Consider the following 56,857-nt stretch of genomic DNA (forward strand, 5'->3'; position numbering starts at 1 on the left):
TGGTGAAATCTGCGATTTGGCAAATCGGATTGGTTTCGGCTTCATGGCTTACTTCAGGTCCTCCAAGAACAACCAGGGTCTCCGGGCTGATTCTTTTTAGCAGGGACACCAGTTCCAAGGACTCCTGGGCATTCCAGATGTACACCCCCAAACCAATAATTCTTGGTTTCTGGCGCAGAAGAATTTCAGCAATATCGCGGGGATCCCTGGCGATCGTGAACTCCATGATTTGAGCGCGATTTTGCAGCTCTTCAAGATTGGCGTACAGATAACGCAGTCCGAATGAACTGTGTTGATAGGTGGAGTTCAGGGTCACAAGCAAAATGTCTGTCGTCATAGGGGGCTATCCTAATGCATGTTGAAAAAATAAGCGAATTGTCTTTGCCAACATGAGGACAATTTAGCTACCATTACTTTGCGGTAATGCTTTTTTCAAAGGATTGAAAATGATGAAAACTGCCACGATGGCTTTTGTGACGTTGGTTGCTATGACGGCAACAGCGCATGTGCCTACGCTAGAAAATTTTGAAACCAAACCTATTCTGGCGGATCTTAAGGACTTGCGCGCCCTGAACATCCCGGTATTGGCAAAAGATGAACGCATCGAAGTCGGTTACGCAATCGTGACCCCGTTGATGCAACAAAGAATTCAAGAACGCTCCCACCAAGTGGGTAAATGCGGCGGCTTTGAAGATCTGAGTTTGGATATGCATATCCAGGGCACAGGCTTTAACAGCATTTTGGATAGTCTTGCGGCTATTCAGGAAAAGAACGCCCTTTATGAGCGCGCTCCATTTGCAGCTTTGGCTCTGGAGAAAAACGGCCTCATCGAATCTGCGATGACCGAAGTCAGTGAAGAAAACCTGCGCAGCTATGTGACCTGGCTTTCCTCCTTCCCAAGCCGCAGCAACCGTGATGCGGATCCAAACCGTCACGTGGTGGAAATGAAAACCCGTCTGGAAGCCATGCTGGCGGAAGCGACAATCCCTTACGAGATTTCTGAAATCAGCCACACCTCCACCAAACAAAGAACTTTGAAAGTTCGTCTGGTCGGCAGCGAGCGTCCCAGCGAGATCGTCGTGCTGGGTGGTCACCTTGATTCCATCAATCAAAGCTGGGGCGGAGGCAAGACGGCGCCGGGTGCTGATGACAACGCTTCCGGTTCTGCGAATCTGATTGAAGCTTTGCGCATCATGATGACCAAGGCTCAGCCAAAGCGCACGGTGGAGTTCTTCTGGTACGCGGGTGAAGAATCCGGCCTGTTGGGTTCAGCTGAAATTGCCAAACAATACAAAGCTGAGAAAAAAGACGTGGTCGCGGTTCTGCAACTGGATATGACGTTGTTCGCGGGTTCCGGGGAACTGGTTATCGGCAGCATGACGGATTTCACCAGCGCTTGGCTGCGCGATTACCTGAAGGCGGCGAATGAGACTTACATCCATGCACGCATCGTTGATGACAAGTGCGGATATGGTTGCAGTGACCATGCTTCATGGAATCGTCAGGGTTATCCCGCAGTGATGCCGTTTGAAGCGACCTTCAGCAAAAGCAACAAGAACATTCACACCACGCGAGATGTGATTTCTCCAGAATCCAACTTCAAACACTCGGCTGCGTACACGAAAATCGCCCTGGTGATTGGAATGGATCTGGCTAATTCAACAGCAAGACAGCCTTACTAGCTGGTAGCTGAAAATTGAAATTGAAAGGGAGCCTGCTGGCTCCCTTTTTTTATCTAAATCTTCTCCAGACGTTTGATGGTCTTTTTCAGATCCTGAATTGTTTCATCTTCTTTTTCATCTTTTCTGCCCAGTAAGTACAAGGTGTGTTTCCAGTAGCCGGCTTTGGGACCCAGCAGGGTCAGGATACCGGATTGGACTTCGTCCATCACATAAGGCACCGGCAGGAATCCCACGCCGGCGCCGTCAACGATGGCTCGGCCCACGACGGACATGATGTCACTTTCAAAGACGACTTTTTTGCGGGCGCGGATTTCTTGAAAGAACAGATCCGTTTCATGGCGCAGTTTCATTTTGTACGATGGAATGATCAGTCCCCACGGAACCGCATTCAGAAACTCCACGGCCGATGTGTTTCTGGAGGTGCGGATTTTTCTTTCTTTCAGGTTCTTCGTGGACACCATCAGGTTTACCGGCATTTCGGCGGTGGCAAGTTCGGTGACATCGTCGGCATAGATGGGTTTGTTCGTCAGCAGCAGGTCGATTTCCCGGCTGCGCAGTTGTGTGACCAGGGCATCAGAAGGGGCCGAGCTGACGAAAAATATTTTCTCCACACCGCGCTTTTGTTCGCGAATCAAAGGTGCCAGCAAGTCGGCGATGAAAGGACGTTCCACCTGATCGCTGACGCCGATACGGATGCGCTGACTTTGTTTTTCTGTCGGACTTTTCAGGGACTCGGCAAAGTCGGCGGCGACATCGAACATTTTTTTACAGTAAGCAAACGTGCGTTCACCCTCTGGAGTTAAGTGAAGATTTCTTCCGCGTTTTTCGAAAAGCTTCTGATCGATGGAAGATTCAAGCACTTTGATCTGTGAACTGAGCGAGGGCTGACTGATATGCAGGTATTTGGCAGCATTGCTGACTCCACCCAGCCGGGCGGTTACATAAAAGTAGTACAGGTGATTGTAGTTAAACATGATACTAGACCTCCTAATAACATGGCTTTTTTGGAGCCCTTTTGGAACTGGTCTTTCGCTGCGAAACTGTAAGTGATGATCTCTACAGCGAATTTCTAAACAGGACCCCTTTAATATATAACTTTAACCACCTAATTATGTCTTCTAAATTATATATTTAACGAAATTGTCGATATGAACGATAATAGTCTCAAGAAGGAGGTAGATATGCAAACAGACATCTACTACAGAGACATCACTAAAACTGAAAATCTCGAATCTTACTTGTTGGAAACAGTCGAAGGGGCTGTGGGAGATTTCTTCAAGTATGACAGTGGTGCTCACCTCACAGTGCGGGTGGAAACCGATCGACATCGATCGCAGACTCGCAAACCCAGTTACGTGTGTGAGGTCATCTTGAAACCATCTCGCTCGAAAACAGTGATCAAAGTGGTCAAACGAGACGAGAATTTCAAGCGATGTGTAGCTAAGACCGTATCTGCTTTAAAAGGCGTTCTTAGCAAACGTTCCTCCCGTAAATCCCAGCATCGTCGTAATGATCCGATGTTGGAATTCCAACCTATGCCACTCGAAGGGGTGGCATAACCCAAAAGAATTAAGACCCGTCAGAGGCAAGGAGCAGCTTTATGAAAACTCATCTTCTGAAAAACCAAAGTGACGGCGAACTGGGTCGCAAGATCCGGGACCGCATCAAATGGGACAAAAGAGTGAGCTTGGCTGATCTGGATATCGTCATTCGTGACGGCGTGATTGTGGTCAGTGGATTTGTCGACACATCTTACAAGAAAAATGCCGCTTTGGAGGTCATCTCTGAGACGGAAGGAGTGTGGACGATCGAAGACCGTATCGTCGTTCCCGCGGATTACTACCGCTCAGACGAGGAAATCCAGAGTATCCTGGAGGCTCAGATCGATGACATGATCAAGATCGGCGGAGAGCACATCGAGGTGGTCGTCAAAGATGCCGTGGTCAGACTGGAAGGGGAGGTTTTCCGTCCACGTCTGAAAGCAATGGCCGTTGGCGCTGCCTGGGAGCTTTCCGGTGTTCATGACGTTGTTAACGCCATTGAAATCAAAGAGCCGCCAAGACGGGTTCCCATGACTGTAGGTTTTGAATTTGAAGTGCTGTTCCCTTTAAACAAGGGGACAGAGATCCTCGAGGACAAACTAAAGGAGGTCTCTTGATGAAAGTAGACACAACATAATGTGCGGTCCTTTTCCCATCCCTCCATGTGCAGGCGTCTGATTCAGACGCCTGTCATTTTTTTATGCCGAATCGGTTTTAGAACAGATAGCGCAGTTGAGCCGCTGCCGTGAACATATTGTACTTTTCCAGATTGCGGTCGCTTTGGTTCATGACGGTCGCGAGTCCTGCTGTGGGAATAAATTCCAGTCTTTCAGCCACGGGCATGCGGGCGCTGAAGTTTGCATAGAACATTTCAAGATCATCATCGATAGTTCCGGTAACTGAATCAGAGCTGAAGCTGCGGCTGTAAGTGCGCGCATAAGTCAGGCTGAAGTTCGGGTGACTTTCGCCTTCGATTTCGCCGAAGAACGAGAATCGAACCTGACTGCCCCCTTTGACTTTGCCCGAGTCAGAGAAAACGCCGACGTCAACATCCGCGTCTCCCTCCATGGCGATGTCATAGGCTGCGATGGCGCCCAGGGTGAAGTCCACAAGCTTTTGCACATAGCCCGCGGCCAACGTAACCGTGGTTTGCCCGGTGCTGGCGCTGAATTTGGCGTCATTGGTGTTGAATTCGTACTTTTCGCTGGGGAACGAGACTCCGGCTTCCAGATAGACTGTTCCGCTTTCAGTATCCAGATTTCCTTTATAGCTGATGTCGATGTTACCGAAGTCTTGAGTTTCTCCGCTGCCAGAAAGACCGGCTTTGGAAAAGTTGGAATCATTTTTCAGATAGTAAGTTTCAACACCCACAGCATGATGGGTGGTGATGCCGTAAAAATAAGAAACAGGAATCACAAACTGATTGGAAGTCGCTGATCCGCCCAGATCGGCTTCGGCCGAGACGTGAGAGTATGAAATGCCGCCTTTCAGCTCGTTTTGTCCGGCTTTAGGGGTCAGGGTTTGCAGCGTTTGGGTCAAAGCAAATGCAGAGGCAGGCAACAGCGAAAGCAGCAGAATCAGGGATTTCATGAACATCCTTTCATTTGCTTTCATTGTGGCCTTGGGCAGACCTCAGTGTACAGACAAATGTTTATGGGCGTTCGCATCTTTGGTTTCGGGCGGCGCCATTTGACAAAGCTTGATTCGGCCGCTGGCTTTTGCTGACGCATCAGAAAATCGACGGATGTCCTTGGCCTGGGCGGTGGAAAAAGACAATAATGCTGAAAGAGTGTGAACTGGCGGGAAGTAAAAGCATGAAAAAAGTTTTGATCTTAAATGGCAGTCCGACGGGGGACAAAGGCAACTGTGCTCAGTGGATCAAGGGGCTGGTGAAGATCTTTGGGAAGCAAGCCGAAGTGGAAGTTGTGCATCTGGCGAAAACCTCTTATGGGCCGACCTTGAAAAAGAAGCTAGAATCGGCTTCGGGTCTGTTTTTTGTGACGGGGACCTACTGGGATTCCTGGGGAAGTCCGCTGCAAAAGCTGCTGGAGGATATGACTGAACTGGAAGGTTCTGCCGCCTTCATGGGAAAGCCCGCGGCTGTCTTTGTGCTGATGCACTCAGTGGGTGGAAAAGGTGTGTTGTCCCGTCTGCAGGGGGCTTTGTCGACGATGGGCTTTTTGATCCCCCCGATGAGCGGCATGGTCTATTCCCTGGTTTCAGACATTGCCCTGAAAAGTCCGAGCTCTCACGCCAAGGACTTCTGGCAAAAAGAGGACGCCGAACTGATTGTGGAAAATTTCCTGAAAGCCTGCGATCTGCAGGTGACTTGGACCACCTGGCCCGTCGACAAAAAAGACCCTCGTCGCAAGTGGCTTAAGTAATCTGATCAGCTTTTGGTCGCTGTGAACTATTTACCCGGTCCGCGGGGGATAGCGGCGCTCAGAGGGAACTGAGGGGGCTTTCGGGCCCCTTTGTATTGGCACTTATCTTGTATTGCGTGCGGGTATGCGCGCGTTGATTTCATTCATCATTTTGGCTTTCAGTTTTCAATCCCTTGCGGGGTTTGACGACGTCATTCCTGAAAAACGAGTGGTGTTCAATCCGGTTGTCAGCACCTCCGCCCGCACCTTGCCGCAGTGGCAGTTCGGTTATCAGCGGGCCGGTGGCGCCAACGTCAATTCCCACATGTTGACGAATGCTTTGAGCATGGGTGTATTGCCTCGTCTGGAAATCGGTACGGTTCCCATGTTCTATGCCACGGCATCCGGCAGCCGCAATTACACCGTTAAAGGTAACTTCTATCGTGGTGAGAACTTTGACTGGGCGGCTTCATTCACCGAAACACGTTTCCGGTCTGAAGTGAAGAAGGAAGGCAAAGTTGTCGAAAGACCGGATCTGGTTTTGCGTTCGACCCAACTGGGATTCAACTATCGTCCCGACTGGAATGAAAACGTGACGATGTCGCCGTTTATCACTCAGGTGTGCGGGCACATCGATTCCACCAACGGTTTGATTTTCGTTTATTCGCTGAAGTGCGAGGCAGAGTACGGTCTGGATATTCAGTATCAGATCAAAGATCGTGAATGGATCACGTTGGCTTACGGTCATTTGCGTGAAGCAGGCCTTTCGCCTTACGAGCAGATGAATACTGGGGTGGGTCTGGCCTGGTCGCAACTTCGCCCGAAAGAAATGTTCTCGCGCCCGTCGGTCGGCGTCTACTACACTCCCGACACCCAAGACACCCTCTTCCTTCTTTCCACCACCTTCTTCGAACTCTAAAAGGTACCTGCTTACTTTTTCCGAAGCGTCGCTTCATTTTGGCCATAAAAAAAGGAACTGCTGATGAAGGCAGTTCCTTTTCTTGTTTTTGTGGTGCTCTGCTTATGCAAAACTGCGGTGGGCCCCCCTGTGGAGGGTGCCGCAGAGGTACCTTTTGGTTATGTCATGGACTTGGTCAGGTCACGAACTTTTTTGGAAGCGAAGTTTTCGGAAACGAAGTTCCAGTTTACTTGCGCCCAGAAAGTCTCAAGATATTTTGCACGAAGATTTCTGTAATCAACGTAGTAAGCGTGCTCCCAAACGTCAGCAACCAACAATGGAGTTGGACCGTTGTTAGTGAACGGAACCGCTGCGTTGGAAGTGGAAACCAAAGACAATTTACCAGCAGCATCCATGCACAACCAGATCCAGCCGGAACCGAATGTTTTAACGCCGCCATCTACGAACTTTGCTTTCAATTCATCCATGGAACCGAAATCACGAGTGATCGCAGCAGAAAGTTCTGCAGACGGTTGGCCGCCCTGACCCGCCGGGCTCATGCCGAACCAGAAGAAGGTGTGGTTCCATGCCTGAGCGGCGTTGTTGAAGATGCCACCAGAGGAAGTCAAAGTGATCTCTTCCAGGGATTTACCTTTCAGGGATGCATCTGTTTCCATGAATTTGTTCAGATTGTCGATGTAAGCTTTGTGGTGCTTGTCGTAGTGGTAAGTCATTTGTTCTTCGTTGAACAATGGAGCAATACCGGTTTTCGCGTAGGGAAGATTTGGAAGTTTGAACATTACGCCTCCTGTTTTGTTTAGTTTTCTAAATGAAACTATAATGAAAACAGGAGGCGGTCTATCAATTAAGCGTTATCGCCAAGCATTGTTTTGACGAAAGTAGGAAGGCTGAAGGCCGCAGTGTGCAGGTCTTCATTGTAGTACTTAAGACCTTTGTCCTGAGCGAACTTGGCCGCGTGGTCTTTGTTGAAGTCTTTCGCCGGATTTTTGGATCCTTTCACAGCAACCTGCAAGCTCCACATGCCCGACGGATAAGTCGTCGCATGGAACAGCATGGTGTGAACGCTTTGTTTGCCGAAGATGCCCTTCAGGCAATGATTCAATTCAACGAAAGTGCCTTCATGGAACATCGGGGATTCACCTTGAGTGATCACCAAGCCGCCGTCTTTCAATGCGTTTTTACAGTTGTTGTAGAATTCCGCAGTGAAAAGGCCTTTCGCCGGACCCACCGGGTCAGAACCATCCACGATGATCACATCGTAAGAATTCGGAGCCGCGTCTTTCACAAACTGGATGCCGTCACCGATAATAAGATTCAATTTCGGGTTGTTGAATTCGCAAGCGATGTTTGGCAAGTGCTCTTTGGAAGCACGAACCACCGCTTCGTCGATTTCAACCATGGTCACATTGTCCACGTTATATTTGAACAATTCACGGATGGTACCGCCGTCGCCGCCACCGATAACCAATACGTTTTTCGCATTGCCGTGAGTCTGCATCACAGGGTGAGTGATCATTTCGTGATAGTGGTATTCATCACGCTCAGTGCACATCACCATGTTGTTGATCGCCAGGAATTTCCCGTGAGAATAGGAATCCAAAACGCGCACGCGCTGGAACGGATTTGTTTCATCAAACAAAACATCGCCCGTGTAACGCAAAGAAAGCGCCTGGTTTTCGTCTTTGTCGGTGAACCAGACATTGCGATCGATCTGATGACCTTTGGAAAGATCGAAAGACGGTTTTTCGCGCATGATCTTAGGCTGGAAGTCGGACTTCTGGATGACGTGCAAAGAGCCGCGATTCATCTCCAAAGCCGAATAGTTCGCCTGGAAAGCTTTTTTCAGGTGTTCAAAAGAAACCCAAGGATCCACTGAATCACCGCAGGTGAACAGATCCACGGCCGCATAACGATATTCAGGCCAAGTATGAATAGCCAAATGGCTTTCCTGAATAACTACCACACCGCTTACACCCCATGGGGAGAAGTGGTGGAAAGTGGAGTTGATGACTGTCGCACCAGCAATCTGCGCCGCTTCGACCATGCTTCTTTCGATGATGGAAACGTCGTTCAGAACTTCTGCGTTACATCCACTGAACTCAACCAAAATATGACGACCTAAAGCTTTCAATTCCCTGTCCTCCAACGGCCCCTGAAAAGTGGCCTTAATAAGTAAAATTTAGGGGGTTCTAGGGTGTTTTTACCTGGGGGGCAAGGTATTTTTGGCCCCAAATGGGAAAAGGGGCCGTTTGGCCCCTAGTTGCTTCTGATCTCGAAACAGTTGTGTATTTTTTTGTCGTGGAAGTCCTGGGGGATGCTGTCGGTGGTGATTTCCTTCACCTTGTATTTGGCCAGCAGCGCCGGGGAGATTTTAAATTTTCGCTTGTTGTTCGAGAAATAGAGTATTCCCTCTGGTCGCAGCATATTCATGCAGCTTTCCACCAGGAACTCCTGGTCCCTTTCGACTTCGAAGCTTTCGTCCATCTTTTTTGAGTTCGAGAAGGTCGGTGGATCCAGGAAGATCACGTCGAAAGTGTTCGGCAATTTTGTTGTGCGCAACCAATCCAGGACGTCGGCGTTGATAAAGGCGTGTTGGGCCGGATCCAGATTGTTCAGTTGAAAATTGTCCTGAGCCCAGCGCAGATAAGTCTGGGACATGTCCACGCTGGTGGTGTGGGCGCCACCCAAAGCCGCAAAAACGCTGACTGAGCCCGTATAACAGAACAGATTCAGGAACTTTTTGTCCTTGACGGATTTAAACACCTTTTGGCGCATCGGGCGGTGATCCAGGAACAGGCCGGTGTCCAGATAGTCGTACAGGTTTACTTTCAGCAGCGCCTGGGATTCGCGCACGACAAAGGTTTCCTCTTTGGCGTCGAGCTTTTCGTATTGTTTCAGGCCTTCCTGGCGCTCCCGCTTTTTGATCACGATTTTGCTGTCGTCGCATTTAAAAAGGGCTTTCAGGGCTTCTTGCACGTGAGGCAGGTGGTTTTTCTCCACATCGCGCAGGTCGCTTTTGTCGTAGATCAGGAAGTGATCTTTGTAGATGTCGACGATATAAGGGTATTCCGGAATATCCCGGTCATACAGACGGTACGCCTCGATTTGGGCGCGTTCAGCCCAGCTTTTCAGTTTTTTGTAGTTCTTTTCAAGACGGTTTTTGATCATGTCCATGGGGGCTTTTTAGACAATTTAAGCGGGATATGGTACCAATTCCTCGATGTTGGCAGAAAAAAGGGCAGAACATATAGCATTTTTACTCGCTTCAGACGGCGGAGAGGTTGCCTTTGTCGAAGACAAGGGGACCGTTTATTTCGCCCGCTTTCCGGCTGGAGCAGTGGCACCTTCATCGGCCGTGGTAAAGCTGCTGCAGGGGTTGTTTGACCGCTTTGTGGATCACAGTTTTTTCATTCTGCGCCAGCGCATTTACACCACGGCCGCCCTGACAGAAATGTGCCGGGGTATGGTGAAAGTTGTTGCCAAGCGAATCACGGAAAATCTCAAACCCTCGGATCAGGGTGAAAATCCCGGCTGGCAGTTTGTGGAGATTGGCGACACCACCCAGATTGTTTCAGCCGTGTCCCATCTGAATCAGGAAAATCAAAAATCAGTCCACGAGATTGCAAGCTGGTTTCGGGGGCAGGCTGCCCAAAGCCCGGAACAGCAGTTGGAGCTGGCGTCAGGCCTGGCCCGGCTGGTTCCCCGGGGGGATGTGCTGCATGACTATGATCGCGACATTGCGGCCTTTCTGGTGAATCCGGAAGGCGAGCTTTTAAGTTATGGTGTGAATTCCAATTCAAAAAACAAAACTCTGCATGCGGAAGTGAATCTGGTGCAGCGTCTGTATCGCGAAACGGGAAAGAAGATCCCGGCCGGAGCGGTTCTTTATTCCACCCACAAGCCCTGCAAGATGTGCGCAGGCATGATTTATCACTGGTGTGAAAATCCGGCGCAGCTAAAGGTTTATTATTCTGTCGAGGAAAAAGGCGGGCTGTCACGGCAGACCGTGCTGGATCGGCACGGCCTGAATCATCACCTTAGAAAGTGGCTTCCGGAGCATCGCTAAAATAAGAGGAGATCGCTTTCAGCATGGTGTCCTTGCGCACGGGTTTGGACAGGTGCAGGTCGCAACCGGCAGAGATGCTTTTTCTGACGTCCTCCTGGAAAGCATTCGCCGTGCAGGCAAATATTTTCGCAGGAGTGCGATTCAACTGGCGCTCCATTTCGCGGATGCGCTGAGTGGCTTCATATCCGTCCATGCCCGGCATCTGCACGTCCATGAAGATAATGTCGTAGTGGTCCTTGGCGACCATGTCCACAGCCTCCACACCGCTGTTGGCATAGCTGACAGCGTGAGCGGTTTTTTGCAGATAAATTCCGAACAGATGGCGATTGTCATCGACATCATCCACGACCAGAATGCGCAAACGGCTTTGAGAGATATTGTGTTTGATGTCGCTGAGCTGGTAGCGGCCCTGCCAAGGATTGTGCATGGTCGTTTTCCTTTCAGTTGTGGACGGCACCGAAATCGTGAAATAGAACGTCGTTCCCTGGCCCGGTTGGGATTCAAACCAGACATGGCCGTTCATCATTTGCACGATGTTTTTCGTGATGGAAAGCCCCAGTCCCGTGCCGCCATATTTGCGTGTGGTGGTCGTGTCGGCTTGAGTGAATGGCTGGAAGATGTCTTTGAATTTTTGTTTGGAAATGCCGATGCCCGTGTCGGTCACCCGAAACAGCAGATTTCCTTTGTGGGGCGTGCGGTTCACTGACACCTGCAAAGACACCTCACCGGTGTTGGTGAACTTGATTGAATTGTTCACCAGATTCATCAGTACCTGGCGCAGGCGATCGGCGTCGCCGACAAAGTATTCTTCAACATCGGGATCGATGGTCATTGAAAGCTTCAGGCTTTTTTCTTTGGCTCGGAAGCCCAGCACGGTGTTCAGTTCGTCCAGCAGGCGTTTTAGATTGAACGGAAGCGGTCGCAGTTCCATTTCTCCAGCTTCGACTTTGGAAAGATCCAGAATGTCATTGATGATGGTCATTAGCTGATGATTGGCGCGCTGAAGAATCTCGACGAATGAGGCTTGCTGGTTGTCCAGCGGAGTCTCGGCCAGAGTGTCGGTGATGCCGATGATGGAATTTAGCGGAGTGCGGATTTCATGGCTCATGTTTGCCAGAAAAACGGTTTTTGCGTCAGTGGCGGCTTTGGCTTTGATCGCAGCGCCCAGAAGCTCTTTGTTTTTCTTTTCCAGGTTGTCTGAAAGACTTTTCTTTTCAGTGATATCCACGGCCATCTTCACGATCTTGGACACCTGCCCCTGCAGATTTCTTACTGGAGTGTAAGATCCTTGAATCCAAACTTCGCGATTTGTTTTGGTAAGTCGCTTGAACTCTCCTGCTTGGGCTTGTCCTTCAGCAAGTTGGTTCCACATTTCTTGATATTCCAGCTCGTGTTGGTGAAACTCCGGCAGGAATATTGAGTGATGACGTCCTTCAATCTCATCGAGTTCATACTCCATAAGATTCAGGAAATTCGGGTTGGCCCAGAGAATGTATCCCTGGTTGTCGAACTCGATCACCGCATTTGAATTTAGTAGAGCCTCATAAACAGAATGAGTCATGACATAAGTGTATCTACAGTCATGTTTATTAATAAAATTACAAAATTCCCTGGGGATTAAAGTTTTGTAATTACGCTATGAGTCCTGCGCTTCGACAGACAATAATTTTCAGAATGATGATGAATGATTGAATTTCACTGCAGCTTAACAAGCGTTTTCTGCTGAAATCTTATGGCCATTGGTTTTCAAGCAAATTTTTGCGTGCCTCCAAGGCATTGCGAATTCCAACTGTGCAGGAATTGGAAAGCTGACGGCTGTTGTCTTTCAAACAACGCAAGATGCGTCCCTCGCCCGGTTTAAGCATATCGCAAAACTGCAGCAGATCGTTGTTGCAGGCGCGGCGAAGCTCCACCATCAGCTGATGGACTCGTTGGCTGCGCTGACGGCAGTCCGTGGTCAGTTTGTCTTTGTGATCTTCCAGACATTTCAAAAAGTTTCCGCCGCCAGGTTCAACATCCTGGCAATAGCGATTTAAATCTGCGCGGCAGGGATCCAGGGCGGTTTTTTCCGTCTGGGCCAGAGCTTCAATAGAGAATATGAAAATCAGCGTAAAGATCAGGGTCAGCACGCCGACGATGAAACGATTTTCCATAGGCGAAACCTCCGGAGTGATCAATGCCATCCAGTGAAGTGGTTTATTCAGTTTTGAAAGGGGAGATTTTTTTTGAAGAGCCCTCTCTGAGGAGAAGTATGGAGGGCTCTTGAGAAACTTAGAACGAGAAAACTAAGGACGTGTTACTTTGCAGCCGGTGTTTCGAACATGGACATTGCAAAGAAGGACTTGCGGAATGTGCTCCAGTTTGTGGATTTCACCGCCGCGACTCTCCAGAAGTAATGTTTGCCAGCTTCCAGACCTGTGGCTTCGAAAGTAGTGCCTTTAACAGCGTATTCGTTTGCCACCAACCATTTGAAGTTAGGATCTGTAGCCACTTGAACATGGTACTCGTCCGCTCCAGCAACGGATTTCCAAGTCAGAGTTGTTTTATCAGCTTTAACGGAAGTGTAATATGCCGGGCTTACAAGCTCTGGTTTAGCCGGAACTTCGTTTTTCGCAGGATCCGCTTTTGGCTGTGGGAACAAAGAGTTCATTTTTTCGGTCAAACCACCGTGGCCGGCGCCGTGACCACCACCACCATGAGCCTCTTCAGCCAAAGAAGCAGAAGCAAGAGTCAAAGTCATAGCGAACGCGAATAGAGATACCAAGATCTTCATGATTTAATCCTTTTGTAAACGATGCTTAGAAAGTAAAATAAAACCGGGATTAAGAAAACCTTCTTGCACGAAATGCTGGACGGTGTTAGAAATCCCCACGGTTTTGCGGATGATTGCTCTAATAATGCTCTAAATTCCTGAAATTAGAGAGGAAAGTCCGGACTCCATATGGCAGCGCAAGGGGTAACGCCCCTCTACAGTAATGTAAGGAACAGTGGAACAGAGAGAATGTCCAGGGCATTGAGCCAGACACCGGGAACGGGAGGGTCTGGGGAGCTGCTGGAGTGAAAACAGCCAAACTCTGCGCGGAGCAAGATCAAATAGGGTGACACTAGTAGGGCGGCCAGCCCGTAGTCACCGGGTAAGATCGCTTGAGGGTGTCAGTAATGCCACTCCCAGAGGAATGATCATCCACGATTATCGGGTAAATTATGGGACCTGGTAGTTTGGACAGAATCCGGCTTATAGCAAAACCGAGATCCCGCCTTCTTTATATAGACAACTCTGCAAGTTTTGCAAAACTTGAGAGTTTTCGTGCCCTTAGGATCCCTATTTGGGCTAAATTCCCCGCCATGAAAACACTGTTGTTTGTCCTGATCATGGCTGCAGGCTTGGCTGCACAGGCGCAAGTTTCTTTGAACATTCCTTCTGAATCGACTTACGAGTCAGGCAAATCCCTTTGTCAGAAAACCTATGCGTCTTTGATCGCCCACGAAAAAGGGTTCTATGTCCGCGTCCCGGTGGACTATTCCCGCCCGGAACGGGGTATGACCGAGGTTTACTCTTATTTCCACCGCGGCTTTGATCCCAGCAAAGAAACCATGATTTATTTCACCGGCGGACCCGGGCAAACCTCGCATTGGGGCCTGTTCCGCAATCCGATGCCTTACAATGTTCTGATCATGGAGCACCGGGGGATTGGCTGTTCGCGCCCGGACACCCGCGCGATGTTCCTGGATCCGTCTTATTATTCCTCTGAAAATGTCGCTCGTGACGCCGAAGTGGTTCGTCAGCATCTGATGATCAATCAATGGACTGTGTATGGAATTTCTTACGGCACGGTTCCGGCGACGATGTATGCTTCGCTTTTCCCGCAAAGCACCCGCGCGGCGATTTTGGAAGGTGTGGTCTATGACGGGGGCCTGCAGTTGTGGGATGCGCCTCATCGCCGCAAGCTGGTGCAGAAGATGCTAAACTCTTTGTCGCCTTCGCTGATGGCACGGCTTGAAAGTGTGTCGACAGTTCATGGCATCCCCGACACCTGGATGTCACGTCAGGCGCGCACACAGTTGATGTACAACGATGGCGTGAAAAAACTGAAAGAGCGTCTGGAGCTTTTAACTGACGACAAAGTGTTTAAAGAATTTCTTACTGAAGTTCGCAAAAGTTATGAGCCGATCACTTATACTCCGCACATTCTGTTTGCCTCTAATGACATCGCCTACATGATGATTTCCTGTCAGGAGCTGGGAATGGCGACGCCGGACATCAGCATCGAGGATTCTTTTATCAAGGGTCAACTGGTACGTAAGGTGGATACTGAATCGCTGAAACAATGCGCACGCCTTCGCGCCAAAGGCGACAAGACCTATCGAGCGGAAAACTATCCGGTGAAAGTGCCGGTCACATATTTCCAGGGATCTGACGACGGGGCGACCGCGGCTCCAGAGGGAATTCGTCATTACAAAAATGTTCCGGTGGGATTCAAGCAGCTGGCGATTCTGGTGCGTGGCGGGCACAATCCGAATCTGGAACTAATCCTGTACGAAAATCCACAACAGTTGCAGATTTTTGATTATGCGATGAAGGGTTTGCCAATTCCCAAGTCTCTTTATTCTGAAATGAAAAAAGCCAGCGGCCATTTCTGGGCTTACACTTCCAACTGAAGTTGAATCAAAAAGAAAGCCCGCCTTCGTTCTGAGGGCGGACTTCCAACTCTCTGGATCTTCATTCCTAAAGATCCGTGTCTTGATAGAAATATGCGATTGCTTAAAGATAAGTTTACTAAGGTCAGTGGTGCTGACAATTCAAATGCTCAAATTACAGAGGTCTGGGTTCACCGTAGTCTTGGTGTTGCTAGGTCCAGTAGCCCAGTTTTGGTGTCTTTTCGCACTGGTCCTCTGGACCAGATTTTGTGTCGCTAAACATCTTTAAAGCGAGAAGTTAGTACACCTCAGATAATCTGATTTGTATGGAGGGAAATCCCATGCGTTTCGCTATAGTTCTGTTGTGTGCACTCACAGCATTTGTTGGCGCTTGTTCTTCGTTCAAATCTTCCACGGAAAGAACGCCAGCAGCGACCTATTATGTAGATCCTCAATATTATGACCTGCAGGTTTTGATGGCGGAAGCTTTGGACTTCCGTGCGGCGGCCTTGCGCTTTGCTGATGAAAAAAAGCTGGGTCAAACGGGTGACGTGTCCTTGAGTCGTTCTGAGGGTGAATGGGTTCGCGCCATGGGCGCGAAGTATCTGGAAACACGCAAAAAACTGATGGATTTGGCGATCGCTGAAGGTGAGTACTTCGCGGGTAAAAATCAGGTGAAGTTGGCGCCGTATAAAGGCACCAAAGCCGAAAAGAAAGAACGCAATGTTCGCAAGGATACCTACGAAACATATAATGTTTTGAATGTGGATCCAAAAGATGCTCAGGGCGAAAAACAGATATTCCGCATGCAGATGGCTTTGGCTTCCGCATTGCTTCTGATGGACAACTATCTGGTTGCCATCCAGCCATTCAACGAAAACTCTTCTTTGCGTTATGTTCTGAACTATGACGTTCCTCAAAAACGTGCATTGCAGGCGATTGCGGATTCCTATTCCTCCACACATCGTCGTGATCAGATCGAAGACGCAATCAAGTTCATCGACTCTGTGATGGCTTGGCGTCGCGCCAACGGTGAAAAAACCAGCCCGGAAGAAGCTCAGCTTTATACTCTGACTCAATCCAGTATCTGGTATCTTGCAGTTAAGAATGACAAGACCGGCACGGGCTTTAAAGATGCCATTGCGAACCTGTGGAATCGTCTGACGTTGCGTGGAAAACGCGGCGTGCGTGCAGTGTCTTACGGGGTGAGCATGGGCTTTGGTAACATGGTCGGCCTGGTAGAAACCCGTAAGGGCTTCCTTTACAACATGTCTGAATCCGAAAAAGCGAATCTGATTGGCGAAATGAAACCTCTGGACATTCTGATGGAGAAAACTCCATTCCGTCTGACCGACAAGATGATCCCGGGCCACTATGGTCACGTGGCGATCTGGTTGGGCACTGAAGCACAGCTTAAAGACCTGCAGGTTTGGGACCAGATCCCGGCCAAAATTCAGGCGAAGATCCGCGCCGGTCACCGCATCGTGGAAGCTTTGCGCCCGGGTGTGGAACTGAACACATTGGAGCACTTCCTGAATATCGATGACTTTCTGGTGGTGCGTGACACTCGTTCCAATATCACGGATGAATATCGTCGCAAGGCCGTTTTGCAGGCGATTGCCCAGATCGGTAAAGAGTATGACTTCAACTTCGACGTTCATACTCACACCCGTATCGTTTGTTCCGAGATCGCGTATGTGGTCTTTGGTGATGTGAAATGGCCTTTGGAGGAAACTCTGCGCCGTTACACCATCAGCCCGGATAACGTGGCTCAACTGGCGATCGGAAACCAGAGAACCTTTGAACCGGTGATCATGTATTACGACGGTAAGCGCGTTTACAAGGATTTGCCTTATTCTTTGGGTCTTTTGTTGAAAGCCGACGACCAACACTACGCTGAATTTAAAAAATTCCAGAATCTGTAGGAAGTAATCATGAAGATGACGATGAAATCCGCTTTGATTGCCTGCACAGCCCTGATGGCTGTGCATTGCACCCATAAAGAGGTGCGTGAACCAGCCAGTGAAAAAAAGTACACGATCTCGGATGGGCAGACTCAGGCATTGGCTGATCTGATCGGGGGGGATTCCCCTTTGAAGCCGTATCGTCATCCGATGAAGATTTCTTTCCACACCAATGGCGACCAAAAGTATCTTTCTGAAACGGCCCGCAAGGCTCTGAATCAAGCGATCATTGAAACGCTGGGTGTGGAAAATCCGGAACAGGGCCTGGCTAAACTGGCGGTAGGAAACCTGAAAGACGCGATGATCGAAAACTTTGTAAAGACCATGCGTATTTACAAGATCATCAACACCGGACTGCAGGTGGATCTGACTTTCCTGCCTCAGCCGAATCAAAAGAATGATTATGCGACCGAGTTGAACAGCAATCAACTGGTTCGCTTCAATGAAACCGGCGCATTGAGCTCCAAGTGGGATCAGTTGGAAAAGTCCACCGACACCGGCACTGTTTATAATAACTCAGTGTACATCCCGGCCACCCAAGGAAAGGCCGACTATATCGGTGGTACGGTGACCTTTTATGTTGAGATTCTGGATACCCGTCCCAAGTTCGGTCTGCCGAGCATCAAAAAGAACGGCGTCAAGGGCTTTGCCCGTTATCGCCGGTACTATCGCCTGAACCGCGAAGTGCAAAAGTCAGTAACCTGCGAAGGCTTCACACTGTCGGCTAAGAAGGCCGGTGCCGAAGTGCCGTTGTTCTACACGGTGGATCTGTATAAGAACTTCAGTCTGAAAGACATCATTCCGACGGAAGAAACCATCGAAGTCTTCCCGGGCCTCGTGGCCTCGAACAATGAGGGACGTTCTGAATTGATGCCGGATAAATACGAAAAAACCGGCAAGTCCATTCCAACGGGTCAGTTCCTGGTGGAAAGTAAGAAGTCCTTTGTGGAAGAGATCAGCTTCAACCTGGAAAAGATCGTTTACGACCTGAAAGAGAAAAAACTGGATCGCGATCGTTCCCGCGTCAAGCTGGTGGAATACTATTCTTCCCGTGATAACGACAATATGGCGAACGAGACCCAGGCGCTTTATTCTGCGCGCGTCCAGTACCTGAAAAAATGTGAGTCATCGATGGAGAAATTCCTGCATCTGGATGCTCTGGTGAACGGAGGTGTCCTGTGAAAAAGACCCTGTTGATTCTAAGTTCTGTGGTTTTTGCCTCCACTGCGGTGGCGCAAACGGCACAAGTGTCTTTGAAAGAGCGCATTGCTGCCATGGACTACTATAAGAAAAATCATGACATGATGTTTGCGGCAGAAGCCTGCCGTCGTCCAGAGACTTTGCTTCAGGAAATCAAAAAGCTCCCGGCGTCCGAGCAGACCAAGGCTCGCGCTTTTGTGAAAGCCAATGATTCCATCGTGCCGGAAAAAATCCTGCTTCCTTTGGTTTATTGGAAGTTTGTGAAAAAGAATGCGGCAAATGAAGGCAAGGTGATGCAGTACTGGCTGCAGATGCGTTTGCAGGCCCTGCGTGACTATGCTGATAATCCTTTGGTTAAAGATAAAGCGGCTCAGAACGAAGCCCGCTCTTTGATGACCTCATGGGCTGGAGCTTCCAACTTGAGTCTGACCAGTCGCGAACTGACCGAAAATTTGCAAAAACGTTTCCCGCAGATGGACCCGTACTCTTTGTCGGCGGGGGGCTTTGTCCCGGGCAACATTGTAGAGCTGGTCAGTCATAACGAGATATCTCCGGAAAGAATCCAATGGTTCAATGACCGCGTGATCTTTGCCGGTGGGGTGCTTGATTTCAGTCAACCTTATATGAAGATGCCTTTGCACAAGGACGATGACGGACATCCGTCTTTCAAAGACCCAATGTTTGCAAAAATCCGTGACATGATCCTTTCCGCGAAAGAGTCGGTGTTCATTGATATCTTCCTTTTTGGCGGAACGATGGGTGGAACTTTGAGCAAGTTCCTGCTGGATCAAACAGTGGAAAAGAAGAAAGCCAATCCGAACTTCAAGGTGTTGTTGCTGCATGATTATGCCACAAACTACAACATGAAGGACGAGATGATGCCGATCTTTAAGTATATTAAAGACCGTGCGGCAACCGATCCTGGTCTGAAGGGTTCTGTGTACCTGCTTCAGGCCAACATTCAGCGCCATCCTCCTGGGATTCCGTTCGGTATCACGAACCTGGTGCCGAAGACGGAAGAGACTTTCAAAGCCCTGGAAAAGCGCAACACTTACTACGAATCCAAGATCGATCATAGCAAGGTGATCGTGGTGGATCCCGAATCTGATGCGCCTCAGGCTTATTTTGGTTCCAAGAACTGGTCTGATCACAGTGGTGGCTATTACTATGATAATGCCCTTTATGTGAAAGGCCCTGCCGCAGCGTTGGTTCAGGCCGCTTACTATGATGATGTCGAAGCGGCGTTGACGACAGATCCGAACGAAAGAAAATGGTTCTATTACAAGGAAGAGGGTTACGACAACGCAGCTTATCTTAAAAACCGTGATCAGATTCTGGCGTGGTTCCGCGTTGACAGAACTTCGTTCCCGGCCGTGGGAAATCAGTCTGTACGTCTGGCGGAAGCCAATGTGGATGGGAAAATCAAAGACACCCGCAACATGCTGGTGGATATGATTATGAAAGCCGAAAGCCACATCTATATGGAGCATCTGTTCATTTATGACAAGTACATCAACGATGCCCTGATGAAACGCAAGGCGCAGGTTCCGGGTTTGAAGATCCGCATTCTGGCTGACCACAACGGAAACTTCAGTTTGGGGGGATTGCCAAATACATTGTACTTGGATCAGTTGCTGCGTCATGGGGTTGAAGTTCGTGCCCGCCGCACTTTGGGTATCGAAGCGAAGTTCCCTAATGGAAAAACACAAGGCTATCACCAGGAAAATCACCGTAAGATTACTTCCGTTGATGGCAAAGTGATGCTGGTGGGTTCTTCGAACTTGAATCCGGACACTTTGCAGGGAAGTTTCCGTGAATTCGGAGCACAGTTGTTTGATCAGAAAGTCATCGGTGGCTTTGAAGAAGAATTCCTGGATGCGTGGAGTGACGACAAGCTTGTCGGTCCGTTCTATGAAGGTGAGCATCTGCAGTTGCAGGTGATGGGTAAAACCCTGTCGCCGGAACTAAGCCAGATCATCAATGATCTGGGTTCCACGGTGCTAAGAGCCAAAGACGACATCGAAAAGCGTTAAAACTAAAAAGGGCCTCAAAGGCCCTTTTTGTTTTTCGGACCTTGCGGTAAGATCAGTGCCATGGAAAAAATGGCTTGGAATCTTGAATCTGAATATCCGTCTTACAACTCTCCTGAATTTCAGGCTGAATTTGATCTGGTGAAATCCAAGGTTGATCAGCTTGAAAAGGACGTCAAATCCCTTAAGACTCCGTTTGAAAACGAAGTGGAAAAAATCCAGAAAATCTGGATCGACGTGGAAGCCACCCAGGTTTTGGTTGGTAATATGTCGACCTTCCTGAATTGTCATTTATCGGTGGACAGCACCCTGAACGAGGCGCAAGCCAAAAAGTCCGAGGTGATGGCGCTGAGTTCGCTTATGTGGCAGATCCTGATCCCGGTGGATAACTTCATGAAACGTTGTTCAGAGGAAACTCTGAACAAGATTCTTTCCCACCCGGAACTGACACCAGCAAAATTTGACTGGAGCCAGGAACGTACACAAAAACCTTTCATGCTTTCTGATGAAGAAGAAACTTTGTTGCAGGCACTTTCAATGCCGGGCTTGCATGCGTGGGGCGAGCTTTACACCAACTTGAGCGGCACCATGCGCTGTGAAATGAAATTCAAAGACCGCACAGAAACAGTGGGTCTTGCGAAGGCATCCGCATTGATTCGCAGTCAGGATGAAGAAACCCGTCGTGTGGCGTGGACCTCCATTCAAAACGCATGGACCACGCACAAGGAAACAGCTTCATCGATTTTGAATGCCTTGGCTGGCTGGCGCCACGAGGTGATCAAGAAACGTTCTCAGGTGAAACCGGCGCACTATCTGGATCAGTCCCTGTTCTATAGCCGTATCACCCAAGAAACTTTGGATGCGATGCTGACGGCTTGTTATGAAAACGTCGATATGTCCCGCCGTGCGAATCTGGCGATGGCAAAATTGATGGGTAAGAAAGCTTTGGACCCTTGGGATCTGCTGGCGCAGAGCCCGATTTCTGCTTCCAAAGCCGAGCGCAGCTATGAAGAAGGCCTGAACATGATCAAGGATGCCTTCGGTCAGGCTTCACCGGACATGGCGCAGTTCGTGGACATGATGGCTGAAAAACACTGGATCGAAGCGCGTGTTCTTCCGAACAAACGCAACGGCGCTTATTGCACCGGCTTCCGCAAAAAACGTGAACCGCGCGTGTTTATGACCTACATGGGTTCTAATAGTGATATCTCCACCTTGGCTCACGAACTGGGGCATGCTTATCATTCATGGGTGATGCGCGATATGCCAATTGCCGAGTGTGGGTACCCGATGACGTTGGCTGAAACGGCCAGTATTTTCTCGGAAACCCTTTTGCATGATGTGCTGTTGACCAACTCCAAAACCCGTGAAGAAAAGATCGAATTTGCGTGGGGTGAGATGGAGCGTGCGACGGCATTCCTGCTGAATATCCCGGCTCGTTATGACTTTGAAAAAAGCTTCTATGAAATGCGTGAAAAGCGCACGGTCAGCGCCGATGAACTGAGCAAATTGACCGATGAGGCGTGGAGCAAGTGGTACGGCAGCACTTTAAGTGCGAACGACAAGATGTACTGGGCGACAAAGCTGCATTTCTCGATGTCCGGAATCAGCTTCTATAACTATCCGTACACGTTCGGTTACCTGTTCAGCATCAGTGTTTATGCCCGTCGTGAAGAGCTGGGTAAGGACTTCATGAAGACTTACGTCAACATCCTGCGCGACACCGGCCGCATGACGGCGGAAGATCTGGTGCAAAAGCACCTGGGCGAAGACATTCGCAAACCAGAGTTCTGGAGAAAATCCATCGCGGTCATTAATCGCAAAATTGAAGAATTCGAAAAACTCGCCCTTAGCTAGGGCGAGCTCTTAGATCCAGTGACATGGAAATATCATCGGTGAAAATTCCATCGGGTTGGCGATAAGCTTCGCGCAAATAGCCAACCTGCTGGAATCCCAGTTTTTTATACAGTTTGAACGCCGGTTGATTCGCACTCATCACGTTCAGTTCCAGAAAGCTCAGGCCTTCAATGCTTTGAGCGACTTCAATCAGACGACGCAATAAAGCTTCGCCCAATCCCTGGCCGCGATAATCATGATGCACTGACATTCCCAAACCCGCGCGGTGCCCGCGTTTGCTGTCTTTGAACGCCACCATGTTGGTGATGCCGATGATGCGGCCCTGGTGTTCAGCGATGATCAAAGCGCCTTTGGGATCTTCGTTGGCATCGGTAATCCACTTTGTTTGGGTTTCCACGGTTTTCTTTGCTGCGGATTCCGGAGTGGTCAGAATGTAAGGGGACGTGGGCAGAATTTCCAGAAAGGCATTTAACAATGCCTCAGCCTCGCTGACCAAAGCAGGCCTCATAATGATGGAATCGCCGTTTTTCAGTTGAATGGTGCGGGCTTCATGCAATGCCATTTGGACCTCCTTTGGTGATCTTTAAGATCGGCGAAAAGAGGCCGCAGGACAAATTAATAAATTTGATGGAGCCTCTAAGGAAAATGCATTCCCCAGAGGCTGTACGATCTAGTGAGCCTGAGCAGAGGCGCGCAGTTTATCCAGCTTTTGAGCGGCGGGACGGCTGGTACAAAGTCCCATCCATTTGTTGATTTCAGGATAAGCAGACATGTCGAATTTCAGGGCGTATAGCAAGCCCGCCACCGACGCCACATTCAGATCCGCTACGGTGAAACGGTTGCCGACAAGGTAAGTCTTGCCTTTAAGGCCGGCTTCCAATGTGTTCAGATAAGTTGGCAGAACCTTTTTCGCGTCTTCGATGACTTTCGGATTTTTGAATTCATCCGGGACAAACAAAGCCTGAATCAGCCAGTTCACGGCAGGGGTTTGCAAGTCCACCAGGGCCCAGAAGCTCCATTGCATAATGTGGCCTTCTTCTTCCAGATTCTGCGGCGCCAGCGGGCTGTTGTGTTTTTTTGCCAGATAGTTGGTGATCGCCATGGATTCCCACAGTACGTATTCACCGTCGATAATTGCCGGGATTTTTCCGTTCGGATTGATCTTCAGATAGTCCGGGGACTTGTGCTGCTTTTCGCGCATGTTCAAGGGCACCTGTTCGTAAGGCAGGCCCAGCTCTTCAAGCATCCAGTAGCAGCGCCCGGCGCTGGACATTGGGGATCCGTAGATTTTAACCATGTGAATGACTCCTTAGGAACTTGCGCTGGAATAAAAACGCAGGGCAAATTTCCAAAACTTGTTTGTTAGATAAATCAAAATTCCCGAAAGCACCACCACCCACGCAAACAGGGCGAAATCCGGCGGCTCCAAAAGAGCGCGGGCCGGAACGCTGGCAATCACACCTACCGGCAGGGCGGTCAACAGCATCCATTTGAACCACGGAACATAGATCGAATCCGGGCGCATCCCCAGGCGATAGATCTGATACCAGATGAATTGCAGGTTTTCGGAACGGGCAAAGATCACCGCAGTCGAAGCCATAAAGAACCTCATGGCATACAACGCCACCAGTCCGCACGGAACCAGAAGCAGCAGCCAGAACAGGCGCAGCCACTCAAAATTAGAAAGCTGGATGATGCTGTAAATGAACCAACTGGAGGCAATAATCAGGTTGCCTATCATCGCGGTGGATGCTTTTTGCAGTGAAATCATGAACTGCGAATTAATGGGCTTTGCCAGCAGAAGATCCAGATCCCCTTTGCGCACTTTTTCTGAAAACTGATCCAGGTTCTCGGAAAGAATGATCATGTAAAGGCCGTCGACGACAAAAACCACACCCAGGAACACACGCATTTGTTCCAGATTCCAGTCGCCAATCTTGGGCGTATGACGGAACAAAACCTCAAACGTCATGATCTGCGCCAGATACCAGAAGATATCTGTCGCAATGCGGGTGATAAAGTTCACCCGGTATTCCAGGTCCGCAATAAAGCTCGTGCGGAAGAGGGCGGCGTACAAAGACAGGTATTTCTTTAGCGTCTGAAACATTTAAGCCCCCGTTCCGGTGTACACGTTAACACCTTTTCGCCACAGCCAGGCGCCGATAAGATTCACCACGACGATGCCGACGGTGACAGAGGCGAAGGACTGCCAGACCGTGCCGATTTCCAGCCGTCCTGTCAGATATCCCACGGGAACATAAACCCCGGCACTGAAAGGCAGGGCAATCATGATGGACTTCAGCGGTTCCGGCATCAGATCCAGCGGGAACAGTTCCCCGGTCATCAGCCACAAAGCCAGATTTTTCGCTCCGGTCACGGCATAGACCTTATTCAGGTAAAAGGCGCCGGCCGCGATCACAAAGCTGATCGAATGAACCAGAATCAGATAATAGAATTCCAAAGCGAATGCCAATGGCAGACGGTCAAACTTGGTCGGAAGATCAAAAATAAAGATCGCGATGAAAGGTACCAGCATCGACACCAGAGTGGTGATGAACTTGTATCCCATCAATTGCGAGAAATAGTATTCATAGAAAGTCATCGGGCGCACCAGCAGGCTGTTGATGCTTCCGGAATCAATTTCCTGAATCATACGGTATTCATACATCCAACTGGTGCAGATGCGCGCAAAGAACGCGCCCCACATCGCGTAGGCCAGATAATATTCGCGACCGAAGCCCGCAATTTCGGTGGCGCCCGCCCCTTTAAAGACGGCAAACCACAAAAGGATTTCAATCCCCGTGGTCAGTGTTGGCTGAACAATCGCATCAACGAAGTAATTCAGCCGGTATTCAAGATTGGACAGAATCGCGAGCTTAGCGAACGCGAGATTCCGCTTCCAAAAAGCGGCGAATGACATCTTCAAAATCGACCTCTTCGTTTTCAGCCAGTTCAGTGTTGGATTTGGTTACGAACTCAGGAACCGTGCCCTGATAGACGATGTTGCCTTTGCTGATAAGAAGCAACTTGTCAGCAAGCTTGGCGATATCGTCCATGTAGTGACTGGTCAGAATCACGGTTGGTTCTTTTTCTTTCACGTACTGATCCAGGAACTCACGAATGGTCTCCTGGGCCACGATGTCCAGACCGATGGTTGGTTCATCCAGAAACAGAACTTTGGGTTCATGCAAAAGGGCTCCGATGATTTCCATTTTCATGCGCTCGCCCAAGCTCAGACGGCGAAGCTGTGTGTGCAGGACGTGCGTGCACTGAAGCATCTCGGCCAAATGGTCCACGCGCTTTCGGGCCTGTACCGGATCCAGATCATAAATACGCGCCAGCAAAGAATAAGAATCCGCCGGAGAAATATCCCACCACAGCTGATTTTTCTGCCCCAGCAGAATGCTGATCTGGCGCAGGAATTCGTTTTTGCGCTCCCACGGTCTGAAACCCAGGACCCGTGCATCACCACTGGTGGGAGTCACCAGGCCTGAAAGCATTTTCAGTAAAGTGGTTTTGCCGGCACCGTTGGCACCAACCAAGCCCACAATCTGGCCGGATTCAATTTTCAAAGTGGTTTTGTCCAAAGCAACTTTGGAGACATGCTTACGATTCACGAAGCCCTTCAGGGAATTGATAAATCCTTCGGGCTTCTGGTAAGTCTGATAGACGCGGGAAAGGTCGGTGGTTTCAATTACGATCGCCATGTCGGCGACTATAACCTAGATCCTAGTCGTTGATAAAAGAAAACTCAGCGTAACGTTCTTCATCACTGAAGAATGTTTTTTGATCCGCAGATACGTAGCTGCCTTCGATAATACGGCCTGCTTTGCAGTTTTTCAAAGACTCGCGTTTGCCGTTGTAGTCGCAGTCACCCACGTACCAGGCTTTTTCGGAATACTTGATTTTGTAGCCGATCAGGCGGGCGCCTTTGTAGAACGCCAGAACTTCATCCAAACGAGTGCGGCCGGCAGCGTGATAATCGCCCTCTAGAATCGTGTCGCCCCAAACCTGAGCTTGCTCCACTGCGATGGCCTTCAGGTTGTCGCGGGTGGGATCGTTCAGTTTGTTCATGCGGGTTTTCTGGCTGTAAACGATCTGGTGGGAATAGTTGGATTTGCACGGCTGGGTCTGGCAAGCGTGCTCGTAGTGAGCCGCTTCTTCGTAGAATTTGTCGCCGTTCGGGCCCATCTGATCAGCCATCGCCAAAGAGGAAACGAATAGCCCCAAAAGTGCTGTGACTGCAGTTTTCAAAGACATAGAAACCTCCTGTGAGGTGAATATGCTCCGAAATCGAGGAAACTTTTAATACATACAAAAGAACTTATTATACAAAAAATGAATCAACCGGAGGCCGACCGCGCATAACGAAGTCGGCCCGGGAAGGCTATTTCAGACGGAACGAGGCCGAAAGGGGCTTGTGGTCCGAGGTTTCGATATTGTTGTGCAGGGTTGTGGAAGTGGCTTCCAGCCCGCGGACGTAGATGTGATCCAGTTTGAACCTGCGGTTGTCGTTGGCAAACGGCAGCTTCTTCATCTTGAGTTTTCCAAGGATTTCATCAAGATAGGCCAAGCGTTCGCCATTCCAGGAATTGAAGTCCCCGGCAAAAATCAGCGGACCGTCGTGTTTTTTCAGGAAAGCCGCGACCTGTTCGATCTGCTCGCGGTTGTGTTTGTTGGCCACGAAATTCAAACCGTGGATGTTCGCAACCCACAATGTGAACGGGCTGTTGGCGATGGCGTATTCGCTGACCAGCACCATTTTCGGGGTTTTGATCACGGGTTCGCGACCCGGGCTGCGCAGGAAGTGAACCATGGACGGGCGCGCGTAAGAGCCATTCATGACGCCGGTCTGATCGCCGTCTTTTTCCAGGAAACTTGTGGCAAAATCCCAGCAATAGTTCTTCTGGCGCAGGATCACGTTCGGAACGTAAGAATCAATCATGCCTTCCTGAATCAGGATCAGATCGTTTTTGGGAACAAAATATTCAAAGTCGCGGGCCCAGCGGTCTTTGGCTTCGGCTTTTTTGATGTTCCACACGAACAGGTCAAAGTTGGACGGCAGAAACTCGTGCTGGCATTGGCCAAACTGAGTGTGAACGTCTTTGTCTGCGGGAATTTCGTTTTGCACCTCTTCGGCGAACGCGAATGAGGACACGGACAGGGTCAGCGCCAGGATCAATCCCTTGATCATTTTTTGCTCCTTGCAAAAAAAGCCCCTCATCAGTGAAGGGCTTTAGGATTTTAAACTTTCTTTTCAAGGACTGTGAACTGCAGTCCTTCGACTTTCGGAATTCCGAAGCGTTCATCACCGTAAGGGAACGGCTTGGTTTCCTTGGTGTTGCGGAAGCCATGCTTTTCGTACCACTTGATCAGCTCTGTGCGAACGGAAATCACTGTCATGAAAATGGTAGTACAATCCCAGAATTGCGCAAGAGCCTCTGACTCATTGAGCAACAATTTTCCGAGTCCTTTCGACTGTAATTCAGGAGCCACGGTCAGCATGCCCAGATACATTTTTGAACCTTGTTTTTCGACGTGGACACAACCCAGAAGATCACCGTTGTCGTCATCTTCCGCCACCAAAATCACGGACTCTTCCTTGTCGATCAGTGCCTGAATGCCTTCAGCATCCACACGCTGTCCATCCAACAAGTCAGCCTCTGTCGTCCACCCTTGTTTGGAACTGTCCCCGCGATAAGCGGAATTAACCAGTTCAACCAAATCTTCAATGTGACTATGATCAGCCTGAGTAAATTCAATATGCATAGCTTCCCCCAAAAGGTACCTGCTTACTTTTGCATAAACGGTGCGTCTAGCGCGATGCTTATGCAAAAGTAAGCAGGTACCTTTTAGTTACTTCTTTTTGGTGTAGATGAAAAGCTCTTTGCCTTGGCGGCGGGGGATTGATTTTTGCCAGCGGCCCCAGAAGATGGGGTGGTAGTGGTTTTTCAGACGCTGGCGCAGCTCCCACTCGGTGCCGCCGTAAGGTGGGCCCTGGCGTTTTTCGAAGGTGAAGAACACGCCCATCAGATGGCCGCCTTGGACCAGCACGCGGTTCCAGATTTTGACAAGCTCCTGACGGCGTTCCGGATTGATGGCGCAGTAACAAGTGTGTTCAAACACGACATCAAAGGACTGGTCAAAATCCTGTGGCAGCTTGAAAAGGTCCGCCTGCACAAAGTTCAAAGTCGGCAGATGGCCGTAAAGTTTTTTAGCGCGTTCCAAAGCCAATGGGGAGATGTCGACGGCCGTGACAAAGTGGCCGGCCGCTGCAAACAAAGCCGCATCATGACCTTCGCCACAACCCAAAACCAACACGCGGGACCGGCTGATTTTCAGTCGGGGAATCATGTCTTTCAGAGCTTCAGCGGGTTCGCCCAGATTCCAGCCCGGATTTTCTTCCTGCTGGTAGATCTGACTCCAGTAGGTTTCTTTTTCGACGTCTTTGTGGGATGGCCAGTAAGCCGGGATGTCGTAGGTTTTGCCGTTAAATTCGATGAAGTCGTCGCCGAATTCTTCAAGCAAGTTGAAGAACGTGGCCTGGGCCTTACGGGACATCACGAACGGGATTTTATTGGCGGCATAACCGTGAAAGCGGTCCCATTCGTCCAAAGACAACGATTCCAGATCGAAGGCATAATGAACGCCATACGGAAGCAGGATTTCCCAGGTTTTGTCATCTTTCAGATTTACTTGAGCGGCTACGTAGGGTTCGTCGAAGGCTTCAACGATCACCGGGACATCGCCGAAGGTGGAAAGCAGAGTTCCGCCTTCGTGAATTTTCAGATTTTGCAGGATTTCCTGCCCCACAATCGGGTCTTGGATGCGAACCTCGCGGCTCAGAGCAAAACCCTCTTCATCAATCTGGATGAAATTTGTGGGAATAGCCATTAGTGGCCAGGAGTTGCTGTTGGAGCAGGAGTCGGAGTCGCAGTGGCTGCCGGAGTCGCCTCTGGAGCTGCTTCAGTTGTTGCTTCGTCCGCACCCGGAGTGATTGTGGAACCTTCCGTGAAGACCACGATATCATTGGTGGTTTTTACGGATTGCAGAACCCATTTATCCACGTTTTCCTGATCAGAAACATCGCGGTAAAGAACCGCTTCGCCTTCGATCACTTGTTCCATGGTTTCGCCATCTTCAGCCACGTCCGTGAACTTGTAAGCAAACACCGCACGAACCTTGTTGTCGCTCAGGGTTTCAGTCCACAAACGGGAGATGGAAAGGTCTTTGGCGTGTGGCTTTTTAGCAGCCAGAGTCTGAGTGATAAGTTCAGCCAGTTTTACCTGAATGCCGGAGTGCGTCTCAAATCCTACGGCTTGGGAAGTGTGGATCACGTTCCAGGTCCAAACCAAGGCAGCAATGAAAATAACCAGGCTTACAATTTTCTTCATCTCTAGAGTCCTCTCTCCATTTACTCAGTGTGATAAAACTGACATCGCTATCCGAGCATGATATTCAGTTTTTTTCAACACTCGCACAGAGAGGGTATCTCATGAACCAACAATGGCTGACAATCTTAATGTCAAAGGGGATTGAGCTGGAGCAGAACCTGCGTCAGCAGTTGCAAAACGCCAAAGACGGGCTGAAGTCCCAGCTTGAAGAACGGGGTATTCGTCTGAGTGCCGCGGACCTGGCAGCCTTGCTGGAAGAGGTTTCTCCGAAGGCCTCTCATGCTGCGCTTAGTTATGCGCTGGATATCGTGCGCCCGTTCTCGGCCGGGATGGGTCTGAGAATTTCTCGCTTGTCAGACACGCAGGTTGAAATGGTGGTTCCGGCTCGCACTCGCAATCTGAACGAGGTGAAAACCATGCACGAGGGTGCGCTGGTGACCGCGGCGATTGAGGCGGCCAAACTTCTGTGGATGCGCCATGCCCCGATGGGGTCTTTTGAAATCAACGTGACCCGTATTGAATCTGAATTGTTCAAAGTCACCAGTGAAGAGTGCCGTGTTCGTATGGAGCTTCCTGAAACAGTCCGCGAAGTGGTGCTGGCGGAAGTCCGCGATCACCGCGAAGCCAAAGCCGAGGTCGAGCTGAAAGCCTTCGATAGCAACGATCAGGCCGTGGCGGAGTTCCGTTTGCATTTGAGTTTTAAACACACTCCGGCTTTGCCCGGCAGTGAGGGATAGTACAAGGTTCTATGGAAATTTTAGAGACAAACATTGATTCCAGTTCCAGTGATTTCAAGCTCAACCGCGAGGCCATGCTTGGTATCGTCAACGAATGGCGTGAACGCGTAAACCTTGTGAAACAAGGTGGCGGCGAAGACGCGACTAGAAAACACAAATCCCGTGGCAAGCTGACGGCGCGTGAGCGTATCGAGGCTTTGGTGGACGGCGGAACCGCGTTCCTTGAGTTCTCAACACTTGCGGCGTGGGACATGTACGAAGGCCAGGCGCCGGGTGCGGGTGTGGTCACCGGTATCGGTGTTATCCACGGCACTGAATGCGTGATCGTGGCGAACGATGCGACGGTCAAAGGCGGCACGTACTTCCCGATGACGGTGAAAAAGCACTTGCGCGCGCAAGAGATCGCTTTTGAAAACGGTCTGCCTTGTATTTACCTTGTTGATTCCGGTGGCGCCTTCCTGCCTATGCAGGCGGATGTGTTCCCGGATCGCGATCACTTCGGAAGAATCTTCTACAACCAGGCCCGCATGTCGGCCGCCAACATCCCGCAAATCGCGGTGGTGATGGGTTCTTGTACCGCGGGTGGCGCGTACGTTCCGGCGATGAGTGATGAAACCGTGATCGTGAAAGAAAACGGAACCATCTTCCTGGGGGGGCCTCCTCTGGTGAAAGCGGCGACCGGTGAGGTTGTTGATGCTCAGGAACTGGGCGGGGCGCAGGTGCACTGTGAAACTTCCGGTGTGACGGATCACTTTGCGGAAGATGACGAACACGCGATTGAAATCACCCGTTCCATCGTGGCTCACCTGAACCACAAGCGTGCGGTGCAGTTGAAGACTCTGCCTGTGGAAGAACCATTGTTCGACCAGAAGGAACTTTACGGGATCATCCCGAAAGACAGCCGCACTCCATTTGATGTGCGTGAGGTGATCGCGCGCATCGTGGACGGTTCCCGCTTCCATGAATTTAAACCGCTGTACGGTAAAACTCTTGTAACGGGCTTTGCCCACATCTGGGGCATGCCGGTGGGTATTATCGCCAACAATGGTGTGTTGTTCAGCGAAAGCTCTTTGAAAGCGGCGCACTTTATCGAACTGTGTGAACAGCGCGAAGTGCCTTTGATCTTCCTGCAAAACATCACCGGCTTCATGGTCGGTAAAAAATATGAAAACGAAGGTATCGCCAAACACGGCGCGAAGATGGTGATGGCCGTTTCCAACGCCCATGTGCCGAAATTCACCGTGGTGATTGGTGGTTCTTACGGTGCCGGAAACTATGGTATGTGCGGTCGTGCCTTCCAGCCTCGTCAGTTGTGGATGTGGCCTAACGCCAAGATCAGCGTGATGGGTGGCGAGCAGGCAGCCAACGTTCTTCTGACTGTGAAAATGGATCAGATGGCGGCGAAAAAACAAACGATGTCTGCTGAAGAGCAGGCGGAATTCAAACGTCCAACTTTGGAAAAATACGAAAAAGAAAGCGCTTGTTATTATTCTTCAGCGCGCCTGTGGGATGACGGGATCATTGATCCGGCGGACACCCGCCGTGTGCTGGCATTGGGGATTTCCGCAAGCCTTAACAAGTCCTGGGGTGAAAAAACTCAGGGCGTCTTCAGGATGTAATTATGTCTTTTGTTGTAGTTACAGAAATGAATCAGGTGGCCTATGTGAAACTTCACAGGCCCGAAGTGCGTAACTCTTTCAACCCGGAGATGATCGCCGAGCTGACCAGGATCTTCACCGATCTGGAAGCGCGCAAGGATCTGCGTGCTGTGGTTCTGCAAGGGGAAGGCAAGGTCTTCTGTGCGGGCGCAGACCTGAACTGGATGAAAGAGATGGTGAACTTCACCTTCGAACAAAACCGTGAAGACTCTTTGAAGCTTTTCGGTATGTTTGAAGCCATCGCCCAATGCAGTCTGCCGGTGATTGGCATGATTCACGGCGCGGCCTTTGGCGGCGCTTTGGGGCTGGTGGCGGTTTGTGACGAAGTCATTGCTGAAGAAAACACCCAGTTCTGTTTCAGTGAAGTGAAGCTGGGAATCGCGCCGGCGGTGATCAGTGCCTTTGTGAACAAGAAAGCTGTGCCGGGCAAAGTTCGTCCGTTGATGCTTTCAGGTGTGGTGTTTAACTCGCACATCGCCCAGCAAGCCGGTCTGGTAACTGAAGTGGTTCCAGTGGGTGAAGGCCACACGGCTTTGCAAAAGGTTCTGCACGGCTACATGCAGTGCGGTCCGGATGCGGTTCGTGAAACCAAAAAACTATTGAATGATCTTGATACCTTGAACTGGGCCGATCAGCGCAGCCGTACAACCACGGTGATCGCAGAACGTCGCGCCAGCAATGAAGGGCAGGAAGGCCTGAAATCCTTCCTTGAAAAGCGTGAGCCCGCATGGAGACTGAATTAATGAAAAAGTTCACACGTATTGCCATCGCCAATCGCGGTGAAGTGGCTGTTCGTATTATCAAAGCCTGCGAGGAACTGGGGATTGAAACCGTTCTTCTGCACTCAGAAGCCGACATCAACACCCGCGCTTATCGTATGGCGACTAAAACCATCTGCGTGGGTCCTGCGGCAACGGCGGAAAGTTATCTGAACATTCCAGCCAACATCAACGGCGCTTTGGCCGGTGGTGCGCAAGCGGTGCATCCGGGTTTTGGTTTCCTGTCTGAAAACGCTGATTTCGCGGAGGCTGTGAACAAAGCCGGTTTGACCTTCATTGGTCCTTCTCCGGAAGCGATCCGTGCTTTGGGTGACAAGGTTCACTGTAAAGAGCTGGCAAAGCAGGCGGGTTTGCCGCTGGTGCCGGGTTATCAGGGTGAAAACCAGGATGTGGCTCACTTGATTACGCAGGCTGAGAAAATCGGCTATCCGGTGATCGTGAAGGCCGCTGCCGGTGGTGGTGGCCGCGGGATGAAGCTTTTAAAGTCTTCCGTCGAAGCACACGAGCTGATTGAATCCGCCCAGCGTGAAGCGCAGTCGGCTTTTGGTTCCCCGAAAGTTTTCCTTGAAAAGTATCTGGATCGCGCCAAACACATTGAGTTCCAGGTCTTCGGTGACAGCACCGGAAATGTGCAGCACTTCTTTGACCGTGAATGCTCTGTTCAGCGCCGTCACCAGAAAATCATCGAAGAGGCGACTTCGCCTTCTTTGACCGATGATCTGCGCCGCCGTATGGGTGAAGCGGCTTGTGCGATTGCGACTTTGGGCAAATACAAAGGCGCGGGCACGGTGGAATTCCTTCTGCAAGATGGGGAGTTCTATCTTTTGGAAGTGAACACTCGTTTGCAGGTCGAACACCCGGTAACAGAAGAAGTTCTGGGCGTGGATCTGGTAAAAATGCAGATCCTGACTGCACAAGGCGACTTTGTTCACGACAACAAGCAGATCCGTGCGCCGAAGGGTCATTCCATCGAATGCCGTATCTATGCTGAAAATCCATTCCTGGGTGGCGTACCTTCCACAGGTCTTTTGGGGCATGTGGAATGGCCCGAAGGCCCAGGCCGTCGTTATGAATACGGCTTTGATTCAGGTGATACCATCACGCCGTACTATGACCCGATGATCGCAAAAGTGATCGTGTGGGATGAAAACCGTCCGCGTGCGATTCAGAAAATGATCCGCGTGCTGAAGGATTCCGTGGTGTTTGGGGTTCACACGAACATTCCGTACCTGATCGAAATTCTTTCTCACAAAGAATTTGTCATGGGCACGATGACGACAAGATTTATTGAAACCTACTTCAGTGAATCACTGAAAGAACCAGCTTTGACGGAAATTGAAAAAACCGTGGCAGCCGGAGCTTTGTTGCAACTTCGCGGAGGCGCTGGTGAAACGGCCAAAGCTTCCGCATCCCCTTGGGCTTCTTACTGGAGAGGTATCTAATGGAAGTGAAAGTAAGAATCGACGGTGTTGATCACAAAGCTCAGGCCCAACTGATTGCCGGGACATTGTGGGTTCATTATAACGGCCGTGTTTTCACTCAGGACGCCACGACGGGACGAAAGTCCCGTAAAAAGGGCGGGGCGAGTGGTTCCTCCGATCAGATCATGGCCCCTATGCCGGGTAAAGTGACCAAGTTGCTTTTGGCTCCAGGTGCGGCTGTGGCTGCAGGCCAGGCGGTTTTGGTGATGGAAGCCATGAAAATGGAGTACACTTTAAAGGCAGAGATCGACGGAACTATCGACAGTGTGAACTGTGCCGTCGGCGAACAAGTGGCCTTGGGTAAAGCCCTTGTGAAAATCAAACCAGCATCCGATAAATAGGGCCTATGAAAAAGTCAGTTGTCATTGTGGAAATGGGATTAAGAGACGGTCTTCAGAACGAAAAAACGGTTCTGGATGCTGACACTCGTGTGGAGCTTGCAAGACGACTGATTTTGGCCGGAACCAAGCGTGTTGAAATCGGGGCATTTGTTTCCCCGACCTGGGTTCCGCAAATGGCGGGCACTGCGGAAGTGTTGCAAAAGACTTTCGCGCAGGTGAAGTCCGGAGTAATTCCCAAGAAGACTGAATTTTCGGTTCTGGTTCCCAATGAACGCGGGATGATGGATGCCATCGCCAGCGGCGTAAAGGAAGTTGCGATCTTTGCGGCGTGCTCTGAATCCTTCTCTTTGAAAAACATCAACTGTTCCATCGATGAAAGCTTCAAACGCTTCGAGCCGGTGATGGCTTTGGCAAAGAAGCACAAGATCAAAGTGCGTGGTTATCTTTCCACGTGCTTTGGTTGTCCCTTTGAAGGCAAGGTGTCTGAGGCCAAAGTGGTGAAGCTTGCTCAGCGCATGCACAAGCTGGGTGTGTACGAGCTTTCCATCGGCGACACCATCGGCGTGGCGGATGTGGGGCAGGTGGAATCTTTGTTCAGAAAGTTGAAGAAAGTCGTTCCGGTAAAAAAACTTGCCGGTCATTTTCATGATACGCGCGGGCAGGCTTTGGCGAACATTCTTGCGGCGTACAAACTGGGGATCAATGTCTTTGACACCAGCCTGGGTGGTTTGGGCGGATGCCCTTATGCTCCGGGGGCCACGGGCAACGTTGCGACTGAGGACGTGGTTTACATGTTCCATGGTATGGGTGTGAAAACGGGTCTGAATCTGGACAAGCTGATTGAAATCAATCCGTGGATGGCGGAAAAAATCCAGCATCCACTTCCATCAAAGGTCGGCAAAGTCGGCCGTTTGAAACCTTTGGGTAAAGTTCAAAAGTAAATTATTTCTGAGCGGAGGTTTGTGATGCCATTTGCGGTGTCACAAGCAGTTCCGGATACAGTTTAGAGTACCAGTACTGGTTGCGCAGGATGCCTGCGACGTATTCACGGGTTTCATCAAACGGAATCAGGTCCACGAACAGCAACGGATTTTCCACCGGATAGCGTTTCATCCATTTGCGTACGTTGCCGCTGCCGGCGTTGTAGGACGCCAGGGCTTTCATGTGATCATTCTTGAATTCTTTTACCAACGCAGCAAAATAGCGCGCACCCAACTGGATGTTGCTTGAGGGATCCAGCAGTTCTTTGTCGGTGACCACGCGTTTTTTCAGATCTTTCGCCGTGCGAGGCATGATTTGCATCAAGCCCGTCGCGCCCACCGGGCTTTTGGTGTTCGGATTGAAGGAACTTTCCTGACGGATCAAAGACAGAAGCAGGAACGGATCCTGATCGCGGTGATGTTTGATCACCAGATCTTCAAACGCCAGTGGATAATAGATATTCAGATTCTTCAGTGTCTTGAACTGAGGATGATTCTGGAACAGGCGGCTGAGCACCATGAAACGCTGATGATTCATGTCATCAAACTTCGCCAGCAGTGTTGCCACATAAAGCTGGAAACCGGGTTCTGCCTCGGCCAGCTCTGCATAGTCGATAAATTCAAGCGTGCGTTTTGCCAGGGCATCTTTTTGCTGAGCCATGAAGTGCTCAACCAATTGGATGGCGCCATTCAGATCTTCAAATGAGCTGCGGGTCTGCATGCGCTGCTCTCGCAGGTCGGAAACCGTCTGATAAGGGCCGTCTTCCATTGTCGCGTAGTCTGTCAGGATGTGATAGCTCAGCGGGAAGCTGGTGAAGTGATCTTCCATGGTGTTGGCAGAGACAGATTTCCCTTGCTCGCGCGCGGCATGATTCATCCAGAACTGCGCACGGGATGTCAGTGCGATGTCCTTGGAAAGCGTGGAAAGTTTCTTCAGGAAGTCTGTGGCTTGTTCAGGATTGTCCTGCCAGATTTCAAACAAACCGCCACGGTAAAGACCAAGATCGCTGAATTCTTTATCTGTGCTGCAATCGAAAGTGCGGGCATACAGCGCGCGCACGGTGGAAAGCACTTTTGCATCGGGAAGTTTTTCTTCCAGCTTAAAGGCTATGGCAGTTGCCAGGTGCGGGGAAATGCAGGTTTTGTCGTTTAGAATATGCTCAGTCAGGTTGTGGCGATCTTTGTTTGAAAGAGTCGAAACAGCGCGCACACTTTCTGATTCAGAAGTGTTGGAAAGCTCTGTCCATTTTTGCTGACGAATTAATTTTGTCAGTTGGGCTGCTTTCAATCGGGTGTCTTTATCTTTCCCGGCAGCGGATTTGTCTTTATAGAAGCTTTTGCAAAGAACGGCATTGCGTTCGATATGGCAGCCCTTATAGCGGGCGGCAAAGAAGTTGTGCTTTTCATTCAGTTGAATAAAGAGCTCAGCGGCTTCTTTGTGTTCCTGGGAAACAGGGGTGGGGCTGGCATGTACATTTTGTAACAGCTGCCCAAAACCGGCATCGAAATAGCAACCGGCCGCCGCTAATGTCAGGGCGAAGGTGCTTGAAATCATTAATAAAGTCTTAAACCGGTTTTTCTGCATAGTTGTTAAAGTGGTTTAACTGCACTAACCGTACCCTTTGGAGGCTAAGCAGATTGGCGGTGGATTCCACTTAAAATGCTTTTGAAACGTGTCAGATTGAGACGAACTGACTAAGATGATGTCTATGCATTTTTTAAAAGCGCTTTTGGTCATTGCGATAGGATTGTCAGGCGGAGTGGTCTTTGCCAAAGAGACCTGCTCTAAGCAGTATATCGTGGGTACCAACAACTATATGCCGATGTACTTTCGTAATCCCGGCGGCCAAGCCGGGGGCGTTGATGAGGATCTGATCTCTGCCATCATGGCAAGAAGCGATTGTGGATACAATTCCCGAGGCATGTCCCGGCCGATGGCGGTTGAGTCCTTGAAGCGAAATCAACTGGATTTGATTCTGCTGGTGGCAGAAAATAACATCTATTCCGATGGCGGCGCAGATTTCATTCCACTGTTTCGTTCAGTGCGTGAACTGGTTGTGCGCAAATCGAAATATAAAAAGGGTCAGACGGTTGCTGATGTTTTCGGAAATAGAAAAGTCATTTTTGGAAACCTGATCGGATCCCGTGCGGTGATGACAGAGCCTGAGTATCAGATGCTGCTTAAAGACAGCCGGATCATTCAGGTGCCGGATGCTGTCGGTGTTTATTCCCTGATTCAAAAAGGCCGTACGGATGCAGTTATTGCGACTCCGCTTTTGAATAACTATCTGGTTAAAGATTTAAAAATAGAGAATGACGTCATCCTGGTTTCGGATCGCAATTTTACAACGTCATTGGGTATTTATGTTTCCAGGCAGAGAGTGGGACAGCAAGACCGCGCAAGGCTTGAAGAGGTCGTGCGTAAGATGAAGAAAGACGGGACCATAGAAAGAATCATCTCAAAGTATCTTACGCAGGATCAGATGTCGTCAGTGACCTTCGAATAGACGGTTACTGACAGGATTTTGCTTTGGAAGGCGTGAAGTTATAGATCATGGTGCCGCCTTCTTTCAGGAATCCTTGTTTCAGTTGATCCAGATATGGGGGCGGAGTTCCCAGCTTGCTGCGACCGTGGCGGACGGTGTCCAGTGATCCCGCAACCCCCAGACAACCCTGAGTTGGAGTATACGGATCCCAGCCGTGCAACAGAACGCCGCGACCATGGATATCCTGATTTTCCGGCTCGAGGCCCAACAGTTCAATACCGTCACGAATATTACCGCCGCGCGGAGGGCTGTAGGCTTTGGTCATGATAGCGCCATTCGGAGTTTTCAAGGAACCCCGGCCGTTACCGAAGCCGCCTTCACCGCGGGACACCCAAAGGGGATTTTTATCCACAACATTGGCTAGGGAGCCATCGGCGTTCAAAATCCACATTTTTCCCATCACACCGCCATCAGAGAAGTCATTGAAAATGAACTTGTCCTGATTGACCTTGCCTTTGTTTTTCTTCAACGCTTCCATAGCCTGCTTCAGGCCGCAGTTCAAAGTCTTGTTGTTCTGAATGACTTCAGGAAATTTCTTTTCATCGCAATTGGCAGTGGCGCTGCGGGAGTTCAGCATGCGATTGGTGCTGTCGATCTTTTCCGTCATCGCCGAAGCCATGGCATCAGCCTCGGCCACTTCAGTTCCGGTGCTTGGCGTGACCAGGGATTTCGGTTTGGATCCCAAGCCGAACAAGTTCAGGAACCAGTCGATCAAATTAAAGCTTCCGGTTTTGTAGGCTGGCACATCGCTGGTCAAAGTACAGTTGGTAGTGCCATCACCGGCGGAGCAGGTGGCAGCATCACTGCCCAGATCGGACTTTTGCACCACCAGGCTTGAGGATTTTGCCAATGCCTGCAGATCGGCGTTGTCGGAAGTGTCTTCCGTGCCGCTGATATCAGTGACCTGATAAAGAGAGTTTTTATCAACGTCTTTTAAAAAGCCGCTGTTGCCTTCGTACTGGGGAGTGATAAAGCGGGTGCCCTCTTTGACGGCCTGAAGTTTCACCGAAGAGTTTTTTGGCAAGGCCCCGATAGGCATGACCGCCTCGGTGGATGCATAACTGACTGCTTGTAACAGAAATATTGAAGCGCCAACAATGAACGGTCTCATAGTCTTAATTTAAATGAAAAAGACTCTGAAATTAAGGCCAGTTTCTGTCAAATGGCGGGGAAGGTCCTGTTCCGGGAAAAACTGAGGGGCACTGGACCCCTCAGATACAAAGAGCGGTGCTTAGAACAGGTATTCCGCTCCCAGTGAGCCAGAGAAGCCCTCTGAATAGAAGCTGTAGGTTTCTTCATAGCGGTGGTCCGTCAGGTTGTTCAGGCGGGTGAAGACATTGATATTGTCATTCCATTGATATGAATAAGCAGCGTTGGCGGTCACATAACCCGGAATTGAAGTGGAGGCATAAGCCGTCATCGAGATCGGTGCGCCGTTATCCATGCGTTCGCCAGCACCCACCAGCTCCAAAGCAGCGGTGTGTTTGTCGTGGTTTTGGATGTATTTCAGGCTGCCGTTCACAAGCGGACGACGCAGCAGCCACGTGCCGGTGTCGACATTGCGTGGCTCCTGATAACCGTAGGTCGCGATGAATGTGCCGCCAGTCCAAGGACGGATGGTATAGCTGATATCAACACCACGGGTTTCGGTTTTGGAAACGTTTTCGTACTGAATGCTTGGGAATGAACCGGAAATCTGGATCAGATCCGTGAAATCAGAACGGAAGAAAGTGATGGAAGCGCTTTGGCTTTCAGAGATTTCAAATTCCTGCATCAGGCTGTACTGAACGGCGCGCTCGGCTTTCAGGTCTGGATTGCCATAAGAAGAATACAACTGGAACAGGGATGGAATCTTGTATCCGGAAGCCACTTCAAGCTTGGTGTGCTCAAACACGGTCAGGCCAATTTGATAGGTGCTGACAGCATCCTGATCCGCCCAGTTTTCCACGCGGCCACCCACGGCCAAAGAAAAGCCCGGATGGAATTCATAGTCAGCCTTGGCAAAGACACCGCGCTGTTCAGAGAACGTATTCACGGATTCCACACCCTTGTCACGGTATGTGAAGTCTTCATAAAGATAGCTAAGCCCCGCAGCCACGCTGATCTTTTCAGACTTGTACGGAGTCAGATCCAGACGGGCGGTGCGCAGATTTGCGCCATATTTCTGGTCAGTGCCTGTTGGGTTTTGTACTGGAACAACCGGCCACTCATAAGTGCGCAAGCTGTTTTGCATGCTCAAAGCCAGGCGCGGTTCGAACGGAAGTTCGTTGAATTTCATGTAAGTGGAACCACCAATCTGACGGGTGAACATTTCCAGATCCTCGGTGTCCATCACCTGATTGGTGGTGCGATCCGTGGTCGGGGACGTGTTGAAGTCCTGCAGGAACAGGGCTTTCAGGTTTCCATCAACAGCGCCCTTCCATACATAGGCACCTTCGGCGTTCCAGTTGTTGCGGGAATAGGTTTCGGTGGAATCAAGCACTGGGGATTCTGCGTCTCTCCATGCGCCATGACCGCGCAATACCAAGGCGTTGTTGTCATTCAAAGCTTCTGTGTGACCGACAGTCACGTCGCGGAAGTTCTGGGTGCCCAGTTGACCTTGCAGGGAGCTTTGGCTTTTGATTTCCTGAGGAATAGTATCGATCTTGATTACGCCGGACAATGCCTGACCGCCGTAAAGCACTGTCTGGCCACCTTTGATGATTTCAATGCGGCGAACGGATTTGATATCCAGGGAATTCAAATTGAATGTTCTTTGCACCGTAGAGGCGTCATAGAACGGAACGCCGTCGACAATGATCATCACGTGCCCAGAGTCACCGCCACGAATGAAGATGGAGTTGGGCTGAAAGGGTGTGCTGACGACGGTTATGTTGGCCTGGCTGGAAAGCAGACTGGTGATGTTCGGAGCGCGGGAATCCTTGATGGTCTTTTCATCGATCACGACCTTGTTGGAGGTGTTAAAAACAACATCCTCAACAACGGTTTCAAAACTGGGAACAGCTTCTTGAGCGTGAGCGGCCAAACCCAGGAACAGGCAGGCAAGCAGAACTGAATATTTCACTGATAAATCCTTTAAACCGGTGCAAGACTTAATTTACTTCTAATTTAAATCTATAGGTGTAACGGATCTTAACAGCAACAGATTCTTCGCCTTTGAAAGCTGGTTGAAATTCGAATTTTTTCAGTGCCTCCACGGCGGATTCATTCAAGCCATGACCCGGTCCGCTTAGAACCTGCACGTGGCGGACTTTGCCTTCGCGGTCGATCAGGATTTCCAGAATGACGGGCCCATCCACAGCGGCTTTCTTGGCTTCTTCCGGATATTGGGCTTTGAATTCACGTTTAACTTTTGGAAGACGGGTGATTTCGCTGAAGCCCACCGGGGTGGTGGAATCTCCGCCACCACCTGCCGCACCCGCGTCTGCGTTGGCAGTTGTTTCAGGGGCTTCGCTCTTTACAGATTCCGACGGAACAGTCGGTGCTGGTTTGCTGACAGCAGCCGGAGGTGCCGGCGGCAGGCCTGAAACACCTGCAGGGCTTGTAACCGTCAGATCCACCACGGTCCCCAGATCTGGAGACACCGGCGAAGCACCCCACTGCAGGGCCGTGACCGCCAGCAAATGCAAAATAACTGATAATAGGATCCAAAGTTTAAGTTTCAAGCCCTTAGACCTTCTCATAATCCAATTTTAAGTCAATGCCCGGCAGGGCTATTGTGGGAAGAGCTCAGATGGTGTAGAGTGGTTCTTGTCGGGCTCTAAATCCGGCGTCTATGAGAAATTAATCCGTCATCTTATTCTTTTTTTAAGAACTCACATCGGCCCCCTTCGGGCTTGGACGGATTATTTACTATGCAAAACAATTTATTTCAGGTGACCGGAAGGTCCCTGTTCTATGAGCTTCCCAACGGGGCGAAGCTTTTGAATGATATTTCATTTACGTGGAACTTTCGCCGGTGTGCCTTGGTCGGCCCCAATGGCGTGGGGAAAACCACGCTGGCAAAGATTCTTGCAGGAATTTTGGAACCCAAAAGCGGTGAATTGCGCTGTTCACAAAACGTGGTGTATCTGGCGCAGGTCAGTGAACCGGCAGATATCACCGTCGGTGAGTATCTGATCGGCCTGTGGGAAAGCCCGGTAGCGGACCCGGCAGTGTGGGGCTTGCTGCTTCAGGATATTCCGCTGGAGCAAAATCTAAAGTGTTTGAGCGGTGGCCAGTGGACCCGTGTGCGCATTGCTGAAGCCCTGGGGCGCGGCGGTGGGCTGCTGATCCTGGATGAGCCGACAAACAATCTGGATCGTGAGGCGCGCGAACTCGTGTATCGCTTTGTGCGTGAATATCCGGGATGTCTGCTGCTGATCAGTCACGATCGTGAACTGATGGAGGAAGTCGACGGTATCTGGGAGCTTTCCAGTCAGGGACTTTCAAGCTATGGCGGCAGCTATTCTTTTTACGAAGAGCAAAAACAGGCCGAACGGGAACTGCTTGAGGAAAAGATCGACCGCGCAAGACGTGAAAAAAAGAAGCTGGAACGCGAACACCACGACAAATTGCAGACCCAGGAAAAGCGCATGCGTGCAGGTGACGCCAAAGCCGCCAAGGGCGGGATTCCCCGGATCATTGTTGGCGGACTGAAGCGCCGGGCGCAGGAAACCCACGCACGCATCAATGTGAATGAGGAAAAGCGTGTGGAAAAGTCGCAGGAAAACCTGCGCGAACTGGTGCAGGCGCAAAAGGTTGAAAGCCGTCTGGGGCTGGATTTGAGCGCCGCAGCCCTGCCGGAAGGAAAGCTTGTTTTTGAGCTGGATCACTTCAACTTAAGTTATCTTTCAGAGGGTTCCTTTCTTTGGCAGGAGCCATTGACTTGTGCCATGCGCGGACCCCGAAGATGGGCTTTGTATGGAAGAAATGGCGCGGGCAAAACCTCGTTGCTGGATTGCCTGTTGGGCCGTTCACAAGCGGTGCGCACCGCAGGTGTCTGCCGTCTGGGAGAGGTGCCCGTTCAGGTCTTGGATCAAAAGTATTCGTTGCTGGATGCCGATCATTCTGTGCTGGAAAACGTGATGGAAAAATCCAGGTTTGATCCGATAGAGACCCGCAACCGTCTGGCACAGTTTCAGTTCTTTGGTGACATGGTTCATCGCAAGACCCGGGACTTAAGCGGAGGTGAAAAGCTGAAGGCGTCTTTGGCGAAGCTATTGCTGTCCCAGCCCGTGCCGCAGCTCTTGATTCTGGACGAGCCCACCAACAATCTGGATCTGGCCAGTTTGAAGGTTCTGGAAATGGCCTTGGCAGAATACGCCGGAGCGCTGCTGGTGGTTTCCCACGATGAGGTGTTTCTGCAAAATATCGGGGTCGAAGCGGTATTGGAAATCGGATAGGGTCCCAAAAAACAGGGGCCCACCCTTTGCAATGTTCCAGCTTCGCTATGTTTGCTCGTTGGTTCACCGTTCTATCTTTTGTGTGTTTTGGCCTACTTAGCCTTTTTGTCGTTCAGATGACAAGAAGGCCGCTCTGTATTGAATCCAAGGTTGTCGAAAGAATCGACAGACTGGGACCTCAGTCGACGGACACCATCTATCGCTGTGCTGTGAACCGTGAAACGGCTTACAGCACCTATTTTGGGGAGCAAAGCCGGGACCTGACGTATCGGATTCAAAAGACCGAGCGTCTGCTGGAAAGCTTTGAACCCTTCCGCAAGAAAGTGCAGCTCACGATCTTCCCGGATCGACCGTACTTGTACCGCGTTCAGGGACAGCATATTTTTATCGGCCAGAAGATGCTGGAGGCTCCGGGGCATCTGGAAAAGGCGCTAGCAAAAGTCTGGTATCACGAACGCAATGACTCCTTGTTTGTGCAGCAGGATCTGATGGAAGAAGTCTTTACTGATTTCCTGGTGTATCTGGATCTGGGGGATCTTGATATCGGAGACCCGGATACGCGTCTGAAGACAGCGCTTCGTAAAGTGAAGTGGCCGTTTGTTCTGAAATCTGTGGCAGCTTACTGTGATTCGCCATGGAAGCAGTCTGAACACTTCGCCCTTTGTCAGAATAAAGCCGAAGCCGCGCATGAGCTGAATCAGCAAGTGGTGGAAATGAGTCTGCGCCCGCTGCTGGTCACAAGCTGGGTGAATGCCTATCGTCAGTTGACGATGAAAGAGCGTTTTGAATTCACGCAGAATCTGCCGCAGCTTTTGCGCGCTGACCATTCCGAGCCTTTGCCGATCGTGGGCAGTGCTGAAGCCATGATGTCCGACACCGCTTTGATGAAAGCGGCTGAAGCCATCAAGAACGTGAATCTGTTTGTTTCAAAGACCAATGCCATCAAGGATTCTGAAACTCATCGTTTGTTCCTGGCGAATTTCACCAATGAACTTCGCATGAACGGGTTCCATGACGCCTTTGCCGAAGCGTCCTTTGATGTTTTGTATGTGGCGCAGGAAGAGCTGAACGAAAAATCCAAAGTGCTGCAGCAGTTTATGAAAATTGCCAAAGCCCAGCCAAAACTTCAGATGGCCGTACGTGATGGAACAAACCTTTGGATGCTGCCATCCCGTTATCCGGTGCCGGTAAAGTCTTTTGGTCAGATCAAGTCAGTCCGTACCGTGGTGGAAAAATGCGGTGGCTACAATTTTAGCTATGTGATGGACTATGCCGAAGAAACCGAAAAGTTGCTGGTAGTGGACCATTGTGACGGCAAAAAAGAGATCCAGTATTCCCGCTATCTTTCGGAAGGGGCTGAAGGTTTTGGGGCTCAGAACAAAGGAACCGCGTTTGTGCAGTTCCATCTGCCTTCGTTGCTGATGAAGAAGGCCGAGCTGGAGCAGGTTTCAAATGTCTTTGAATTTATTCAGAAGCGCGATGTGGAAAGTGCGCCTTTTAAAAGCCTGGGCTGGCGCGAGGTTCACTGGAGTGAGCAGGCCAATGCTTATCAGCCAAAGGCCTTTGTCGATGCTATTGAATGGTTCCGCGTTCCAAACTAGGGGTTGTCCAGGCTTGGCAGCTCTTCCTTGAAGGCCGAGATATCTTTCTGCAGTTTGTCTCGGTTGTTTTCCAGAGTATTCAAATCACTTTGCAATGAAAACACCTCTGATTTTTTGCTGTTGATATTTGAATCAAGCACAGAAATCTGGGAATTGAAGTGAGTCACCAACTGGCTTTGCTGATTTATCATTGCCGCGGACTTGCTGGATTCCAGACCGCTTTTCTCCGCTTCCAACGCGCTCAATCTGCTGCGTGCAAAACTTAAATTATTGCGCTTGTGCAGAATATCCATATCCAGGCTGCGTACTTCGGAGGACTTGCTGTCGATCAGGGATTGAACGTATTTTTTGCGACCTTTACGGTATTCAGGCAGGAAAGCCGGTTCAAGTTCCTTCGGGCAAACGTTCTGATACTTTTTGCCGGAGGTGCCGGCAACGAAGCCGTTGGATTTTGCACAGTAATCCACCGTGCCTTTGCGGTGTTCAGCAACCAAAACATTAATCTGCGGTCCTTCGCAGATATCGCGAGAGAAGAAATCACCACTTTTTCCGATGATGTACGCATTGGTGGTGGTGCAGTACTTTTCAACGCCGCTTTTAAAGCCTTTATCCAGTTGGGATTCCTGAATATCAGCCTCGACTTTGCGGCATTCGTTCACTACCGGGTCGGCATTCAGCCATTGGCCGCGCATGGCAACTTTTTGGCCGTGTTCAAACCAGTTGATGGATTCGCAGTCTTTCTTTTTGAAGTAGCTTGCACAACCCGCCAATTGAAATGCCATTACCGTCAACACCAATACACGCAACATCGTCATTACCCCACAAGCTGTTTCAGCTCGTTTTCAAAATTCTGCTGGTCTTCCATGGCTTGCAGCATGGAGGATTCCAGATCTTCAATGGCCCCGCTCAGTTCATGCAGCTCTTTGGCCAGGCCTGCGGCTTTGTCCCCGGCCGCGGTCATCAGACTTTCATTTAAAGCGTCTCTCTTTTTAGTGAGATCGGCAATCTTCTTGTCACAGTCTTCAATCAGTTTCTGGGCCTTCTTGATCTGGGTCTCAAGCTTCTTTCGTTCTTCTTTATAGTTGAATTTCGGAGCCTCGGCGGCTTTTTCGGAACTGACTTTTTGCGTTGTCGCGCCTTCGTTCAGATCACGTTCTGCCAGGAAACCTTTTTGCAGACTCCAAACATACTCGTCATAGGTGCCGGGATACAAAGTCAACTTCCCGTGGTTCACCTCGAGGATTTTGTTGGCCACGCGGCCGATAAAACCCCGATCGTGGCTGACCGTGATGATGGTGCCTTCGTATTTTTCCAAAGCCGTGGTCAATGCCTCGACTGTGTCAAAATCAAGGTGATTCGTAGGCTCATCCAAGAGCAGCAGCGGTGATTTTTGCAGCAGGATCTGACCCAAAGCCACACGGGACTTTTCGCCGCCGGAAAGGACTTTCACTTTCTTGTGAACGTTGTCCCCGGAAAATAACAAACTGCCGGCGATGTTCAGCACATCCTGCTGGGTTACTTCTTTGTGGGCGGCAGAGGCCATGGCTTCTAAAACTGAATGTTCAGGATTCAAAGATTCCGGCGTGTGCTGGGCAAAATAGGACAGGCTGACCTGATGACCCCATTTGATGGATCCACGCACCAGGGGAATCTGTTCACCCAGGGACTTTAACAGAGTGGATTTACCGGCCCCATTCAGCCCCACGATGCCCAGATGATTGCCGCGCTCTAAGCGCAGGGTTACGTCTTTCAAGATCACCTTGTCGCCATAACCACATTCGACATTTTCCACTTCCAGAATCATTTTTCCGGTCTGGGAGGCCGGCGGAATGTGAATATGGGAATGGGTGGGTGCTGCCTTCACCTCGATGACCTCCATTTTTTCCAAAGCCTTAAGGCGGCTTTGCGCCTGACGGGCTTTGGTGGCTTTGGCTCCGAAACGGGTCACAAAGTCCATGATGGATTTCTTTTTGGCTTGTTGGCTTAGAACCTGCTTTTGCAGAATTTCAGCCAGCATTTGTTTTTGTTCAAAATAGTCGTCAAGACTTCCCGGGAACTTCACGATGTCGCCGGATTCGACTTCCAGAATATGATCCGTCACCCGGCGCAGGAATTCGCGGTCGTGCGAAATCAGCAGAAATGCGCCTTTGTATTCCTGCAGGAAGTTTTCCAGAACCAGCAGGGTTTCCAGATCCAGGAAGTTCGTTGGCTCATCCAGCAACAGCAGGTTGGGCTCTTGACCGATCAGGTACAATAGCTTCACACGCATGCGGTAGCCACCGCTGAGTTGCTTTAAGTGGGACTGGAAGTGACTTTCCGTCAAACCCAGTTTCAAACCGAACTGTTTCAGCTCCCACAGAGGCTTGATGCAATTTTTTTCCAGATACTCTTCGACCTTTTGATCGACGTCCCAGTCAGATTCCTGTTCCAGATAGCCCAGACGCAGTTGTTGGGATTTGGTCACGATCCCTTCATCAAGATGTTCCTGATCGACCAGAATTTTAAACAGAGTGGATTTGCCGGCACCGTTGGGGCCGATAACGCCGACGTGTTCACCTTCGTTGATCGCGAAAGTGGCATCGTCAAAGAGAACTTTGGCGCCAAAGGCCTTGTGGCCGGATTGCAGTTGCAGAAGAGTGATAGCCATACGGCCTAAACTGAAGGAATTTCGTCGCGGGGTCAAGAGCGGGAAGGCCATTTGGCGGGCTTCCCGCATTTTTAAGGCTACTTATTGTTCTTGCGGTCTTCTTTGCGCTTTTCAGTGACTTTGTTTTTTGCGTTTACAAAAACCACTGTCGGCTCATGTTTCTTGGCTTCATCCATGCTCAGTCCGCAGTAAGAACAGATGATCACCAGATCGCCTTTTTGTACGTGACGGGCGGCAGCCCCATTCAGGCAGATTTCGCCCTTTTTACCCTTGATCACGTAAGTGGAAAAGCGCGCGCCGTTGTTGCAGTTGTAAATATCCACGCGTTCGTTCATCAACAAACCAGAGGCTTTGATCAGATCCGGACAGATGCTGACAGAGCCTTCATAGTTCAGATCGGCTCCGGTAACGGTGGCGCGGTGAATTTTGGTTCTAAGCAATGAAATATTCATAAATAAGTCCTTAAGCGTTGTGTTGCAGGGCGATCAGCATGCCTTTAAGAACAAGGTCCGGCACGATTTCGTCGAATACTTTTTCTTTTTCAAACAAATAGGAAAAACCACCGGTCCCGATCACCATCGGGCGTTCCCCCTGGAAACACTCTTTGGTGATTCGTTCTGTCAGTTCCTTGATGGTGCCCAGATGACCATAATAAAGACCCGACTGGATGCTTTCGATGGTCGCACGTCCCAGGGCCTCGTGCATGGCCACGATTTCCACGGACGGAAGCTTGGCCGTTTTGCTTTCCAAGGCCTCCATGCAAAGGCGCAATCCCGCCACGATGGATCCCCCCAGATAGTCCTTGTCCTTTGAAACCGCACAGAACGTGGTGGCCGTACCCAAGTCCACCAGAATCAGATTCTTACCCGGATACAGGTGAGTCGCCGCAATGGAGTTGGCGATACGATCCGCGCCGACTTCCAGTGGGTTTCTGTATTTGATTTTCAGACCGGTTTTAACGCCGGCCTGCAGAATGAACGGATTGATATTGAAATATTTCATGCAGGCGCCGCGCAGGGAATAGATCACTTCCGGTACGACGCTGCAGATGGCGATTTGTTTCACCTTTGCAGGATCAAAGCCGTTTTCGCGAATGGCCGTGCGCAGGAAAATGCCGGTTTCATCGGAAGAAGCCCCGCTTTTGGAGTTCTTACGGAAAGACAGAACCATCTTGTCCTTATCAAAAAGCCCGGCATAAATCTGGGTGTTACCCACATCAAGACACAAAATCATAAAGAATCCTTTGGCAGCACCACACGAATCAGTTCACTGGTCAGTTGATCCAGATTTTCACAGGCAACAAAGCCTTCGTGATTGAACAGCGTGAACTTGTGGGTGCGGTTGACGATATCAATTTCGCTTAAATCATTGTGAACGACGAAGTCCGCGTGGGAGTTGGCAAAAAGCTTTTCCACGGCGTGGGCTCGCTGTTCAGGAGTGGCGTGACTGGTCAGTTTAAACGCAATCACTTTCAGGTCCTTGTTTTTTGAATAATCCTTCAGTCGGTCCACAATCTTGTAGTTGCGCTTCAGAACGATATTCATTTTATCAGCGTCAGAGCTGACTTTCTTCACCTCAAACGGACGGAAACTTTGGCCATCGACTTCGATGTGGTCGACAGAATAGTCACTGACGGCGGCCGCATGGATCACGTGGGTGAAATCCTCGGTGGAAAGGTAGTGCTTCATCTTTTCATCCAAAGTCGCAAAGCTGACGAACAGGTCACGGCGGGTGACGTGTTCAGACCTGGGTGAAGCATGGGCTTGCAGCAAGGTCACATCAAAGCCCATCTGGGTCATGTATTCAGCCAGCGCAATGCCGGTGCGGCCGGAGCTGAGGTTGCTGATCACACGAACCGTGTCGATGGGCTCTTGCGTGCCCCCGGCAGTGATCAGGATTTTCACTTTGGAAAGAGCAGAAGACTTCGGAGCGACCGAGGCCGCTGCGGTGTCTTGCGCAGGTTTATGAAGCGCTTCCAAAGTCATTTTCAGAATCAGATCCGGTTCCAGCAGTTTGCCCCAGCCTTCTTCACCACAGGCTAGAATGCCGGAAGCTGTGTCCAGGATCTGCACACCCATCTCTTTCAGTGCGGTCAGGGATTTTTGTGTCACCGGGTGCAGATACATGCTGGTGTTCATGGCCGGAGCGACCAGGAAGGGCTTTTTAAAGTCATGAGCCAGGAATAGAGTCTGCAGCAGATCATCACCCACACCTTGAGCGGCTTTATTGATGAAGTTCGCCGTGGCTGGTGCCACCAAAATCACATCCGCCCAACGCATCAGGTGGATATGATCCATGACGTTGCCCATGGCGTACATGTCACTGATCACGGGTTTGCCGGTCAGGCCTTCCAGGGTGGCGTTGCCGACAAACTTCAGCGCCGACGGGGAGGCCACAACCTGAACGTCACAGTTATTCTGCACCAGTCGGGAGACCACGTGACAGGCTTTGTAACAGGCAATCGAGCCTGTCATCATGAAGAGAACTTTAGATTTGGACATTGTCGATCAACCTCACTTCACCGAGTTTGGCGGCGACGAAGCGGCGGTTTCCCACATCCGTCACATAATCCACGATAAATCCCTGCGCTGACAAAGAAGCCGCAGCTTCCGCCGCGGTTTTGCTCTTCGTAATGGCTTTAAAGATGGCCGGTGCTTTCTTTCGCTCTTCCGGGGTTAGGCGCAGATTGCGCGAACTTTTAGCCAGACCGTCTTCTTCGCGCACGGTCGGGACCGGAACGATTTCCAGGTCCATGAAGAAGCTTTCCACCATGCCTTGAATCAGGGTCAACTGCTGGAAGTCCTTTTCGCCGAAATACGCCTTGGTCGGGCGAACCACATTGAAAAGTTTCATCACCACCGACAGCACACCATCAAAGTGGCCCGGGCGGTGGGCGCCATCCAGCAGGGTGGAATATTCATTTTCAGAAACTTTATAGCGGTAATTGTCCGGGTACATTTCCGGATAGCGTGGGAAAAAGATGGCATCGACGTTGTTTTTTTCGGCCATCGCCAGATCCTGATCCCAGGTCTGCGGATATTTTTCCAGATCTTTTGGGTCATTGAACTGGGTCGGGTTCACGAAAATGGAAAGCACCACAAGGTCGTTGTTCTTGCGGGCTTGTTTGATCAGTTCCTCGTGGCCCGTGTGCAAAGCCCCCATGGTGGGAACAAAACCCACCGTGCCGGATTGCTTGCGGCGCCAGGCCTGAAATTCGGAAGGAGAGCGCAGGACCTGTGTCATGAATAGCTCTCTTTCTCGGAAGGGAAGGTTTCAGCGCTGACTTCCTGATGGTACTTGTTCAAAGCGCCTTTGATGGTGTTAAAGCCATCAAGGTATGTTTTTACGAACTTCGGTTTGAATCCCTGGTTCATGCCCAGCAAGTCCTGCAGGACCAGCACCTGACCGTCGCAATCCACACCCGCACCGATTCCGATGGTTGGAATCTCCAGTGCCGCCGTGATTTCTTTGGCCAGTTTCGAAGGGACACATTCAAGGACGACCGAAAAGGCGCCAGCTTCCTGCAATTGCAAAGCGGCTTCCAGAATTTTCTTCTGCGCTTTTTCATCGCGGCCCTGAACTTTGAATCCGCCCAGTTGATTGACGGATTGCGGGGTCAGCCCCAAGTGCCCCATCACCGGAACACCAGAATCCACCAGATGGCGGACCAGCTTCAGGTTTCCGGCAGCGCCTTCCAGCTTCACGGCGTGAGCGCCGGCTTTCATGACTTTTTCCACCGCGGTCATATTGGCCGTCAGGCCTTTGCGATAGCTCATGAATGGCAGATCGGCGATCACAAACTTATCACCAGCCCCGCGCACAACCGCGGCCGTGTGATGAGCCATGACACTGGCTGAAACATCCAGCGTGGTGGAATGCCCCAACATCACCATCGCCAAAGAGTCTCCGACCAGAATGCAGTCGATATCACTGTCGGCCACAATGCGCGCGAAGGAATAGTCGTAGCAGGTGATCATCGAGATCTTTTGCTTTTTGCTTTTCTTGTCATGGAAATCGAGGATGGTTTTCATAGGGCCCTCACTTTCGCGGATACTCAGGCCAAAGGGTTTCAAGAAAGGCTTTGTACACAGCCTGATAAGGATCATCGTTTAAGGCCTGCAGATTCTTTTCGACTGTGGCGGCATCTTTGCGCGCCAACGGGCCGGTGAAGGCATCTCCAGGGTTCGCCAAAGTGTTCTGTATCACTCTTTCAATATAAGGCTTGGCGGCACTTTGCGGTATTTTCATCTCGGCAAAGCCATCCAGCATCTTGGCAAGCAACAAAGTGGTGAAGTTTCCACCGAGCACACACAAGGCGTGATACCGGGCTTTTTCAAAGGCGAAGATGTTGGAATAAGAATTAGGAAGTCCCGGCAGGGCCTCAATCAGGGAATCACATCCGGTCAGTGCAAAGTGAATCTGCTGGTAGGTGGACAGATCGTAAAGATCCGGACCAAAGGTCATCAGCGGGTGTGCTGCGATCATTCCTTTGAAGTACAGTGCACCCGAGAAATGCACGAGCGTTTTGTCTTCATGCTGGGCCAAGTGCTCTTGATAAAAGGACTCCAGCGCACTGTCGCTAATAGCCAGCAGAATATGCGAGCTCGCAGAAACTTTGCCCGCCAAAGCAGAGATGTCCTCGCTGCGGTCCCAGGTCTGGTATTTTAGATTGAGTAAATGGAAATAGTGGGCGACATGTCGGGCGACACGGCCAGAGCCAATAATAAGAAATGTAGGAACAGTCTTTGTCGCATTCATATGTGGGTACCTGTCCTTTGCGGGATCAAGTCCTCTGTAATGTTCGCAACCTAACATAATTCTAACAGATTTCAACGATTCTTGCCAATATGCGTAAATGCGGCCGTGGGCGCTGGACTTAGCTCTTAAACTAAGTAAAGTTCCGCTCATGAAATACTTGTACTGGATCAGCGCCGTCGCCGTGATTGCATTGGGTGTGTTTTTCTCCATGAATTTTCAGATTCAGGAACGCTCTATTCCCAAAATCAAATTTTCTCAGGTTGAAGTTCCTGAAAAGATGGGAAAAGGCATTTACGAAAGACTGCGCATGGAAATCAAAAATGCGCCGATCGTATTTCTGGGTGTGACTCCGGGCCAAATCGAGGATCTGGAACTGTGGAGAGGCTTTATGGAGGCCAATCAAGAGCAGGGTTCCAAGTACGACGTGATTGTCGTGGACCCGCAACTGCCTTACGTGGAGCTTTTCAATTCCACCATGCGCCTGGATGTCCAAAATGAAATGCCCCGTTTTGTCGAGGGCGTGAACAACGCTCGTGCGCAAGGGCTGCGAGTGGCCGTGATAGTGCCTTACATTTATTCTTCGCAACTTGTGAAAAAAGGCCCTGCCAATCGTCTGAAGGAAGAGTACAAGATGGACGTGACAAGTTTCTCGGTGATGAAATTCCCGGTGACTCGCGAGCAGGAAGAAACCTTCCAGCCTGTGTGTGATCTGGATGGCACAAGAGACCTTGCCGGCACCGGACATCTGGGCTGCATGGTTATCGAAGTGGCACGCAAAACGTACCGCAAGAAATTTGAAGAAAACAAATACTCAGGCATGATGGAACAAACCGGCGCCAAAGACTACATCGTGCTACTAAACCGCAACGCCAGCCCCCGCTAAAAAGGTTCCCGGTTCTTTTTTGGGTCTACAGAGCGTTATAAGAGGAGAAGATAGATGAAAACGATGATGCTTGTTTTGTCTCTGTTGGCAGGTTTCACTGCTGAAGCCCGCAGCGTTCTTGAGCAGCCTTGGCAGTCTGCTGATGGCCGTGCGATTGTTCGTTTCGTTGAATTCAACGGCAGGCTGACTCTGAACACTCGCAGTTATTATCCAAATGGCGCCCCTTCTGATTATTTCTTTGAATTCTGGATGCCGGAGGGCCGCGATGTGCGCCCTGGTGAAACAATCCAGGGTCGTCTGCGCAGTTTGGATGGTTATTATGGCTGTGTGTTTGATGAACATGCGCAAGCTCAACTGACTGTGGATGGAACTTTGAAAGTTCATTATCCTTTGTTGACGTTCCACCGTGAAACACGCTCGGTGCGTGATGGTAACGGCGGCCGCCACTATCGTCGTGTCATCGACTGGAATGGCTGGGGCTGGGTTGAGACCGTTTATTCCTATCCAGTGGAACGCTGGAGAGTGATTTCTTCTGAATGCGTGATCAACCAGCGCAACTGGGTGACCAATGAATTGTTCCCGGTCGGTGAACGCCCGGTTCCTCGCCCCAACTAAAAGGATTTCTTCGTGAAAAAGATCGCTGTCGTCACTGGTGCAAATCGTGGTTTGGGTCTTGCCTTGAGTGAGGCCCTGGCACAAAGGGGCTTCAAAGTCCTGATGGCGATGAGAAATCCGGACAAAGCACAAAAGACCCTGAACGGCCTGACCATGAAGGGTCTGGATGTCGTGCCAATGAAGCTTGATCTGTCCCAGGAAAAAAGCATCAACGACTTTGTCGAAGTGATCAAACGCGAATACGGTTTTGTCGATGTACTGGTGAACAATGCCGGCATCCTGATCGACAGTGAAGACGGCGGAAATTCCTCGCTGTTTAAAACCAAAGCCTCCACTTTGCAAAAAACTTTTGCCACCAACACCCTGGGGCCGTTCCTGCTGACTCAGAAAATCTTCCCACTGATGAAGCAGGAAGGTTATGGTCGCATCGTCAATGTCTCCAGCGGCATGGCTCAGCTTTCGGAAAAGCAGAATGCCTCGGCGTCTTATCGTATTTCCAAAACGGCTCTGAACATGGTGACGAATCTTTTTGCCTCGGAAGTTTCCGGCGAAGATATTTGTGTGAATTCGGTATCGCCAGGATGGGTGCGCACGGATATGGGCGGGCCGCACGCGGATCGTTCAGTTGAACAGGGGATCAAAGGTCTTCTTTGGGCGGCGACGTTGCCAAAAGGCGGTCCCAATGGCGGTTTCTTCCAGGATGGCGAATCCTTAAGCTGGTAATTAATCCTTATAGTATTTCAGATCTTCTTCTCGGACATAGTCCTTGGCAGAACGGGCCAGGGACCCGTCGGACTTCATGCGTTTGATAATGTCTTTGATTTTATTGCGTTCTTTTTCTGTTACACGGGCTTTGGAAACATAGATGCCCAGATCCTGCGCCTGATTCGGGTCCGGTAAAATCACAAAGTTATGATCCTGACCTTTGCGCGATAAGTAATAGTGAGTGAACAGTGGGGTCGAGAACGTGGCCTGCGTGCGGCCTTTGATCAGGTTGGCAAAGATGTCGGCGGGGCCGGGCACTTCAAACAGGCGCTTTTGTTTGAAAAGTAATTCCCGTTCCTGATCGGACATAAAAAATCCAGCCCCAATCAGGGTCGAGAAAACGATTTTGGAGCTTTTTAGGTAATCATCGATCTTGTAGGCGGGGTTGAAGACTTTTTTATCGACAATCAGCATGCGTGGCACGCGATAGGCCGGTATGAACTCTGCGACTTTGTCCATTTCAGCGTCGCGGATCGCAAGCCCCATGATGTCGACACGGTTTTTGAGAAGCTTTTCTTTGTTGGCGGCATATGATCCCGGGATCTCGGTTTCACGGCATTCAAGCTGCTTCACGACTTCAGTCATCAGAACATACGAGTGGCCTTTTTTAACGCCGTTTTCGATGAAGTAGGAAGGCTCGTTGTCCATAAAGGCCAGAACGAAACGTCTTTCGCAAAGGTCATTGGCGTGCGCAAACATCATCGCAAAAAGGACATTCAGCAGAATCATGAAGTTTATTGTGATTAAGCCGAGTTCATCGGGCAAATTGAAATTCGCCCAGGTCTAGTATTCGTACTCACTTCCGAACACCACGCCGACCGTAGAGCTTTCAACCGTCGTGCTTTCTTTGCCATAGTAAAAGCCGACCGCAGATCGCAGCGCGCGAGTTCTCCATGAATACCCTACGGATGTATTGAAATTCTGTCCGAAGTAATCCACATCCGAACCAAATCGGTGGGAAATACCACACAAAAGCTGATGTCCGTCCGCGGCTCCATAACGATAACCAAAACTTTGCGAGAACGTGTAACGATCCAGATTTCCCGAGACTTCGACAAAAGAAGAATCCGTCAGAAATTCGTGATGTCCCACCTTGAAGCCGTGACCGATCAAGAGTTTGCCCTCTTCATTGGTGACGCTGGATCTGGCGTCATCATCTTCGCTGACGGTGAAGTCGCCTGGAGGTGATCCATGGGTGAAGATTTTGGAAGAACCCTTGTTCTGGTTGTACAAGGACAAGCCGCGCGAGTTGAAATTCACACCCAATGTGTAGTGTTCAAACTGAAAGTGCGTCGAAAGCCCCAGGGCTACATTCAGATTCTTGTATTCGGACTTGGTTTTGGAAACCACATAAATGTCTTGTGCGGGGAAAGAGCTTTCGCCAACCCCGAATGTTTTTGCCTCGGAATAGCGAGCCAGGAACTGGATGGCAAGCGGAATGGACTTAAAGGCCATCGAGTATCCCGAAACCATGCGACTGATGTTGGCTTCGGCATCAAACGAGGTTTCGTTCTTGCTGGACTGCCAGGAAAACAGACCCTGTAAAGTGTTGGCGACAAAGAATTCATGCACCAGATCTTCGCCGACCACCAGATTGCTCAGGTAAGAAGGTGCCAGTCCCAAGGACGATGAAAATGTCTGGCCTTCGTTTTTGGAATTGATGGCCCCAATCGAGTTTCCATTCAGGCTGAAGGCATTGTCCTGTCTTTGGCGAAGCAGACTGGGATTGTAATAAGACGCGGCCTTGGAGTGAGTGGTCGCCACGCCGGTGTTGGCCATCATGCCTTCATAAAGGCCCACGGGAAGAATCTGCGCCAAAGCCGTGGAAGAGGTCAGAAGAATTGAAAGAGCGTACAGAACGGATTTCATCAGAGTATCTCTATTGTTTGTTCAGACGGACTTGTCCGGTCATGGCGTATTCGCCGCGCTTTTTCTGTTCATAGACGTTCCCCACCCAAACTTGAGTGTTCCCATTTAAAGGATAGATTTGAATATAGGCTTTGTCGGCGCGGATATTGACGATCAGGG

At 50.3% G+C, this 56,857-nt stretch carries 57 protein-coding genes and 1 other RNA gene (2 of these 58 only partly in view); 24 read left to right on the top strand and 34 right to left on the bottom strand.

Translation table 11 applies throughout. The features are described from left to right. Window positions 1-337, bottom strand: the 5' end (the start) of a protein-coding gene (locus B9G79_RS01460; protein WP_088563972.1) for a B12-binding domain-containing radical SAM protein. 1,235 nt of this gene lie to the left of the window's left edge; only the first 337 of its 1,572 coding nucleotides appear in the window; its start codon is at window positions 335-337; its stop codon lies beyond the left edge, outside the window. Between the two features lie 109 nt (window positions 338-446). Here B9G79_RS01460 and B9G79_RS01465 point away from each other — a divergent pair, with 109 nt between their 5' ends. Further along, window positions 447-1,682 carry a M20/M25/M40 family metallo-hydrolase gene (locus B9G79_RS01465; protein ID WP_088563973.1) on the top strand — a complete coding sequence of 412 codons (1,236 nt, stop codon included), beginning with the start codon at window positions 447-449 and terminating at the stop codon, window positions 1,680-1,682. A gap of 53 nt (window positions 1,683-1,735) precedes the next feature. On the opposite strand, the gene B9G79_RS01470 is transcribed toward B9G79_RS01465, so the two are convergent. Continuing rightward, a complete protein-coding gene (locus B9G79_RS01470; protein ID WP_088563974.1) occupies window positions 1,736-2,656 on the bottom strand; it encodes a LysR family transcriptional regulator in 921 nt (306 codons plus the stop codon). A 207-nt stretch (window positions 2,657-2,863) separates the two neighbouring features. Between B9G79_RS01470 and B9G79_RS01475 the strand changes: the two genes are divergently transcribed. Further along, entirely contained in the window at window positions 2,864-3,241 is a 378-nt protein-coding gene (locus B9G79_RS01475; RefSeq protein ID WP_088563975.1) for an HPF/RaiA family ribosome-associated protein, read from the top strand. Window positions 3,242-3,282: 41 nt separating this feature from the next. Continuing rightward, entirely contained in the window at window positions 3,283-3,840 is a 558-nt protein-coding gene (locus B9G79_RS01480) for a BON domain-containing protein (RefSeq protein WP_088563976.1), read from the top strand. Window positions 3,841-3,937: 97 nt separating this feature from the next. On the opposite strand, the gene B9G79_RS01485 is transcribed toward B9G79_RS01480, so the two are convergent. Next, entirely contained in the window at window positions 3,938-4,813 is an 876-nt protein-coding gene (locus B9G79_RS01485; RefSeq protein WP_088563977.1) for a hypothetical protein, read from the bottom strand. Between the two features lie 188 nt (window positions 4,814-5,001). Here B9G79_RS01485 and B9G79_RS01490 point away from each other — a divergent pair, with 188 nt between their 5' ends. Both B9G79_RS01490 and B9G79_RS01495 read left to right on the top strand, forming a co-directional pair. After that, the gene (locus B9G79_RS01490) at window positions 5,002-5,607 is read left to right on the top strand and encodes a flavodoxin family protein (RefSeq protein ID WP_232468974.1); all 606 of its coding nucleotides are present in this window, start codon (window positions 5,002-5,004) and stop codon (window positions 5,605-5,607) included. A gap of 124 nt (window positions 5,608-5,731) precedes the next feature. Then, window positions 5,732-6,505: a hypothetical protein gene (locus tag B9G79_RS01495; protein WP_088563978.1), complete on the top strand. Its 774-nt coding sequence runs from the start codon at window positions 5,732-5,734 to the stop codon at window positions 6,503-6,505. 158 nt (window positions 6,506-6,663) lie between these two features. Here B9G79_RS01495 and B9G79_RS01500 read toward each other — a convergent pair whose 3' ends face one another. From B9G79_RS01500 to B9G79_RS01510, 3 genes are all read right to left on the bottom strand, one after another. Then, window positions 6,664-7,284 carry a superoxide dismutase gene (locus B9G79_RS01500; RefSeq protein ID WP_088563979.1) on the bottom strand — a complete coding sequence of 207 codons (621 nt, stop codon included), beginning with the start codon at window positions 7,282-7,284 and terminating at the stop codon, window positions 6,664-6,666. Between the two features lie 65 nt (window positions 7,285-7,349). Next, window positions 7,350-8,636, bottom strand: coding sequence for a polyamine aminopropyltransferase (gene speE, locus B9G79_RS01505; protein ID WP_088563980.1), 1,287 nt, complete (start codon window positions 8,634-8,636; stop codon window positions 7,350-7,352). A 125-nt stretch (window positions 8,637-8,761) separates the two neighbouring features. Beyond that, window positions 8,762-9,679, bottom strand: coding sequence for a class I SAM-dependent methyltransferase (locus tag B9G79_RS01510; protein ID WP_088563981.1), 918 nt, complete (start codon window positions 9,677-9,679; stop codon window positions 8,762-8,764). 163 nt (window positions 9,680-9,842) lie between these two features. Here B9G79_RS01510 and B9G79_RS01515 point away from each other — a divergent pair, with 163 nt between their 5' ends. Beyond that, window positions 9,843-10,571 (top strand): Bd3614 family nucleic acid deaminase, encoded by a 729-nt coding sequence (locus tag B9G79_RS01515; RefSeq protein WP_232468975.1) that lies wholly within the window; start codon window positions 9,843-9,845, stop codon window positions 10,569-10,571. Here the strand turns inward: B9G79_RS01515 and B9G79_RS01520 are convergent. The 3 genes from B9G79_RS01520 to B9G79_RS01530 form a co-directional block, all read right to left on the bottom strand. Then, a complete protein-coding gene (locus tag B9G79_RS01520; RefSeq protein WP_088563983.1) occupies window positions 10,543-12,132 on the bottom strand; it encodes a PAS domain-containing sensor histidine kinase in 1,590 nt (529 codons plus the stop codon). The two genes, B9G79_RS01515 and B9G79_RS01520, sit on opposite strands and share 29 nt — an antisense overlap. Window positions 12,133-12,301: 169 nt before the next feature. Further along, a complete protein-coding gene (locus B9G79_RS01525) occupies window positions 12,302-12,724 on the bottom strand; it encodes a cysteine rich repeat-containing protein (protein WP_232468976.1) in 423 nt (140 codons plus the stop codon). Between the two features lie 143 nt (window positions 12,725-12,867). Next, window positions 12,868-13,344 (bottom strand): fibronectin type III domain-containing protein, encoded by a 477-nt coding sequence (locus B9G79_RS01530; RefSeq protein WP_088563985.1) that lies wholly within the window; start codon window positions 13,342-13,344, stop codon window positions 12,868-12,870. 97 nt (window positions 13,345-13,441) lie between these two features. Between B9G79_RS01530 and rnpB the strand changes: the two genes are divergently transcribed. From rnpB to B9G79_RS01560, 6 genes are all read left to right on the top strand, one after another. Beyond that, window positions 13,442-13,825: RNase P RNA component class A (rnpB, locus tag B9G79_RS01535), an RNA gene on the top strand. 91 nt (window positions 13,826-13,916) lie between these two features. Beyond that, window positions 13,917-15,230, top strand: coding sequence for an alpha/beta fold hydrolase (locus B9G79_RS01540; RefSeq protein WP_088563986.1), 1,314 nt, complete (start codon window positions 13,917-13,919; stop codon window positions 15,228-15,230). A gap of 320 nt (window positions 15,231-15,550) precedes the next feature. Further along, window positions 15,551-17,134, top strand: coding sequence for a YiiX/YebB-like N1pC/P60 family cysteine hydrolase (locus B9G79_RS01545; protein ID WP_232468977.1), 1,584 nt, complete (start codon window positions 15,551-15,553; stop codon window positions 17,132-17,134). 9 nt (window positions 17,135-17,143) lie between these two features. Beyond that, entirely contained in the window at window positions 17,144-18,355 is a 1,212-nt protein-coding gene (locus B9G79_RS01550; protein ID WP_088563988.1) for a hypothetical protein, read from the top strand. Next, window positions 18,352-20,406, top strand: coding sequence for a phospholipase D-like domain-containing protein (locus B9G79_RS01555; protein ID WP_088563989.1), 2,055 nt, complete (start codon window positions 18,352-18,354; stop codon window positions 20,404-20,406). Before B9G79_RS01550 ends, B9G79_RS01555 begins: the two co-directional genes overlap by 4 nt. A 60-nt stretch (window positions 20,407-20,466) precedes the next feature. Further along, window positions 20,467-22,260: a M3 family oligoendopeptidase gene (locus B9G79_RS01560; RefSeq protein ID WP_088566737.1), complete on the top strand. Its 1,794-nt coding sequence runs from the start codon at window positions 20,467-20,469 to the stop codon at window positions 22,258-22,260. On the opposite strand, the gene B9G79_RS01565 is transcribed toward B9G79_RS01560, so the two are convergent. From B9G79_RS01565 to B9G79_RS01610, 10 genes are all read right to left on the bottom strand, one after another. After that, on the bottom strand, window positions 22,253-22,822 hold the full coding sequence (locus B9G79_RS01565; protein ID WP_088563990.1) for a GNAT family N-acetyltransferase: 570 nt from the start codon (window positions 22,820-22,822) through the stop codon (window positions 22,253-22,255). The genes B9G79_RS01560 and B9G79_RS01565 overlap by 8 nt on opposite strands. A 108-nt stretch (window positions 22,823-22,930) precedes the next feature. Then, window positions 22,931-23,557 (bottom strand): glutathione S-transferase family protein, encoded by a 627-nt coding sequence (locus tag B9G79_RS01570; protein ID WP_088563991.1) that lies wholly within the window; start codon window positions 23,555-23,557, stop codon window positions 22,931-22,933. A gap of 12 nt (window positions 23,558-23,569) precedes the next feature. Then, window positions 23,570-24,367, bottom strand: a complete 798-nt coding sequence (locus tag B9G79_RS01575; RefSeq protein ID WP_088563992.1) for an ABC transporter permease — start codon at window positions 24,365-24,367, stop codon at window positions 23,570-23,572. Beyond that, a complete protein-coding gene (locus B9G79_RS01580) occupies window positions 24,368-25,180 on the bottom strand; it encodes an ABC transporter permease (protein WP_088563993.1) in 813 nt (270 codons plus the stop codon). It lies immediately after the preceding gene. Continuing rightward, entirely contained in the window at window positions 25,137-25,967 is an 831-nt protein-coding gene (locus B9G79_RS01585; RefSeq protein WP_088563994.1) for an ABC transporter ATP-binding protein, read from the bottom strand. Before B9G79_RS01585 ends, B9G79_RS01580 begins: the two co-directional genes overlap by 44 nt. Before the next feature lie 22 nt (window positions 25,968-25,989). Continuing rightward, entirely contained in the window at window positions 25,990-26,520 is a 531-nt protein-coding gene (locus B9G79_RS01590) for a hypothetical protein (RefSeq protein WP_088563995.1), read from the bottom strand. A 127-nt stretch (window positions 26,521-26,647) separates the two neighbouring features. Then, the gene (locus tag B9G79_RS01595) at window positions 26,648-27,454 is read right to left on the bottom strand and encodes an endonuclease/exonuclease/phosphatase family protein (protein WP_088563996.1); all 807 of its coding nucleotides are present in this window, start codon (window positions 27,452-27,454) and stop codon (window positions 26,648-26,650) included. A 50-nt stretch (window positions 27,455-27,504) separates the two neighbouring features. After that, on the bottom strand, window positions 27,505-28,029 hold the full coding sequence (locus B9G79_RS01600) for a GNAT family N-acetyltransferase (protein ID WP_088563997.1): 525 nt from the start codon (window positions 28,027-28,029) through the stop codon (window positions 27,505-27,507). An 87-nt stretch (window positions 28,030-28,116) separates the two neighbouring features. Continuing rightward, complete coding sequence (locus B9G79_RS01605) at window positions 28,117-29,154, bottom strand: class I SAM-dependent methyltransferase (protein WP_088563998.1); 1,038 nt, start codon at window positions 29,152-29,154, stop codon at window positions 28,117-28,119. After that, window positions 29,154-29,654 (bottom strand): hypothetical protein, encoded by a 501-nt coding sequence (locus B9G79_RS01610; protein ID WP_088563999.1) that lies wholly within the window; start codon window positions 29,652-29,654, stop codon window positions 29,154-29,156. The genes B9G79_RS01605 and B9G79_RS01610 overlap by 1 nt, the downstream gene beginning before the upstream one ends. Before the next feature lie 101 nt (window positions 29,655-29,755). Here B9G79_RS01610 and B9G79_RS01615 point away from each other — a divergent pair, with 101 nt between their 5' ends. The 6 genes from B9G79_RS01615 to B9G79_RS01640 are packed head-to-tail and all read left to right on the top strand — an operon-like array spanning window position 29,756 to window position 35,591. Continuing rightward, window positions 29,756-30,391, top strand: coding sequence for a DUF4442 domain-containing protein (locus tag B9G79_RS01615; RefSeq protein WP_088564000.1), 636 nt, complete (start codon window positions 29,756-29,758; stop codon window positions 30,389-30,391). 11 nt (window positions 30,392-30,402) lie between these two features. After that, window positions 30,403-32,010, top strand: a complete 1,608-nt coding sequence (locus tag B9G79_RS01620; RefSeq protein ID WP_088564001.1) for a carboxyl transferase domain-containing protein — start codon at window positions 30,403-30,405, stop codon at window positions 32,008-32,010. Window positions 32,011-32,012: 2 nt separating this feature from the next. Then, window positions 32,013-32,792 (top strand): enoyl-CoA hydratase-related protein, encoded by a 780-nt coding sequence (locus B9G79_RS01625; RefSeq protein WP_088564002.1) that lies wholly within the window; start codon window positions 32,013-32,015, stop codon window positions 32,790-32,792. Next, the gene (locus B9G79_RS01630) at window positions 32,792-34,270 is read left to right on the top strand and encodes an acetyl-CoA carboxylase biotin carboxylase subunit (protein ID WP_088564003.1); all 1,479 of its coding nucleotides are present in this window, start codon (window positions 32,792-32,794) and stop codon (window positions 34,268-34,270) included. Before B9G79_RS01625 ends, B9G79_RS01630 begins: the two co-directional genes overlap by 1 nt. Further along, entirely contained in the window at window positions 34,270-34,650 is a 381-nt protein-coding gene (locus B9G79_RS01635; RefSeq protein ID WP_088564004.1) for an acetyl-CoA carboxylase biotin carboxyl carrier protein subunit, read from the top strand. The genes B9G79_RS01630 and B9G79_RS01635 overlap by 1 nt, the downstream gene beginning before the upstream one ends. 5 nt (window positions 34,651-34,655) lie before the next feature. After that, window positions 34,656-35,591: a hydroxymethylglutaryl-CoA lyase gene (locus B9G79_RS01640; protein WP_088564005.1), complete on the top strand. Its 936-nt coding sequence runs from the start codon at window positions 34,656-34,658 to the stop codon at window positions 35,589-35,591. Window position 35,592: 1 nt separating this feature from the next. On the opposite strand, the gene B9G79_RS01645 is transcribed toward B9G79_RS01640, so the two are convergent. Further along, a complete protein-coding gene (locus B9G79_RS01645; protein ID WP_232468978.1) occupies window positions 35,593-37,185 on the bottom strand; it encodes a lytic transglycosylase domain-containing protein in 1,593 nt (530 codons plus the stop codon). Window positions 37,186-37,339: 154 nt separating this feature from the next. On the opposite strand from B9G79_RS01645, the gene B9G79_RS01650 reads away from it, so the two are divergent. Next, window positions 37,340-38,137: a substrate-binding periplasmic protein gene (locus B9G79_RS01650; protein WP_232468979.1), complete on the top strand. Its 798-nt coding sequence runs from the start codon at window positions 37,340-37,342 to the stop codon at window positions 38,135-38,137. A 4-nt stretch (window positions 38,138-38,141) separates the two neighbouring features. Here B9G79_RS01650 and B9G79_RS01655 read toward each other — a convergent pair whose 3' ends face one another. The 3 genes from B9G79_RS01655 to B9G79_RS01665 form a co-directional block, all read right to left on the bottom strand. Next, on the bottom strand, window positions 38,142-39,287 hold the full coding sequence (locus tag B9G79_RS01655; RefSeq protein ID WP_088564008.1) for a hypothetical protein: 1,146 nt from the start codon (window positions 39,285-39,287) through the stop codon (window positions 38,142-38,144). 120 nt (window positions 39,288-39,407) lie between these two features. Then, a complete protein-coding gene (locus tag B9G79_RS01660; RefSeq protein WP_088564009.1) occupies window positions 39,408-41,240 on the bottom strand; it encodes a TonB-dependent receptor plug domain-containing protein in 1,833 nt (610 codons plus the stop codon). A gap of 28 nt (window positions 41,241-41,268) precedes the next feature. Next, a complete protein-coding gene (locus tag B9G79_RS01665) occupies window positions 41,269-41,841 on the bottom strand; it encodes an energy transducer TonB (protein ID WP_232468980.1) in 573 nt (190 codons plus the stop codon). A 189-nt stretch (window positions 41,842-42,030) separates the two neighbouring features. Between B9G79_RS01665 and B9G79_RS01670 the strand changes: the two genes are divergently transcribed. Together B9G79_RS01670 and B9G79_RS01675 are read left to right on the top strand one after the other, a co-directional pair. Further along, complete coding sequence (locus B9G79_RS01670) at window positions 42,031-43,560, top strand: ATP-binding cassette domain-containing protein (RefSeq protein WP_088564011.1); 1,530 nt, start codon at window positions 42,031-42,033, stop codon at window positions 43,558-43,560. Window positions 43,561-43,676: 116 nt separating this feature from the next. Next, window positions 43,677-45,161: a hypothetical protein gene (locus tag B9G79_RS01675; protein WP_088566738.1), complete on the top strand. Its 1,485-nt coding sequence runs from the start codon at window positions 43,677-43,679 to the stop codon at window positions 45,159-45,161. Here B9G79_RS01675 and B9G79_RS01680 read toward each other — a convergent pair. The 8 genes from B9G79_RS01680 to B9G79_RS01715 form a co-directional block, all read right to left on the bottom strand. Continuing rightward, window positions 45,158-45,943: a DUF2799 domain-containing protein gene (locus B9G79_RS01680; RefSeq protein WP_232468982.1), complete on the bottom strand. Its 786-nt coding sequence runs from the start codon at window positions 45,941-45,943 to the stop codon at window positions 45,158-45,160. The genes B9G79_RS01675 and B9G79_RS01680 overlap by 4 nt on opposite strands. Window positions 45,944-45,975: 32 nt before the next feature. Beyond that, window positions 45,976-47,808: an ABC-F family ATP-binding cassette domain-containing protein gene (locus tag B9G79_RS01685; RefSeq protein ID WP_088566739.1), complete on the bottom strand. Its 1,833-nt coding sequence runs from the start codon at window positions 47,806-47,808 to the stop codon at window positions 45,976-45,978. Between the two features lie 77 nt (window positions 47,809-47,885). After that, on the bottom strand, window positions 47,886-48,260 hold the full coding sequence (panD, locus tag B9G79_RS01690; RefSeq protein WP_011165891.1) for an aspartate 1-decarboxylase: 375 nt from the start codon (window positions 48,258-48,260) through the stop codon (window positions 47,886-47,888). A 10-nt stretch (window positions 48,261-48,270) separates the two neighbouring features. After that, window positions 48,271-49,041 (bottom strand): type III pantothenate kinase, encoded by a 771-nt coding sequence (locus tag B9G79_RS01695; protein WP_088564013.1) that lies wholly within the window; start codon window positions 49,039-49,041, stop codon window positions 48,271-48,273. Beyond that, window positions 49,038-50,309 (bottom strand): bifunctional phosphopantothenoylcysteine decarboxylase/phosphopantothenate--cysteine ligase CoaBC, encoded by a 1,272-nt coding sequence (gene coaBC, locus B9G79_RS01700; RefSeq protein WP_088564014.1) that lies wholly within the window; start codon window positions 50,307-50,309, stop codon window positions 49,038-49,040. Before coaBC ends, B9G79_RS01695 begins: the two co-directional genes overlap by 4 nt. After that, entirely contained in the window at window positions 50,296-51,051 is a 756-nt protein-coding gene (gene panC / locus B9G79_RS01705; protein ID WP_088564015.1) for a pantoate--beta-alanine ligase, read from the bottom strand. Before panC ends, coaBC begins: the two co-directional genes overlap by 14 nt. Beyond that, on the bottom strand, window positions 51,048-51,839 hold the full coding sequence (gene panB, locus B9G79_RS01710) for a 3-methyl-2-oxobutanoate hydroxymethyltransferase (RefSeq protein ID WP_088564016.1): 792 nt from the start codon (window positions 51,837-51,839) through the stop codon (window positions 51,048-51,050). The genes panC and panB overlap by 4 nt, the downstream gene beginning before the upstream one ends. Before the next feature lie 7 nt (window positions 51,840-51,846). Further along, window positions 51,847-52,566, bottom strand: coding sequence for a DUF2520 domain-containing protein (locus B9G79_RS01715; RefSeq protein ID WP_157678704.1), 720 nt, complete (start codon window positions 52,564-52,566; stop codon window positions 51,847-51,849). 148 nt (window positions 52,567-52,714) lie between these two features. On the opposite strand from B9G79_RS01715, the gene B9G79_RS01720 reads away from it, so the two are divergent. The 3 genes from B9G79_RS01720 to B9G79_RS01730 are packed head-to-tail and all read left to right on the top strand — an operon-like array spanning window position 52,715 to window position 54,787. Further along, complete coding sequence (locus B9G79_RS01720; protein ID WP_088564018.1) at window positions 52,715-53,449, top strand: hypothetical protein; 735 nt, start codon at window positions 52,715-52,717, stop codon at window positions 53,447-53,449. A gap of 54 nt (window positions 53,450-53,503) precedes the next feature. Then, window positions 53,504-54,064: a hypothetical protein gene (locus B9G79_RS01725; protein WP_088564019.1), complete on the top strand. Its 561-nt coding sequence runs from the start codon at window positions 53,504-53,506 to the stop codon at window positions 54,062-54,064. 12 nt (window positions 54,065-54,076) lie between these two features. Continuing rightward, complete coding sequence (locus tag B9G79_RS01730) at window positions 54,077-54,787, top strand: SDR family NAD(P)-dependent oxidoreductase (RefSeq protein ID WP_088564020.1); 711 nt, start codon at window positions 54,077-54,079, stop codon at window positions 54,785-54,787. Here the strand turns inward: B9G79_RS01730 and B9G79_RS01735 are convergent, their stop codons facing one another. The 3 genes in view from B9G79_RS01735 to B9G79_RS01745 are tightly spaced (at most 54 nt apart) and all read right to left on the bottom strand, a layout consistent with a single transcriptional unit that may run on beyond the window. Beyond that, a complete protein-coding gene (locus B9G79_RS01735) occupies window positions 54,788-55,558 on the bottom strand; it encodes a substrate-binding periplasmic protein (RefSeq protein WP_088564021.1) in 771 nt (256 codons plus the stop codon). It abuts the gene before it with no gap. Between the two features lie 54 nt (window positions 55,559-55,612). Continuing rightward, window positions 55,613-56,698 (bottom strand): hypothetical protein, encoded by a 1,086-nt coding sequence (locus tag B9G79_RS01740; protein ID WP_088564022.1) that lies wholly within the window; start codon window positions 56,696-56,698, stop codon window positions 55,613-55,615. Between the two features lie 10 nt (window positions 56,699-56,708). Then, a protein-coding gene (locus B9G79_RS01745; RefSeq protein ID WP_088564023.1) for a hypothetical protein crosses the window boundary here: on the bottom strand, window positions 56,709-56,857 show its 3' portion. 784 nt of this gene lie beyond the right edge of the window; 149 of the gene's 933 nt are visible here — the last part of the coding sequence; the start codon falls outside the window, past its right edge — the gene reads right to left on this strand; its stop codon occupies window positions 56,709-56,711.

It is taken from the genome of Bdellovibrio bacteriovorus (genome assembly GCF_002208115.1).
GTDB lineage: Bacteria > Bdellovibrionota > Bdellovibrionia > Bdellovibrionales > Bdellovibrionaceae > Bdellovibrio > Bdellovibrio bacteriovorus_C.

Coding starts and splice junctions, on each gene's coding strand:
- coaBC (WP_088564014.1), bottom strand. CDS start 50,309: ATGTCCAAATCTAAAGTTCTCTTCATGATGACAGGCTCGATTGCCTGT.
- B9G79_RS01640 (WP_088564005.1), top strand. CDS start 34,656: ATGAAAAAGTCAGTTGTCATTGTGGAAATGGGATTAAGAGACGGTCTT.
- B9G79_RS01685 (WP_088566739.1), bottom strand. CDS start 47,808: ATGGCTATCACTCTTCTGCAACTGCAATCCGGCCACAAGGCCTTTGGC.
- B9G79_RS01560 (WP_088566737.1), top strand. CDS start 20,467: ATGGAAAAAATGGCTTGGAATCTTGAATCTGAATATCCGTCTTACAAC.
- B9G79_RS01575 (WP_088563992.1), bottom strand. CDS start 24,367: ATGTTTCAGACGCTAAAGAAATACCTGTCTTTGTACGCCGCCCTCTTC.
- B9G79_RS01625 (WP_088564002.1), top strand. CDS start 32,013: ATGTCTTTTGTTGTAGTTACAGAAATGAATCAGGTGGCCTATGTGAAA.
- B9G79_RS01590 (WP_088563995.1), bottom strand. CDS start 26,520: ATGTCTTTGAAAACTGCAGTCACAGCACTTTTGGGGCTATTCGTTTCC.
- B9G79_RS01570 (WP_088563991.1), bottom strand. CDS start 23,557: ATGGTTAAAATCTACGGATCCCCAATGTCCAGCGCCGGGCGCTGCTAC.
- B9G79_RS01585 (WP_088563994.1), bottom strand. CDS start 25,967: ATGGCGATCGTAATTGAAACCACCGACCTTTCCCGCGTCTATCAGACT.
- B9G79_RS01740 (WP_088564022.1), bottom strand. CDS start 56,698: ATGAAATCCGTTCTGTACGCTCTTTCAATTCTTCTGACCTCTTCCACG.
- B9G79_RS01695 (WP_088564013.1), bottom strand. CDS start 49,041: ATGATTTTGTGTCTTGATGTGGGTAACACCCAGATTTATGCCGGGCTT.
- panD (WP_011165891.1), bottom strand. CDS start 48,260: ATGAATATTTCATTGCTTAGAACCAAAATTCACCGCGCCACCGTTACC.
- B9G79_RS01645 (WP_232468978.1), bottom strand. CDS start 37,185: ATGATTTCAAGCACCTTCGCCCTGACATTAGCGGCGGCCGGTTGCTAT.
- B9G79_RS01465 (WP_088563973.1), top strand. CDS start 447: ATGATGAAAACTGCCACGATGGCTTTTGTGACGTTGGTTGCTATGACG.
- B9G79_RS01610 (WP_088563999.1), bottom strand. CDS start 29,654: ATGAAGAAAATTGTAAGCCTGGTTATTTTCATTGCTGCCTTGGTTTGG.
- B9G79_RS01550 (WP_088563988.1), top strand. CDS start 17,144: ATGAAGATGACGATGAAATCCGCTTTGATTGCCTGCACAGCCCTGATG.
- B9G79_RS01495 (WP_088563978.1), top strand. CDS start 5,732: ATGCGCGCGTTGATTTCATTCATCATTTTGGCTTTCAGTTTTCAATCC.
- B9G79_RS01510 (WP_088563981.1), bottom strand. CDS start 9,679: ATGGACATGATCAAAAACCGTCTTGAAAAGAACTACAAAAAACTGAAA.
- panC (WP_088564015.1), bottom strand. CDS start 51,051: ATGACACAGGTCCTGCGCTCTCCTTCCGAATTTCAGGCCTGGCGCCGC.
- B9G79_RS01650 (WP_232468979.1), top strand. CDS start 37,340: ATGCATTTTTTAAAAGCGCTTTTGGTCATTGCGATAGGATTGTCAGGC.
- B9G79_RS01565 (WP_088563990.1), bottom strand. CDS start 22,822: ATGGCATTGCATGAAGCCCGCACCATTCAACTGAAAAACGGCGATTCC.
- B9G79_RS01470 (WP_088563974.1), bottom strand. CDS start 2,656: ATGTTTAACTACAATCACCTGTACTACTTTTATGTAACCGCCCGGCTG.
- B9G79_RS01680 (WP_232468982.1), bottom strand. CDS start 45,943: ATGGCATTTCAATTGGCGGGTTGTGCAAGCTACTTCAAAAAGAAAGAC.
- B9G79_RS01600 (WP_088563997.1), bottom strand. CDS start 28,029: ATGCATATTGAATTTACTCAGGCTGATCATAGTCACATTGAAGATTTG.
- B9G79_RS01620 (WP_088564001.1), top strand. CDS start 30,403: ATGGAAATTTTAGAGACAAACATTGATTCCAGTTCCAGTGATTTCAAG.
- B9G79_RS01605 (WP_088563998.1), bottom strand. CDS start 29,154: ATGGCTATTCCCACAAATTTCATCCAGATTGATGAAGAGGGTTTTGCT.
- B9G79_RS01530 (WP_088563985.1), bottom strand. CDS start 13,344: ATGAAGATCTTGGTATCTCTATTCGCGTTCGCTATGACTTTGACTCTT.
- B9G79_RS01630 (WP_088564003.1), top strand. CDS start 32,792: ATGAAAAAGTTCACACGTATTGCCATCGCCAATCGCGGTGAAGTGGCT.
- B9G79_RS01545 (WP_232468977.1), top strand. CDS start 15,551: ATGCGTTTCGCTATAGTTCTGTTGTGTGCACTCACAGCATTTGTTGGC.
- B9G79_RS01735 (WP_088564021.1), bottom strand. CDS start 55,558: ATGATTCTGCTGAATGTCCTTTTTGCGATGATGTTTGCGCACGCCAAT.
- B9G79_RS01655 (WP_088564008.1), bottom strand. CDS start 39,287: ATGAGACCGTTCATTGTTGGCGCTTCAATATTTCTGTTACAAGCAGTC.
- B9G79_RS01500 (WP_088563979.1), bottom strand. CDS start 7,284: ATGTTCAAACTTCCAAATCTTCCCTACGCGAAAACCGGTATTGCTCCA.
- B9G79_RS01615 (WP_088564000.1), top strand. CDS start 29,756: ATGAACCAACAATGGCTGACAATCTTAATGTCAAAGGGGATTGAGCTG.
- B9G79_RS01715 (WP_157678704.1), bottom strand. CDS start 52,566: ATGAATGCGACAAAGACTGTTCCTACATTTCTTATTATTGGCTCTGGC.
- B9G79_RS01580 (WP_088563993.1), bottom strand. CDS start 25,180: ATGTCATTCGCCGCTTTTTGGAAGCGGAATCTCGCGTTCGCTAAGCTC.
- B9G79_RS01525 (WP_232468976.1), bottom strand. CDS start 12,724: ATGGAAAATCGTTTCATCGTCGGCGTGCTGACCCTGATCTTTACGCTG.
- B9G79_RS01670 (WP_088564011.1), top strand. CDS start 42,031: ATGCAAAACAATTTATTTCAGGTGACCGGAAGGTCCCTGTTCTATGAG.
- B9G79_RS01595 (WP_088563996.1), bottom strand. CDS start 27,454: ATGATCAAGGGATTGATCCTGGCGCTGACCCTGTCCGTGTCCTCATTC.
- B9G79_RS01490 (WP_232468974.1), top strand. CDS start 5,002: ATGCTGAAAGAGTGTGAACTGGCGGGAAGTAAAAGCATGAAAAAAGTT.
- B9G79_RS01540 (WP_088563986.1), top strand. CDS start 13,917: ATGAAAACACTGTTGTTTGTCCTGATCATGGCTGCAGGCTTGGCTGCA.
- B9G79_RS01480 (WP_088563976.1), top strand. CDS start 3,283: ATGAAAACTCATCTTCTGAAAAACCAAAGTGACGGCGAACTGGGTCGC.
- B9G79_RS01520 (WP_088563983.1), bottom strand. CDS start 12,132: ATGACTCATTCTGTTTATGAGGCTCTACTAAATTCAAATGCGGTGATC.
- B9G79_RS01635 (WP_088564004.1), top strand. CDS start 34,270: ATGGAAGTGAAAGTAAGAATCGACGGTGTTGATCACAAAGCTCAGGCC.
- B9G79_RS01725 (WP_088564019.1), top strand. CDS start 53,504: ATGAAAACGATGATGCTTGTTTTGTCTCTGTTGGCAGGTTTCACTGCT.
- panB (WP_088564016.1), bottom strand. CDS start 51,839: ATGAAAACCATCCTCGATTTCCATGACAAGAAAAGCAAAAAGCAAAAG.
- B9G79_RS01485 (WP_088563977.1), bottom strand. CDS start 4,813: ATGAAATCCCTGATTCTGCTGCTTTCGCTGTTGCCTGCCTCTGCATTT.
- B9G79_RS01475 (WP_088563975.1), top strand. CDS start 2,864: ATGCAAACAGACATCTACTACAGAGACATCACTAAAACTGAAAATCTC.
- B9G79_RS01720 (WP_088564018.1), top strand. CDS start 52,715: ATGAAATACTTGTACTGGATCAGCGCCGTCGCCGTGATTGCATTGGGT.
- B9G79_RS01675 (WP_088566738.1), top strand. CDS start 43,677: ATGACAAGAAGGCCGCTCTGTATTGAATCCAAGGTTGTCGAAAGAATC.